This is a genomic window from Komagataeibacter saccharivorans, from assembly GCF_004348195.1.
In the GTDB taxonomy this organism is placed as follows: domain Bacteria; phylum Pseudomonadota; class Alphaproteobacteria; order Acetobacterales; family Acetobacteraceae; genus Komagataeibacter; species Komagataeibacter saccharivorans.
Window position 1 is genome coordinate 1 of the sequence record NZ_CP036408.1, and the last position, 56,312, is coordinate 56,312.

The 56,312-nt window shown below is 60.3% G+C and carries 59 protein-coding genes, 2 pseudogenes and 1 other annotated feature (1 of these 62 running past the window's edge); of the genes and pseudogenes, 45 read left to right on the top strand and 16 right to left on the bottom strand.

The features are described from left to right. The first annotated feature begins 37 nt into the window (after nt 1-37). The 4 genes from KSAC_RS16500 to KSAC_RS17755 all read left to right on the top strand — a co-directional run bounded on the left by KSAC_RS16500 (nt 38) and on the right by KSAC_RS17755 (nt 8,714). On the top strand, nt 38-1,009 hold the full coding sequence (locus tag KSAC_RS16500) for a phosphoadenosine phosphosulfate reductase domain-containing protein (protein WP_132306962.1): 972 nt from the start codon (nt 38-40) through the stop codon (nt 1,007-1,009). Nucleotides 1,010-1,343: 334 nt separating this feature from the next. Then, nucleotides 1,344-6,434, top strand: a complete 5,091-nt coding sequence (locus tag KSAC_RS16505; RefSeq protein ID WP_132306964.1) for a helicase-related protein — start codon at nt 1,344-1,346, stop codon at nt 6,432-6,434. Nucleotides 6,435-6,594: 160 nt separating this feature from the next. Beyond that, nucleotides 6,595-8,403, top strand: a complete 1,809-nt coding sequence (locus KSAC_RS16510; protein ID WP_132306966.1) for a ParB N-terminal domain-containing protein — start codon at nt 6,595-6,597, stop codon at nt 8,401-8,403. Nucleotides 8,404-8,585: 182 nt separating this feature from the next. Next, the gene (locus tag KSAC_RS17755) at nt 8,586-8,714 is read left to right on the top strand and encodes a hypothetical protein (RefSeq protein WP_279433741.1); all 129 of its coding nucleotides are present in this window, start codon (nt 8,586-8,588) and stop codon (nt 8,712-8,714) included. Nucleotides 8,715-9,235: 521 nt separating this feature from the next. On the opposite strand, the gene KSAC_RS16515 is transcribed toward KSAC_RS17755, so the two are convergent. Further along, on the bottom strand, nt 9,236-9,445 hold the full coding sequence (locus KSAC_RS16515; protein ID WP_132306968.1) for a hypothetical protein: 210 nt from the start codon (nt 9,443-9,445) through the stop codon (nt 9,236-9,238). On the opposite strand from KSAC_RS16515, the gene KSAC_RS16520 reads away from it, so the two are divergent. The 11 genes from KSAC_RS16520 to KSAC_RS16570 all read left to right on the top strand — a co-directional run bounded on the left by KSAC_RS16520 (nt 9,444) and on the right by KSAC_RS16570 (nt 14,116). After that, entirely contained in the window at nt 9,444-10,067 is a 624-nt protein-coding gene (locus tag KSAC_RS16520) for a hypothetical protein (RefSeq protein ID WP_132306970.1), read from the top strand. The two genes, KSAC_RS16515 and KSAC_RS16520, sit on opposite strands and share 2 nt — an antisense overlap. Before the next feature lie 84 nt (nt 10,068-10,151). Then, on the top strand, nt 10,152-10,469 hold the full coding sequence (locus KSAC_RS16525; protein ID WP_007396067.1) for a hypothetical protein: 318 nt from the start codon (nt 10,152-10,154) through the stop codon (nt 10,467-10,469). 1 nt (nt 10,470) lies between these two features. Further along, entirely contained in the window at nt 10,471-10,884 is a 414-nt protein-coding gene (locus tag KSAC_RS16530; RefSeq protein WP_132306972.1) for a hypothetical protein, read from the top strand. A 210-nt stretch (nt 10,885-11,094) separates the two neighbouring features. Further along, on the top strand, nt 11,095-11,376 hold the full coding sequence (locus tag KSAC_RS16535) for a hypothetical protein (protein ID WP_132306974.1): 282 nt from the start codon (nt 11,095-11,097) through the stop codon (nt 11,374-11,376). Nucleotide 11,377: 1 nt separating this feature from the next. Then, nucleotides 11,378-11,560, top strand: coding sequence for a hypothetical protein (locus tag KSAC_RS16540; protein WP_132306976.1), 183 nt, complete (start codon nt 11,378-11,380; stop codon nt 11,558-11,560). 18 nt (nt 11,561-11,578) lie between these two features. After that, the gene (locus tag KSAC_RS16545; RefSeq protein WP_132306978.1) at nt 11,579-11,965 is read left to right on the top strand and encodes a hypothetical protein; all 387 of its coding nucleotides are present in this window, start codon (nt 11,579-11,581) and stop codon (nt 11,963-11,965) included. 62 nt (nt 11,966-12,027) lie between these two features. Then, on the top strand, nt 12,028-12,264 hold the full coding sequence (locus KSAC_RS16550) for a hypothetical protein (RefSeq protein WP_132306980.1): 237 nt from the start codon (nt 12,028-12,030) through the stop codon (nt 12,262-12,264). Between the two features lie 122 nt (nt 12,265-12,386). Continuing rightward, on the top strand, nt 12,387-13,211 hold the full coding sequence (locus KSAC_RS16555; protein WP_243705438.1) for a DNA/RNA non-specific endonuclease: 825 nt from the start codon (nt 12,387-12,389) through the stop codon (nt 13,209-13,211). 10 nt (nt 13,212-13,221) lie between these two features. Further along, entirely contained in the window at nt 13,222-13,473 is a 252-nt protein-coding gene (locus tag KSAC_RS16560; protein WP_118963858.1) for a hypothetical protein, read from the top strand. 123 nt (nt 13,474-13,596) lie between these two features. Continuing rightward, a complete protein-coding gene (locus tag KSAC_RS16565) occupies nt 13,597-13,869 on the top strand; it encodes a BrnT family toxin (RefSeq protein WP_132306984.1) in 273 nt (90 codons plus the stop codon). Further along, a complete protein-coding gene (locus KSAC_RS16570) occupies nt 13,838-14,116 on the top strand; it encodes a helix-turn-helix domain-containing protein (RefSeq protein ID WP_003625676.1) in 279 nt (92 codons plus the stop codon). The genes KSAC_RS16565 and KSAC_RS16570 overlap by 32 nt, the downstream gene beginning before the upstream one ends. 201 nt (nt 14,117-14,317) lie before the next feature. Here KSAC_RS16570 and KSAC_RS17395 read toward each other — a convergent pair whose 3' ends face one another. Then, on the bottom strand, nt 14,318-14,494 hold the full coding sequence (locus KSAC_RS17395; protein WP_165927398.1) for a hypothetical protein: 177 nt from the start codon (nt 14,492-14,494) through the stop codon (nt 14,318-14,320). 298 nt (nt 14,495-14,792) lie between these two features. Here KSAC_RS17395 and KSAC_RS16575 point away from each other — a divergent pair, with 298 nt between their 5' ends. The 11 genes from KSAC_RS16575 to KSAC_RS16620 all read left to right on the top strand — a co-directional run bounded on the left by KSAC_RS16575 (nt 14,793) and on the right by KSAC_RS16620 (nt 23,591). Beyond that, nucleotides 14,793-15,749, top strand: coding sequence for a DUF3991 and TOPRIM domain-containing protein (locus KSAC_RS16575; RefSeq protein ID WP_132306986.1), 957 nt, complete (start codon nt 14,793-14,795; stop codon nt 15,747-15,749). Between the two features lie 12 nt (nt 15,750-15,761). Next, a complete protein-coding gene (locus tag KSAC_RS16580) occupies nt 15,762-16,445 on the top strand; it encodes a hypothetical protein (RefSeq protein ID WP_132306988.1) in 684 nt (227 codons plus the stop codon). After that, on the top strand, nt 16,417-18,432 hold the full coding sequence (locus KSAC_RS16585) for an ATP-dependent helicase (protein ID WP_243705439.1): 2,016 nt from the start codon (nt 16,417-16,419) through the stop codon (nt 18,430-18,432). Before KSAC_RS16580 ends, KSAC_RS16585 begins: the two co-directional genes overlap by 29 nt. Before the next feature lie 23 nt (nt 18,433-18,455). Continuing rightward, nucleotides 18,456-18,596: a hypothetical protein gene (locus tag KSAC_RS17400; protein WP_165927399.1), complete on the top strand. Its 141-nt coding sequence runs from the start codon at nt 18,456-18,458 to the stop codon at nt 18,594-18,596. A 178-nt stretch (nt 18,597-18,774) separates the two neighbouring features. Beyond that, nucleotides 18,775-19,368 (top strand): HD-GYP domain-containing protein, encoded by a 594-nt coding sequence (locus KSAC_RS16590; RefSeq protein ID WP_162900562.1) that lies wholly within the window; start codon nt 18,775-18,777, stop codon nt 19,366-19,368. Between the two features lie 58 nt (nt 19,369-19,426). Beyond that, nucleotides 19,427-20,710, top strand: a complete 1,284-nt coding sequence (locus KSAC_RS16595) for a DUF1173 family protein (RefSeq protein ID WP_165927400.1) — start codon at nt 19,427-19,429, stop codon at nt 20,708-20,710. A 165-nt stretch (nt 20,711-20,875) separates the two neighbouring features. Beyond that, complete coding sequence (locus tag KSAC_RS16600; protein WP_225063437.1) at nt 20,876-21,364, top strand: hypothetical protein; 489 nt, start codon at nt 20,876-20,878, stop codon at nt 21,362-21,364. Between the two features lie 10 nt (nt 21,365-21,374). Further along, nucleotides 21,375-21,899, top strand: a complete 525-nt coding sequence (locus tag KSAC_RS16605) for a transcriptional regulator (RefSeq protein WP_132306990.1) — start codon at nt 21,375-21,377, stop codon at nt 21,897-21,899. Continuing rightward, entirely contained in the window at nt 21,892-22,170 is a 279-nt protein-coding gene (locus KSAC_RS16610; protein WP_007396083.1) for a DUF2312 domain-containing protein, read from the top strand. The genes KSAC_RS16605 and KSAC_RS16610 overlap by 8 nt, the downstream gene beginning before the upstream one ends. Nucleotides 22,171-22,245: 75 nt before the next feature. Continuing rightward, nucleotides 22,246-22,641 carry a hypothetical protein gene (locus KSAC_RS16615; protein ID WP_102326206.1) on the top strand — a complete coding sequence of 132 codons (396 nt, stop codon included), beginning with the start codon at nt 22,246-22,248 and terminating at the stop codon, nt 22,639-22,641. A gap of 245 nt (nt 22,642-22,886) precedes the next feature. After that, the gene (locus KSAC_RS16620) at nt 22,887-23,591 is read left to right on the top strand and encodes an SDR family NAD(P)-dependent oxidoreductase (RefSeq protein WP_102326207.1); all 705 of its coding nucleotides are present in this window, start codon (nt 22,887-22,889) and stop codon (nt 23,589-23,591) included. A 460-nt stretch (nt 23,592-24,051) separates the two neighbouring features. Here KSAC_RS16620 and fixJ read toward each other — a convergent pair whose 3' ends face one another. Then, nucleotides 24,052-24,696, bottom strand: a complete 645-nt coding sequence (gene fixJ / locus KSAC_RS16625) for a response regulator FixJ (RefSeq protein WP_102326209.1) — start codon at nt 24,694-24,696, stop codon at nt 24,052-24,054. Then, nucleotides 24,693-26,195 carry a sensor histidine kinase gene (locus KSAC_RS16630; RefSeq protein ID WP_243705440.1) on the bottom strand — a complete coding sequence of 501 codons (1,503 nt, stop codon included), beginning with the start codon at nt 26,193-26,195 and terminating at the stop codon, nt 24,693-24,695. The genes fixJ and KSAC_RS16630 overlap by 4 nt, the downstream gene beginning before the upstream one ends. Nucleotides 26,196-26,621: 426 nt before the next feature. Here KSAC_RS16630 and KSAC_RS16635 point away from each other — a divergent pair, with 426 nt between their 5' ends. The 5 genes from KSAC_RS16635 to KSAC_RS16655 all read left to right on the top strand — a co-directional run bounded on the left by KSAC_RS16635 (nt 26,622) and on the right by KSAC_RS16655 (nt 32,661). After that, on the top strand, nt 26,622-27,158 hold the full coding sequence (locus tag KSAC_RS16635; protein ID WP_102326213.1) for a sorbitol dehydrogenase family protein: 537 nt from the start codon (nt 26,622-26,624) through the stop codon (nt 27,156-27,158). 20 nt (nt 27,159-27,178) lie between these two features. Further along, the gene (locus KSAC_RS16640) at nt 27,179-28,822 is read left to right on the top strand and encodes a GMC family oxidoreductase (RefSeq protein ID WP_102326215.1); all 1,644 of its coding nucleotides are present in this window, start codon (nt 27,179-27,181) and stop codon (nt 28,820-28,822) included. Then, nucleotides 28,815-30,224, top strand: a complete 1,410-nt coding sequence (locus tag KSAC_RS16645; protein ID WP_102326216.1) for a c-type cytochrome — start codon at nt 28,815-28,817, stop codon at nt 30,222-30,224. Before KSAC_RS16640 ends, KSAC_RS16645 begins: the two co-directional genes overlap by 8 nt. Before the next feature lie 24 nt (nt 30,225-30,248). Then, complete coding sequence (locus KSAC_RS16650; protein WP_102326218.1) at nt 30,249-30,806, top strand: lipocalin-like domain-containing protein; 558 nt, start codon at nt 30,249-30,251, stop codon at nt 30,804-30,806. Nucleotides 30,807-30,870: 64 nt separating this feature from the next. Then, nucleotides 30,871-32,661, top strand: a complete 1,791-nt coding sequence (locus KSAC_RS16655; RefSeq protein ID WP_102326220.1) for an NAD-dependent malic enzyme — start codon at nt 30,871-30,873, stop codon at nt 32,659-32,661. Here the strand turns inward: KSAC_RS16655 and KSAC_RS16660 are convergent. Continuing rightward, nucleotides 32,662-33,620 (bottom strand): annotated as a pseudogene (locus KSAC_RS16660) (IS481 family transposase). A gap of 118 nt (nt 33,621-33,738) precedes the next feature. Here KSAC_RS16660 and KSAC_RS16665 point away from each other — a divergent pair. Beyond that, nucleotides 33,739-34,523 (top strand): annotated as a pseudogene (locus tag KSAC_RS16665) (IS5 family transposase). Between the two features lie 101 nt (nt 34,524-34,624). On the opposite strand, the gene KSAC_RS17670 reads toward KSAC_RS16665, so the two are convergent. Next, on the bottom strand, nt 34,625-35,278 hold the full coding sequence (locus tag KSAC_RS17670) for a hypothetical protein (RefSeq protein WP_243705441.1): 654 nt from the start codon (nt 35,276-35,278) through the stop codon (nt 34,625-34,627). 379 nt (nt 35,279-35,657) lie between these two features. Here KSAC_RS17670 and KSAC_RS16675 point away from each other — a divergent pair, with 379 nt between their 5' ends. Next, nucleotides 35,658-36,617, top strand: a complete 960-nt coding sequence (locus tag KSAC_RS16675) for an ArdC family protein (protein WP_102326222.1) — start codon at nt 35,658-35,660, stop codon at nt 36,615-36,617. Here the strand turns inward: KSAC_RS16675 and KSAC_RS16680 are convergent. Then, nucleotides 36,536-36,940 carry a hypothetical protein gene (locus KSAC_RS16680; RefSeq protein WP_132306992.1) on the bottom strand — a complete coding sequence of 135 codons (405 nt, stop codon included), beginning with the start codon at nt 36,938-36,940 and terminating at the stop codon, nt 36,536-36,538. The two genes, KSAC_RS16675 and KSAC_RS16680, sit on opposite strands and share 82 nt — an antisense overlap. Before the next feature lie 939 nt (nt 36,941-37,879). On the opposite strand from KSAC_RS16680, the gene KSAC_RS16685 reads away from it, so the two are divergent. From KSAC_RS16685 to KSAC_RS17765, 3 genes are all read left to right on the top strand, one after another. Further along, nucleotides 37,880-38,536, top strand: coding sequence for a hypothetical protein (locus KSAC_RS16685; protein ID WP_102326225.1), 657 nt, complete (start codon nt 37,880-37,882; stop codon nt 38,534-38,536). A gap of 357 nt (nt 38,537-38,893) precedes the next feature. Next, nucleotides 38,894-39,016 carry a hypothetical protein gene (locus KSAC_RS17760; RefSeq protein ID WP_257997704.1) on the top strand — a complete coding sequence of 41 codons (123 nt, stop codon included), beginning with the start codon at nt 38,894-38,896 and terminating at the stop codon, nt 39,014-39,016. A 48-nt stretch (nt 39,017-39,064) separates the two neighbouring features. Continuing rightward, the gene (locus KSAC_RS17765; protein ID WP_257997705.1) at nt 39,065-39,187 is read left to right on the top strand and encodes a hypothetical protein; all 123 of its coding nucleotides are present in this window, start codon (nt 39,065-39,067) and stop codon (nt 39,185-39,187) included. 279 nt (nt 39,188-39,466) lie between these two features. On the opposite strand, the gene KSAC_RS16690 is transcribed toward KSAC_RS17765, so the two are convergent. After that, nucleotides 39,467-39,805, bottom strand: a complete 339-nt coding sequence (locus KSAC_RS16690) for a hypothetical protein (protein ID WP_102326229.1) — start codon at nt 39,803-39,805, stop codon at nt 39,467-39,469. A 404-nt stretch (nt 39,806-40,209) separates the two neighbouring features. Further along, the gene (locus KSAC_RS17405) at nt 40,210-40,386 is read right to left on the bottom strand and encodes a hypothetical protein (RefSeq protein WP_162900563.1); all 177 of its coding nucleotides are present in this window, start codon (nt 40,384-40,386) and stop codon (nt 40,210-40,212) included. Between the two features lie 438 nt (nt 40,387-40,824). On the opposite strand from KSAC_RS17405, the gene KSAC_RS16695 reads away from it, so the two are divergent. Further along, entirely contained in the window at nt 40,825-41,166 is a 342-nt protein-coding gene (locus KSAC_RS16695; protein ID WP_102325989.1) for a hypothetical protein, read from the top strand. A gap of 57 nt (nt 41,167-41,223) precedes the next feature. Beyond that, entirely contained in the window at nt 41,224-41,718 is a 495-nt protein-coding gene (ssb, locus tag KSAC_RS16700; protein ID WP_102325991.1) for a single-stranded DNA-binding protein, read from the top strand. 112 nt (nt 41,719-41,830) lie between these two features. Here ssb and KSAC_RS16705 read toward each other — a convergent pair whose 3' ends face one another. The 3 genes from KSAC_RS16705 to KSAC_RS16715 form a co-directional block, all read right to left on the bottom strand. Next, complete coding sequence (locus KSAC_RS16705) at nt 41,831-42,475, bottom strand: hypothetical protein (RefSeq protein WP_102325993.1); 645 nt, start codon at nt 42,473-42,475, stop codon at nt 41,831-41,833. Then, complete coding sequence (locus KSAC_RS16710) at nt 42,472-43,251, bottom strand: hypothetical protein (protein ID WP_102325995.1); 780 nt, start codon at nt 43,249-43,251, stop codon at nt 42,472-42,474. Before KSAC_RS16710 ends, KSAC_RS16705 begins: the two co-directional genes overlap by 4 nt. Nucleotides 43,252-43,334: 83 nt before the next feature. After that, nucleotides 43,335-44,198 carry a hypothetical protein gene (locus tag KSAC_RS16715; RefSeq protein ID WP_102325997.1) on the bottom strand — a complete coding sequence of 288 codons (864 nt, stop codon included), beginning with the start codon at nt 44,196-44,198 and terminating at the stop codon, nt 43,335-43,337. A 322-nt stretch (nt 44,199-44,520) separates the two neighbouring features. Here KSAC_RS16715 and KSAC_RS16720 point away from each other — a divergent pair, with 322 nt between their 5' ends. From KSAC_RS16720 to KSAC_RS16750, 7 genes are all read left to right on the top strand, one after another. Beyond that, the gene (locus KSAC_RS16720; protein WP_243705442.1) at nt 44,521-44,763 is read left to right on the top strand and encodes a hypothetical protein; all 243 of its coding nucleotides are present in this window, start codon (nt 44,521-44,523) and stop codon (nt 44,761-44,763) included. Continuing rightward, complete coding sequence (locus KSAC_RS16725; RefSeq protein WP_243705443.1) at nt 44,753-45,100, top strand: type II toxin-antitoxin system PemK/MazF family toxin; 348 nt, start codon at nt 44,753-44,755, stop codon at nt 45,098-45,100. Before KSAC_RS16720 ends, KSAC_RS16725 begins: the two co-directional genes overlap by 11 nt. Nucleotides 45,101-45,170: 70 nt before the next feature. Then, nucleotides 45,171-46,733 (top strand): hypothetical protein, encoded by a 1,563-nt coding sequence (locus tag KSAC_RS16730; RefSeq protein WP_132306994.1) that lies wholly within the window; start codon nt 45,171-45,173, stop codon nt 46,731-46,733. A gap of 77 nt (nt 46,734-46,810) precedes the next feature. Continuing rightward, nucleotides 46,811-47,071: a hypothetical protein gene (locus tag KSAC_RS16735; RefSeq protein ID WP_102326004.1), complete on the top strand. Its 261-nt coding sequence runs from the start codon at nt 46,811-46,813 to the stop codon at nt 47,069-47,071. Next, nucleotides 47,071-50,256, top strand: a complete 3,186-nt coding sequence (gene mobF / locus KSAC_RS16740) for a MobF family relaxase (protein ID WP_102326006.1) — start codon at nt 47,071-47,073, stop codon at nt 50,254-50,256. The genes KSAC_RS16735 and mobF overlap by 1 nt, the downstream gene beginning before the upstream one ends. Before the next feature lie 42 nt (nt 50,257-50,298). Further along, the gene (locus tag KSAC_RS16745; RefSeq protein WP_132306996.1) at nt 50,299-50,619 is read left to right on the top strand and encodes a hypothetical protein; all 321 of its coding nucleotides are present in this window, start codon (nt 50,299-50,301) and stop codon (nt 50,617-50,619) included. 172 nt (nt 50,620-50,791) lie between these two features. Further along, entirely contained in the window at nt 50,792-51,934 is a 1,143-nt protein-coding gene (locus KSAC_RS16750; RefSeq protein WP_132306998.1) for a hypothetical protein, read from the top strand. 176 nt (nt 51,935-52,110) lie between these two features. Here KSAC_RS16750 and KSAC_RS16755 read toward each other — a convergent pair whose 3' ends face one another. From KSAC_RS16755 to KSAC_RS16770, 4 genes are all read right to left on the bottom strand, one after another. Continuing rightward, nucleotides 52,111-53,157, bottom strand: coding sequence for a hypothetical protein (locus KSAC_RS16755; protein ID WP_165927401.1), 1,047 nt, complete (start codon nt 53,155-53,157; stop codon nt 52,111-52,113). 43 nt (nt 53,158-53,200) lie between these two features. Continuing rightward, a protein-coding gene (locus KSAC_RS16760) for an IS3 family transposase (RefSeq protein ID WP_132306660.1) occupies nt 53,201-54,435 on the bottom strand; the annotation gives its coding sequence in 2 pieces (ribosomal slippage) (nt 53,201-54,141 and nt 54,141-54,435; 1,236 coding nt in all). Then, nucleotides 54,032-54,148 (bottom strand) — a sequence feature (AL1L pseudoknot). It overlaps the preceding gene by 117 nt. 21 nt (nt 54,436-54,456) lie before the next feature. Beyond that, complete coding sequence (locus KSAC_RS16765) at nt 54,457-54,909, bottom strand: hypothetical protein (protein WP_132307002.1); 453 nt, start codon at nt 54,907-54,909, stop codon at nt 54,457-54,459. Between the two features lie 5 nt (nt 54,910-54,914). After that, nucleotides 54,915-56,312, bottom strand: the 3' portion of a protein-coding gene (locus KSAC_RS16770) for a type IV secretory system conjugative DNA transfer family protein (protein ID WP_132307004.1). It continues 876 nt past the right edge of the window; the window shows 1,398 of its 2,274 coding nt (coding positions 877-2,274); the start codon falls outside the window, past its right edge; the stop codon is at nt 54,915-54,917.

The following is a 56,312-nucleotide window of genomic DNA, read 5'->3' on the forward strand; positions in this document are numbered from 1 at the left end:
CCATCCGCACCGGAACTCCGGTGGCCCGGTTCGCGGCATGACGCCAGACCTGCGGGGCTACGACCATATCATCGTGGCCCTGAGCGGCGGGAAAGACAGCGTGGCGTCCCTGCTTGCAGCCCTGGAACTGGGAGCCAGACCGGAAAGCATCGAACTCTGGCATCATGACGTGGACGGGGGAGGGGAGGGGTTCATGGACTGGCCCTCCACCCCCGGCTATGTCCGCCAGATCGCCCGCGCCTTTGACCTGCCATGCTACATGTCATGGCGCGACGGGGGCATACAGCGCGAGATGCTGCGCAACGGCACGCCCACCGCTCCGGTCAGCTTCGAGACCCCGAATGGGACCATGCGCAGGGGCGGGGAGGGGAGGCCCGGCCGACGCCTGCGCTTTCCCCAGATCAGCGGCAACCTCGCCGTGCGCTGGTGCAGCAGTGTCGCCAAGATTGACGTCGCAGCCATGGCGCTGCGCGGGCAGGACCGCTTCCTCGGCCGCCGGACCCTGTTCATCACCGGGGAGCGCGCGGAAGAAAGCCCCGGGCGCGCCCGCTACGCGGTATTCGAGCCGCATCGTACCGATACCCGCGCCAGCCTGCGCCGTCCCCGTCTCGTCGATCACTGGCGTCCGGTTCATGGATGGTCGGAAGCAATGGTATGGGACTGCCTCAGGCGGCACCGCATCGTGCCAGCCCTGCCATACCGGATCGGCTTCGGCCGGCTGTCCTGCCTTGGCTGTATTTTCATGTCGGCAGACCAGGCCGCGACCTTCCGCCTCATCGCCCCCGACCGCTTCGCGCGCTTCGCCGCATATGAACGTGCCTTCGGCTGCACGATACGGCGCGACATCGACCAGAATACCCTTGCCGATCGGGGGCGCCCGTTTCCCGCTGCCCTGCAACAGCCCGACCTGGTCCGGCAGGCGCTGTCGCCCGACCGGGCAGGCCCCGTGCTGACAGATCACTGGCGCCTGCCCGCAGGGGCTTTCGGCGAGAGCGCGGGACCGGGTTAGCCCGGGGCGTGGCTGCGGAAAGCAGAAAAAAGCAGAACAGGAATACGAGAAAAAAGGACGCACCAGACCGGCGGGCCAGGCGCAAGGGGCTGGTCGGTTCGTGTCCTCGCCCTGACTGCTGCGCAGCACAGGCCTGCGGGTCGCCCCGATCCCGGCGCGAAGCGCCGCCCTTGCGCCCGTCCCCCCGGCCCGGTCGCGGGGGACGGGTGAAGAAAAGAGAAACCGGCACGCGGCACTGACCCGCCGGACCCTGACCCTTCCACTGACATCAATCCATCGCGGCAACCGTCCTGCACCGGCAGGGGCGGCTGTCCGCGCCTGCCCGGAGTTTGCCATGCGCGACCGATCTCACGCCCAGCTCAGCCTGTTCGACACCTCATCCCTCAGCAGCGGGGGTGCTGCCGACCTCTTCTGGGGTGAACTGGAAGGGGAGGAGGGGAGTGCGCCCCTGTCGGCATCCGTCCCCCTGATCATTCCGCGCACCGATTACCGCCTTGTCGGCCCCCGCCACCTGGGCGCGAACTGGAAGGATCGCGCGCGTGACAACATCGCGGCAATCCGCCTGCTGGGCGAACTGGAACGCGAAGACCGCGCGGCGACGACCGCCGAACAGGACCTGCTGATCCGCTTTACCGGCTTTGGCGCTGGCGACCTTGCCAATTCGCTTTTTCCGCACGGCGAGGATGGGTTCCGGGCCGGATGGGAGGATATCGGCCGCGCGCTGCATGACAGCACGACCGATGCCGAAAGGGCCGGTCTCATGCGGGCCACCCAGTATGCCCATTACACGCCGGAGCTCATGGTGCGGTCGCTGTGGGACATGGTCATGCGGATGGGGTTCTCGGGAGGCCGGGTGCTGGAACCGGGCTGTGGCACCGGCCTGTTCATCGCGACCCGCCCCGAAAAGCTGGAAGGCAGGGTGGCCTTTACCGGCATCGAAAACGATCCCCTGACGGCGCGGATCGCGCGCGCGCTCTATCCGAACCAGTGGATCCGGCAGGAGGATTTCACGAAGACCCTGCCAGGCGAGCGTTACGAACTGGCGATCGGCAATCCGCCCTTCTCCAGCCGCACGGTGCGCGGAGCCGACACGATCGGCCGGCTGCGCCTGTCCCTGCATGACCATTTCATCGCACGCTCCGTCGAGGCCCTGCGTCCCGGGGGCATCGCGGTGTTCGTGACGTCACGGCATACGTTGGACAGGCGTGATGGCACGGCACGCACGCATATCGCCGCAATGGCCGACCTGCTGGGCGCGGTGCGTCTGCCGCAGGGAGCGATGAAGGACGAGGCCGGGACCGAAGTTGTGGTGGATATCGTTGTCCTGCGCCGCCGCATGGTGGGTGACGTGCCGGGGGATGAGGGCTGGCTGGAGACGGGCGAGGTGCCCGACAGCAATCATGGTAATGGGGCGCTGAGCGTAAACCGCTATTTCCTGGACCACGGCGAGCAGGTGCTGGGGGCGCATGAATGGACCACCACCCAGTTCGGCCCGGACTATACCTGCGCACCGGTCGCAGGGATCATGCTGGACTGTGCGTTGCCCGAAGCCCTTGCGCGCATCGCCCCCGACATCCGCTTCCCGAAACCCGAGACCTGTGATCTCACAGCCCCCGCCCGGCGTGCGCGTGTCGGGACGGCTGCCGATGGCGCGGTCCTGAAAGAAGGCAGCTACTACATCGAAAGCCGGGTGCTGCATCAGATCGTCGGCGGCGTCGGGGTCGAGGTGCCGGTCAGGAAGAAAGGCAGCACAGAGGGCATCTTCCACAAACATGCCCGGATCATCGAAGCGCTGGTTCCGGTGCGCGATGCAACGCGGGCGGTGCTGCGCGCGCAGATGGAAAACCGGCCCTACGGGCGGCTGCAGTCCGATCTGCGGCGTGCCTATACCAGTTTTGTCCGTCAGTTCGGCCCGATCAACCTGACGAACACCACGACCCGCATGAACGAGAAGACCGGCGTGGAGACCGAAACCCAGCGCCGTCCCAATCTCCAGCCCTTTCTCGACGATCCCGATGTGTGGCTGGTCGCCTCGATCGAGAATTACGACACCGAGAAACAGGTCGGATCCATGGGGCCGATCTTTTCGGAACGGGTTGTCCACGCCCCGGTGGAGCCGGACGTGCAGACCGCCCTCGATGCGCTTGCCGTCTGCCTGCATGAAACGGGCGGCGTGGAAATCCCCCGCGTGGCGGAACTGCTTGGCCGGTCCGAAGCGCAGGTCATCAATGAACTGGGGGATGCGATCTATCTTGATCCCGCGTGCCGCGCCGCGGGGCGCGATGTCTGGGTGACGGCGGACGAGGCCCTGTCCGGCGCGGTGCGCACGAAACTCCGCAAGGCACGCGAAGCGGCGCAGGACGATGCACGCTACGCACGCAATGTGGTGGCGCTGGAAGCGGTGCAGCCCGAAGACCTGCGGCCCTCGGACATTACGGCCCGGCTGGGTGCGCCGTGGCTGCCCGCATCGGACGTGAGCGCATTCATCGCCGAAGTGATCGGTGTCGAGACGACGGTGCGCCACACGGTCGAAGTGGCCGCATGGAGCCTTGATATCGCGCCGTTCCGGGGCAAGGCCGAGGCCACCTCCCTATGGGGCACCGAGCGGCGGCATGCCGGTGAACTCCTGCTCGATGCGCTCAACCAGTCGAGCCCGAAGATCTGGGACGTATGGCGGGACGCCGATGGCGAACACCGCGTGCTGAACACGAAGGAGACGGAAGCGGCAAAGGAAAAGCTGGCGACGATCCGGCAGGCTTTCCACAACTGGGTCTGGAGCGATCCCGATCGCAGCGAGCGCCTCGTGCGTCTCTATAACGACGTCTACAACAATCTGGTCCCACGCCGGTTTGATGGCACGCACCTGACGCTACCCGGCGCCAGCACGGTCATCTCGCTACGCGCGCACCAGAAGCGTGTCATCTGGCGCATCATAGCCGCGGGCAGCACCTACATGGCGCATGCGGTGGGTTCGGGGAAAACCTTCTCCATGGTTGCCGCTGTCATGGAGCAGCGCAGGCTGGGACTGGTCAGCAAGCCGCTGATTACGGTGCCGGGACATTGCCTCGCCCAGATCGCGCGCGAATTCCTGATGCTCTATCCGACCGCGCGCATCCTGGTCGCCGACGAGACGAATTTCGAGAAGGCGAAACGCCAGCGCTTCCTGGCCCGGGCGGCGACGGGAAACTGGGATGCGATCATCATCACGCATGATGCGTTCCGGTTCATTCCTACGCCCAGCGATTTTGAATCCGCGCTGATCGCCGAACAGGTCGCCTCCTATGAGGAGCTTCTGGAAACGCTGGACAGGGACGACACCCTGTCGCGCAAGCGCGTCGAGCGCATGAAGGAAGGGATGGAAGCCCGTCTGGAAGGACTGGCCGCGCGCAAGGATGACCTGCTGCATATCGGCGAGATCGGGATCGACCAGATACTTGTCGACGAGGCGCAGCTGTTCCGCAAGCTGTCCTTCGCCACCAACCAGTCCGATCTCAAGGGCGTCGATCCGAACGGGTCGCAGCGCGCGTGGGACCTGTTCGTGAAGTCGCGTTTCATCGCGCGGGACAATCCCGACCGCGCGCTTGTGCTGGCGTCGGGTTCCCCGATCACGAACACGCTGGGCGAGATGTATACCGTGCAGCGCTACATGCAGCTTTCCGCCCTGGAGGAACGCGGCCTGCATGAATTCGATGCGTGGGCTGCGAATTTCGGTGAAACCCGCACGGAACTCGAACTGCAGCCCAGCGGCCTTTACAAGCCGGTCACGCGGTTCTCCGAATTCGTCAACGTCGCCGACCTCATGGCGATGTATCGCAGCTTTGCCGACGTGGTGCTGCCCGATGACCTGCGCCAGCATGTGAAACTGCCCAACGTGCGGGGCGGCCGCCGCGAAATCGTGGTCGCGCCCTCCAATGACAGTTTCAGGGCATACCAGCAGACGCTGGCGCAGCGGATCACCGCCATCGAGAACCGGACCGGACGGCCGAAGAAAGGCGATGACATCCTCCTGTCGGTGATTACCGATGCGCGTCATGCCGGGATCGACCTGCGCTTCGTGGTGCCGGGCATGGAGAGCGATCCGACGAGCAAGCTCAACATCATGATCGGCAATGTGTTCAGGATCTGGCGCGAGACATCGGAGAACCGTTACACCGACCCCGAGACCGGCGCACCTTACGACCTTCCCGGTGCGACACAGATGATCTTCTCGGATCTGGGCACCGAAAGCGCTCTCGAGAAACGTGGCTTCTCCGCATATTCATGGATCCGCGACGAACTGATCCGGCTTGGCGTGCCGCGCGAGCAGATCGCGTTCATGCAGCATTACAGGAAATCGGCGGCCAAGCAGCGCCTGTTCGCGGACCTCAATTCAGGACGCAGGCGCATCCTGATCGGCTCTACCGCGACAATGGGAACAGGCGTGAACGTCCAGCAGCGGCTGAAGGCGCTGCACCATCTCGACGTGCCCTGGCTGGTTGCCGACATCATCCAGCGCGAAGGCCGGATCGAGAGGCAGGGCAACCAGAACGACGAGATCGAAATCTACGCCTACGCGCAGAAAGGCTCGGTGGACGCGACCAACTGGCAGATGCTCGAACGCAAGCAGCGTTTCATCTGCCTTGCCATGTCCGGCGACCGCACCATCCGTCGCCTTGAAGATGTGGGGGCCGAAGCCAACCAGTTCGCCATGGCCAAGGCGCTGGCCTCGGGCGATGAGCGCCTGCTGCGCAAGGCGGGGCTGGAAGCGGAACTGGCCCGCCTCGAACGCCTCTATGCCGCCCATTACGACGACCAGTTCAATGTGAAGCGCGCGGTGCGGAACGCGGAAAAGGAAATCGCGGCGATGGAGGGGCTGATCCCGAAGATCGAGGCGGATATCGCGCGCAGGCGTCCGACGCGCGGCGAGGCGTTTGGCCTTGAGACCGCGCGCAGCGTCATCACCGCGCGGGAGAAGGCGGGAGCCTATCTTCTCTCGCAGATCCGCATGGCAGCCCGCAACGGTGACGATGGGGAGTGGCGTCTGGGACGCATCGGTGGCTTTGACATCATGTGCGAAGCCCGCGCGACCTACGCGGTGGATGATCGCAAAAAGGAAGCGGATGTGACGCTGTATCTCGCGCTCGAACAGGGTGGGGCCGCCGTGCATCTTGATGACGAGGTGAAGCCGCTGGGGCTGGTGTCCCGTATCGAACACCTGCCGCTGACATTCGAGGATGCGCTGCGCAATGCGATCAGCCGCCGTGACGGGGCACAGGCCCGCCTGCCCGCCTATCGCGCGCGGATCGGCACGCCGTTTGCGGAACAGGCGCTGCTTGAAGAAAAGCGTGAAGCCCTCGAAGCCCTTGAAGCCGATCTGGCCGCGACCGTCATGGAGACACCCGCCAATGACGACGCGGTGGAGGCGGTGACCGATCTGGCGGCCTGAGAAGGACGGGAAGGAGAACCGGGGAAAAGGAGGGGGCTGCCAGAGGCCGCATCGCCGCGCAAGGCTCAGGCCGGGCGCGCTGCGCGCGGCCTTGCGCGGCGACGCGCCCCCCGACCGCCCTGAAGATGTCGAAAGACGGAATTCAGCAAAGGACAGGACCATGGAACTACGCGAGATCGACCCGAAGACCCTGCGCGCCAACCCGGACAATCCCCGCCGGGCGGCGCCCCCGGTCGAGGAAGACCGCAGGCTGGCACTCAACATCAGGGCGGTGGGCCTGATCCATCCGCCGCTGGTGCGCGAAGGCGGGGATGGTATGCTGACGATCATCGCAGGGCATCGCCGCGCACGGTGTTCCATCATGGCGAAGCTGAAGACCATCCCCGTCTTCGTCACAGGCGCCGATGAAGAGCTGGACGGCCTGGTGGCCGCGTCGGAGAACATGATCCGGCTGGGGATGAGCGAGCCCGACCAGTGGCGGGCGGTCAGCCGCATGCGCAGCGAACAGAAAATGAAGGAAACCGCCATCTGCAAGGCGCTGATGGTGACCCCTGCCTATCTCAGGCGGCTTGACCTGCTGGCACATCTGCACCCGCCGATCCTTGATGCGATTGAACTGGGCATCGGCCCCGATGATGATGCCCGCAAGGCCATCGCAAAGGCGTCTCCCGACGAGCAGGCAAGGGTGTGGGCTGAAATCTGGGCAGAGAGTGCTGAAGAAGGGCAGGACCCTGCCGATTACCGGATGACGGTGGAGGATGGCCAGCACATGGACTGGGATGATCTGGCCCGGGCGTTCTCGATCGCGGAGTTCTATGCCCGCGATGCGCGCTTCGACGACGCCACTGCCAGACGGCACGGCATTGTCTGGGAGGAGGACCTTTTCGGTGAAGGGGGGCAGGACAACCGCTATACCAGCGATGCCCGTGCCTACGCGGCCGCCCAGCGCGAGGCCATGGAGGCGGGCCTGCCTGCCAATGGCCATATCACGCCGACTGATGATTACGGATATCCGATCCTGCCCGAGAACGCCTATCCCGTGCAGGCGTGGCATGAAGCAGGTGAAGATGACCAGATCGCGGTTTTTCTCCATCCCGTGACGCTCAGGGTTGGCGAGAAGGGTTTCCGGATGCGCGTGGATGCGTCCGCTACCAGTCGGGCCAGCGAAAGCCCGGGACCGGTCGTGGAGAAACCGCGTGAGAGGCCCGACATATCAGGAACGGGTCTGAAGATGATCGGGGAGATCCGCACGCTGGCCCTGCACCGGGCGCTGGATGGGGCTGCTGATGCCGTCGACCCATGGGATCTTGTAGGCGCTCTCCTTCTGGCGTTGGGTTGTGGCAACGTGACGGTGAAGAATGACACCAGCCACATCGCCTATCACCAGCCCACCGCCCGCGATAATGCGCTGGCCGCGCTGTTTCCCGAGGGGCATCTGGTGCGCGACCCGGCGCTTATGCGCCATCATGCGATGACGGTGGTGCGGAGCATCGCGAACTGCGATGTCAGCCCGTACGACGGCAGCGGCCCGCAGGCGCTCCTGCTGGGCATCCTGTTCGGCGCGGACAGCCATATGCCCAATATGGCGGTCGAGGACTTCCTGAAAACGTACAGCAAGGCCGGGATCACCCGGGCCGTGCAGGCCGAGGGGCTGCCTGAACAGACCACGGGCAAGCTCATGCGCGCAGCCCTCATTAATCATGTAGGCCCCGGGGGGCATTGGGTTCCTGACGTCGCGGGCTTTGCCGGGGCGCCGGTTGTGTGGAAGGAGAAGCTGGACCGGCAGCGCGGGGCCGCGGCCCGGATGATAGCCCTGGACGCCGAACTGGAGGCGGACGAAACGCATGAGGACGCCGGGGGCGCGGCTGACGCCGTCGCTGGCGCGATGCAGGTGGACGAAGGCGAGGCAGACATGACAGCACTGCCCAATGCAGCGACGCCCGAACCTGAAATGGCGTTGGCTGCATGATGAAGGGGCGGACAAAGCTGTGCGCGTCGGTCCGCAGGGACCGACGCTACAGGGTGGCGACCTGCTTCTGCGGGAGGCCGGAACCATGGGCGCAACTCTCTTTTTGCGGGCAGACACTGGGGCTTCTGCCCGATCATGAAACCGCGTGGCGGTGCGCGGACCTGCATCGGCAATGGATCCGCATGGAGCGGCCCGCCAGTGACTGGCTGGCGCTCGTGTTCGATGCGCAGGTTCTCCTGCGAAGGCGGCTTGAAGGCGAGGGCTGGCTGGGACCGTCCCGCCATTGCCCGCCGCAGGTTCTGGCGGCATAAGAAACCGGGGCCGCCTGACGAGGACGGACGAAACATCCACGCAGGCTACGGCGCGGGATGTCGCGGTCCCCACTCATCGTAGCCGGACATGACATCCCGGGGGCCGTGATGTCATGTCCTGAACTGAGGGGAAACCATGATCGTCCTGATTGTGGTGGACCGGAAGTGGGTTAAGAAGCTGCTTCGCACAGCGAAGAAGGCCCTCCAGGCGGCAGCCACCGTCCTGAAGGGCCTAGCGGATTAATTCACTTCCACCACACGGCCGGGGGGTATTCTTTGACGGGATGCCCCCCGGCCACGGGCTCAGATTAGGACATTCCGGCTACGATTTTCAAGGGGCGCGACACCTTGCGGTGCCGCGCCTCTTCCGTTTTGCGGAGTACGAAACACCAGCATTGCTACAATGGGAAAAGGGTGGGGCGCAGGACCGCCCCGCGCGTTCGTGGCCGCGTGGACGGACAGACAGGAAGCCGGGTTTTCAGAGGGTGACGCATGCCATGCGCCACCCTTTTTTCGTGCCCTCAGGCGAGGGCATGGAAAGAAAACACGAAACGCAGGAAAGGGAAGGCGCTGCCATGGCGTGCCGGTCGGGGCCAGAGGTGGCGCTTCCCCATGCTCGCGATGCTGCGCGTGGGTCCAGTGCCGGCGCAGGGCGCCGCTCTGGCCCCGACCGGCACGCCATGGCCACGCGCGAAACATCCGAAACAGAAATAAAGAGAGAGCACGGTCATGCCCGTACTGATCCTGAACGCCATTCCCGCTACCCGCACCATTGGTCGGTGGGGCGCTACGACAAAGAGCGAAATCACGACCAATCTGGTTCCGCCACGGCGGATTACGGCGGCGACCGTGCCGGATGTCGCAAATCAGGTCATTGCTTTTGGTCGGCATGTTGCGGCGGAATGTCCCCGACAGTCCTTTGTGGTTTTTGCCCGGATGGCACGGGGGCAGCGCAAGCCGCGCGGGTTTGACGCGGCCGCACGGGCGCAGGAACTCAACTGTGAGTCCTGGCTGCATGTGACGCTGGAACATCCCGTACCGCATGCCGATGGCCCGGGCGTGTCTTCATGGGGCAGCAAATTCACGCCGTTCTGTCTGGAAGGGCATGCCCCTGTCTGGCCGGGTGAGGGACCGGCGTATCTGGAAACCATCGCGCAGCGTTCGCTGGGATTATACGGCTGGATGCGCGCGATTGCCTTCCGGCTGGCCCGGCTCACGGGCCGCGAGCAGGATCCCGCGGAGACCTGCACGCAGGACGCGCTGCGCGCCGCCTATGCGCGAAAACTTCATCCCTTCGACATGGCGACCGAAATTGTCGCCATGGACCGGGCGGCCCGAAGCGTTGCCGCCTGAGCCATCGCCCGCGGCCATGTCCGCCATTGCACATCACTGTACCGGCCCCGCCCGGCGGGGCCGTTTCCGTTGAGGGAGAAGTCCATGTCCGCCACCAGCCGCGTTGAAATGATCGCAGGCTACCGCCTTGAGATTGCCACCGTCCGTGACGGCGTCCTGATCCGCACGCCCGGCATCTTTCCCGTCAATGCGCGCGAATGGCATGGCCCGTACGCAGATGAGGCCGCCGCACTGGTCGATTTCCGGACGCGCGTTGCGCGGCCGCGCATTACGCCCGAACGCCTGCGGCAGTACAGGAAGCACGGTTATTACGGGATCGTGCGGGGCGTGGAAGTGATCCAGCGCCGCAGCCCGTGGACCGGTGCGTCCGAACTGACGCCGTTCGAACTCGTGGAGGCGTGACATGCCACAGTACCATGTCACCCTTTGCGAGCGTGAGATCCTGACCGATGAAGTGGATTTCGAGATTGCCGCATCCGCGCCGGAAGCCGCAGCCCGTCTGGCTCTGGGCTACGTCGCAAACGAAGTGCCGTGCAACGGGCGCAGGGCCGTCGCTGTTCCCGGACAGCCGATGCGCTGGCTTGAGCCCGATGCCGTCAGCCATACCGAAGTGACAGCCATTATTCGCGAGAAGGGCGGAACCGGCGGTGTTCTCGGCGAATTCGGGGCTTCCTGTTTCTATCCAGCCATGAGCTCCAACACGGTGGCGCTTCTTCTCGATGTGCTTGGGCGTGCCATTTTGGACACAAATCATCCTGAGTGCCACGAGGCCTGCCGCGTCCTTTCCGTGAGCCTGCGCGAGATGGAAATCTCCTGAAATCCGCGTGATCCCCAGCCCTGCCCGAAGCTGAAAGGCAGGAAAAAGGAAAGGGAAGAGAGGAAAGAAATGAAAAAAGAAAAAGGCGCTCTCATAGGGCGTCGGTCGCGGCAAGGGTTCGTCGCTACCGCTCCCGGCTGACGCCGCCCTTGCCACGCCCGCCCCCCGATGAGGGCGCGATCAGGTCAGAAAAAACCTGAGGAGGCGAAAATGGCAGAGAAAACAGCGAAACTGATGGCCGGAAAGAACCGGGACGCCGAGCCCGTGACGTTCGGGAAGCTGTCCATCCATGACCGGTTCCGGTTTGCGGCCGCTCCGCTCGGGACGGTCTACCGTAAGGAAGCGCGTACCCATTATACCATCGCAGGCCGCCCGCCGCTGTGCCGCATATCCCGTGACGCGCTGGTCATCCCCGTGCCCGATGAGGCGCGGGACGCTACAGGGACAGTCAGGCGGCTCCCGTCGCGCCGTCGCAGCACGGGAGGGCGGTAAGATGAAAGCGTTCCTGAACTCTGCGTTGTTACGCGATGTCATCGATGGGCTGGGGGCGCTGTTCGCGGTCCTGTGCCTGGTCATCGTCATGCTGTTCGTCTGCGTGGGTCCTTCTTTCCTTGCAGGCATCACCGAGGACGGTCCGATCAGGGACACGCACCGTTTCGTCGTCGCCCGACATTGAGCGGACGAAGGAAAACCCATGTTCAGACAGTATCATGCCGGGCGATGGTTCTCGCCCGGCGACAATCCGCTGCGGGTCGGCCCCATTGCGGCAGGGAGCATCTACAGGCTGCCTGCCAGCCTGCGCTGTGGCGCGGTAGAGCGCTGGATCGTCGAAGCCTTCCTTAATGGCGTGCAGACCGCCGCCAGACGCGATCCCGCGACCGGCCGCTGGGAAGACTGCTTCATTTCAGGGCGCTCCGATCGTGCCGTGATCCGGCGTCTCAGTGACGAATACCGGCAGGAAATCCCGGTCCGTGTCCTGCTTGCCTGCGACGCGCGGCAGGGCGTTTCGGCTTATCCGCGCCTTCCCGATGTCCGGCGTTTCCATGCGCACTGGCGCGCAGGTGCGTCGTCCCATCCCTGACCATTGCCCGGCATGGGCGTTCAGGCGCCGCCAGGGGCGGCGCCGCAACAGGAAACAGGAATATGACCCAGACTATACATCATGCCCCGGTTGCCCATCTGTTTGCCGCACCGGTTTTTCACCGCAGTGCGTCGGTGGCGCGCATGGGTGCTGCGCGCGGGCTGCTGCGCGAAAAAGCCGATCTCGAAGTTGGCGCACAGGCGACTTCGATCCCGGCGCCTGTCCGTGCGGCATTCCGCAGGCGCGCCTCTCAGGCCGGTCGCAAGGCGATGACGATGCTGCGCGATGCGTCCTTGTGATACGTGCGCAATCCGGCGCGCAAGACCGCCGCGTCAGCTCACTTGTACGCCCGGCCCCCATGCGGCATGATCGCGGGAAATGCGCCGGGACATCCCTCATCCAGACACGAAGGAAACGCAGCATGTTGCGTGATATCATGCCCGCCAGTGCGCTCGCGCTGAGCCTGCTGGCGCTGCCCGCCTGTCCCGCGCATGCGCAATCCGCGTCATGCCCCGGTTTCGGTGTCGGGGGGCAGCTTCCGGCCCTGACCAATCCGAAGCTCACGCCGCGCACGACCCTGCTGTGTAACGAGGCCTATGCGTCGCTGAACTCCGGTCTGGTGCATGAACCGCTCTGGTCCGCCGAACATCTGACGCGCGACGATATTGCGCGGGCCCGTGAGCTGGGGCGGGTGACCGATCGCTTTCATGCCGATCCCCGCCTGCCGCCCGGCGATGGGGCGACACTCGCGGATTACCGCCGTTCTGGCTATGACCGCGGCCATATGACGCCGTCGGGCGAAGCGCCGGACGTGACAGCCCAGGAAGAAACATTCTCTTTAGCGAATGTCGTGCCCCAGACCCCGGAACTCAATGAAGGGATATGGGCTGGCGTGGAAATGGCGGTGCGGGATCTCGCCTCGCGTGAAGGCGATCTCTACGTGGTGACCGGTCCGGCGTTCCATGGCAGCACGCAGGGGATCGGGCGTGATGTACTGGTTCCGACGTCCACATGGAAAGCGGTCTATGACCCGGTCAGCAAAGGCGCGGGCGTCTATGTCTGCAAGAATAATGAACAGCCCACATGCGCGGCCGTGAGCGTTGCGACGCTGATCCGTGTTGTCGGCGTGGATCCGTTTCCGGCACTGTCCGATGATGTGAAGGCCACCATGATGACCCTTCCCGCACCACAGGCCAGTCCGTACCGGCCCCGTTCACACCAGCCGTTGCACATACAGGAGCCATGAGGAGAGAGACATGCCATTCACACCATTTGACGACCAGGGCGAGAGCAGCACGGTTGGCGGGCTTACCGTGGAAAACGGGAGCGACCGGATAGCGGTTTACGGGCAGATGTCCATTACCCGGGACCGCAGGGGGCTCGATGACGCGCGGGCGCTGAAGGACGTGCTGGACGCCATTGTCGAGGACCTGGAGCGCCAGCCTGATCTTGCGCAGGAAATCGGGACAGGGCTGAATACGCATCCGGTCCGTAATCCATTTGCCTGATACCGATGTTTTTTGGCTATCCGGCATATGAGGTTGATGGCGACCTGTCGAAATGGCCAGAATTTACGGGATTACCGTAGTTTTCGCTTTGCAATAACTACGGTAATCCCGTATTATCGTCTCATGGATAACAGGTTTGACCTCGCAAAAGACCTGGCCAACAAGAAAAAGCACAAGCTGTCTCTGGCCTTTGGCGACCGTATTTTCGAGGACGATAATCACCTGATCTTGCCCACCATCCGCGTTGAGGATGAGGAGGATCGCTACAAAGTGGTTGGCGTCGTGGGCGAGAAGCTGTTCACCGGTGTGTTTGTCTGGCGGGACGATCTGCCCCGCTTCATTTCCGTGAGAAGGAGCAACAAAGGTGAAGAGAGAGCATATCATTCTGCCTGCTGATCCGGCGGATTCCGAAGACCGCGCGGTATCCATCGAAGGCATGGAGCGTGGGCAAAGGGCGCGGTTGATCCGTAAAACCCGTAATGATCTCGGTCTGTCTCAGGTCGAATTTGCCAGCCGTTTCCGCGTTCCTGTCGGCACGTTACGGGACTGGGAGCAGGCACGGGCGATGGCCCCCGACTTCGCTGTAGCCTACGTTCGGGTCATCGGACGGCACCCCGATATGGTCGCTCAGGCGGTGGCCTGAACTGCCTTCCCAACGAGCAGGGGATACGGCCATCAACCCCAAACGCCGGATAACCTGTTTTTCATCCGGATCGTGCCTCGGCGGCTCGTCGTGCGGTCCATCGGAAGCGGGCACGGGGAGCTGACGCTTCCTCAACCACCCTGACACGCCTGCGGCGTATCAGGGTGGCCCGTTGCGGGGATTACGGCCGCGCATCCAGCTTCAGTGTGACAGTGTCCCGGCCAGGGCGCCAAGACGGCCTTCGGCCCCGCTGCGCGGCTTCGCGACCCTCGCGGCACCTTTGCCGTCCCGCGCCTGCCGCAGGGCGTTGCCCCGCGTCAGGCGCAGGCCGACCGGCTTGCTCAGGCCGCTTCGGTCCTGACTCCCTGTCCGTGCCACCGTCTTGCCCGGGGGCAGGATGTGGCTCAGAAAAACGCCTCCATCCCCTCCACTCCCGTCACCGTCACGGGCGCTCGCCGCCCCGCACCCCGGCAGGATATGGTCTAGTAAAACGTCATCATATCGCGCTGTCCGCAAGGTATACGACGCCTTTTTTATTGTATTTAATTGGTGTTTATTGGTTATTCCTGCACGTTTACTGTTGCGCAAGATCCAGTATTGATGTAGTAATATTCATGTAAAGGGGACATCAGTTGTGTCCTGCTCCCGTTGTCTCCGGTAAAAAGGATTGGCTTTCATGAAATACCAGTGTTTCCGGCTTTCCGATCAGGACCGCACCAAGATCGTCTCAGGTGTTTCATGCGCGGCCCTTCTGGAGAAAAACGGCTATCTGCTCGACAAGGCGAAGAGCACGCGCAAGTGCCTCAAATATCGCAACGGAGCGAGCAACGTCATCGTCAATCACGAGGGACGGGGCTGGTGGCATGCAAACGGGGACGAAAAGGGCGATGTGTTTGCGCTCATGCGTCACCTGCACCCGGAAATGGGATGGCGTGATGTCTGTCTCGAACTGGGCCAGCTCATCGGCGTGGAACCGGAAGGGGCCGCCTATGTCCGCTCCCGTCCCGCCACCACCGACACCCGCGCGCCCGCGGAACGCTGGGCACAGAAAAAGAGCCTTCGTCGGGGTGGCAGGGTCTGGGACTACCTGGTCCGCGAGCGTTGCCTGCCTGAAGACGTCGTGCGGCGCGCGGCCATGAAAGGCTGCATCCGCGACGGGTATCACGCCGCCTGGTTCGCCCATACCGATGCGGACGGGAAAGTATGCGGCGCGGAGCTGCGCGGGCCGGAGACGCATATGTGTCTTGGCGGCACGATCAAGAGCCTGTTCCGCTTCCAGCCCGGCAGTGCGGCACAGGTGCGTCGCCTCGTCGTCTGCGAGGCGGCCATCGATGCGCTTTCGTTTGCGGCCCTCGACCGGGTCCGGACCCCGGATACGATGTACTGCTCGACCGGTGGCGCCATGGGGCCGGAGACGAAGGCGGCGATCCGGGCGCATCTGGCCGACATGCGGCAGATTGCCGATGCGGTCCTGATCGTTGCGACCGACGATGATGATGCGGGCGACGGTTTCGCCGACACGCTTTACGGGCTGGCTGAAGAGGCGGGTGTCGAGTTCGCCCGGCGCCTGCCGCCCGACCGTTCCAAGGATTTCAACAGCACACTCAAGAATATGGCTGCTGCGGCGGCCTGAAGGAAACAGATCATGACCGGTTCAGACCAGGCCCGCGTGGCCTACGAACTTTCCCTGCTGACCAGTCTCGGTGAGGCGGTGGATACGCTTCTTGAGGCATTCTTCCGCCATCCGGACCATCTCCGCCATATCGTGGCTACGGTGCGGCTGGGCAAGGACATCCCGTGGGTGCTGGCCGCCTGTGATGGCGGGACGCTGGATGCGACCGGTCTGGTGGTTGGCGGGGCGTGGAACGGAAAGCGCTGGGATTTTGACGCGGGCTTCACGCTGTTCACCTGTGAGCGCATGCCCGCAGGCGAGTTTGTGGAAATGGCGCCCGGGAAAGGTCGGGTCCGCGTTCAGGGGACGCTGCCTGGAACGGGACCGCTCAGGCCCGACATGAAAGCGCTTCAGGCCGAGATCGCGCGTGCGACGGCCATATGGTCACGACGGGCAGATCTCGTGCAGGAATGGCTGCTCGAAACCGGTGCCCGTGAAGACGCGGCCTTCCCCCAGACCTTTGTCGAACTGCGCTTCGCGGCGGACTGTTACCGGGGGCTCGTCATCGGGGGGGAAAAAGACCGCGAGGGCCGCTGGGACTATGGCGGGATCGTAACACTGTTTCTGCCTGACGGCAGGATCGTGGATCTGGATGCGGCACAGGCCGACATGGTGGAGGAACTGGTCTATGGCCGGCATGCAGACCTTTCCCGGTGAGGCCATGCTGGCGGGGCTGACGCCGCCGCAGCGCCAGGCCGCGCGACAGGAAGGTGCGGTTGTCGTGCTGGCCGGGGCGGGAACCGGCAAGACCCGCACGCTGGTGGCCGGCGTGGTCGACCGTATCGGGCGACGGAATATCGCACCTTCGCGCATCCTCGCCGTTACCTTCACCAACCGGGCCGCCGAGGAAATGCGCAGCCGCATTGCAGATGCCGTGGGCGCGGAGCGTGCCCCCGGATGGATCGGCACCTTCCACGCGCATGGCCGTCGCCAGCTGCGCACCGACCCCGACATCGCGCTGCTACGTGACGGCTTCGGTATCGCTGATGCCGAGGACAGCAGGCGTATCGTGCGCAGGTTGCTTCAGGCGGCAACGGCGGACGGGGCGCTGGACGCGCAGGACGGCGATACGTTCCGGCAACGGGTGAAATCCGTCACCACGCGCATTGCGCTGTTCAAGGATGATCTGGTGCTCCCGCAACAGGCGGCCGCTGGCGTCGAGGCCCTGGTGCAGCGCTATCCGGGCCAGACGCCCGAAGATGTCATGGCGTGGCATCTGGCCGCGGCTCTCTACCCGGCCTATCAGGAAGCGCTGCGTGAGGCGAACATGGCCGATTTTGGCGATCTGCTTTTATGGCCCACGGTGACGATGCAGCGCGACGAGGATTACCGGCTTGACTGGGGGCGGCGCTTTGATGCCATCCTCGCCGATGAGTTTCAGGACGTGAACCGCCTCCAGTACCAGTGGCTGCAGCTACTCAGCCGGGACCATGGCGAGATCTTCGCGGTAGGCGATGACGCGCAGTCGATTTACGGCTGGCGTGGGGCCAATGTGGGCTATATCCGCAATTTTATCAATGACTTCCCCGGCGGCACGATGATCGCGCTGGAACAGAACTTCCGGTCCACGGGACATATCCTCTCGGCGGCCAATGCCGTGATCGCCCTTGATTCCGGTCGCCTGGAAAAGACCCTGTTTACCGCAACCGGGGCAGGGGACCCGATCGAGACCATGGAATTCAGTGGCGGTCTCGAGGAGGCGCAGGGCATCGCATTTGAAATCGGGCGCCGCCTGCTCGAAGGCGTGGCGCCCGACGACATCGCGATCCTCTACCGGTTCAATTTCATGTCGCGCCTGCTCGAAGAACAGCTTCTGAAAGCGAAAATTCCCTACGAACTGGTCAATGACACCGCATTCTGGCAGCGCGGGGTCATCCGGGATGCGCTGGCATTGCTCAGGCTGGCCTCATGCCCGGACGACATGCACAGTGATGAGGCGTTCCGGCGCGTGATCAACCAGCCCGCGCGTGGGGTTGGCGCAAAAACGCTGGCGAAGATCGAGGCGGTGGCGGAACAGGACTATGTGTCGCTGTTTCAGGCGGCAGAGCAGCTCTTTGGCAGCGCACGGGGCAGGTCTGCTGACAGGGTGCGGACATTCCTGTCCACCATCCGCGAAATCAGCGCGTCGGGGGATGCCCCGCTGGCAGAGCGTATCCGTGAACTGCTTGACCGGACCGGGTATGCGGACATGTACCGAGCGGCGGGTGAGGACGGGCGCGCCGCGCTGGAAAACCTTGAGGAACTGGTCGGTCTCTGTGTTGAGTTCGCGACCCTTGCGGATCTCTTCGATCATGCGGCACTTGGATCGGTCTCGGGGCAGGCATCCGGAGAAGGTAGGGTCCGCCTGATGACGATCCACGCCGCGAAGGGACTGGAATATGGCCATGTCTTCCTGATGGGCTGGGAAGACCGGCTGTTTCCGTCCGCCACCAACCCGGACGCTGATGAGGAGCGCAGGCTGGCCTACGTCGCCCTGACGCGGGGCCGCCGACGCGTCGCGGTCACCTGGTGTGCATGGCGAGGTGGCAGGTTTGCCGAACCTTCGGTATTCCTGTCGGAAATACCACCCCGGGCCCTATGCCGTGGCTGGCTGAGAAACCGCCTCAGTGGTACGGCCTCGTCCCCGTCGGGGCACAGGGTCTGAATGCGGGAAGGAACGCCGTCAGCATGTCCGTTACAGGAAAGCCCGCGATGCAGACCAAGGCGACGGCGCCCCGTACGCCGGGCCACGCATGGGCCCATCAATGCGAAACCTGTGGCGAAGGCGCAGCGTTCGGGTGCGCCGACCGCCAGGGCGTGACGCACTGATTCTGCGGCGATCATCGCCGGGAGGGCGAAAGACGCACCCGGCGCGTGTGACGCCCTTTTTTCGTGCCCGCCTGCATGGACCCACAACCGGGCGGGAAATACTGCCATCATGAAAAACTCTCTCGATACATGTGTGGCATATGCGGGCGGTTCGCCGGCTTATGCCCATGGAAGGCTCATGCAGCTCGCACAGGTTGCGGGACGGGAACTTGATGGACATGGGAACCGGGTTGCCGCCATCGCGCCGATCGTTTTCGATGCCGCCGGTCTGCCCACGGGACTGCGCCACCTGCTTCTTATTGGCGCCCGGCTGCATGATATCGGCAAACGGTGGGTTCCGCCCGCCATCCTGTATGCGCCGCGTCGGCTGACAGCCCCCGAATGGACGATCATGATGCGCCATCCCGCTTACGGCATGACGATCGTCGGCAGGCATGTCTCGCACATCCCCCGCATCGTCCGGGACTGCGTTCTGCTGCACCACGAACGCTGGGATGGAAGTGGATATCCGCATGGTCTGGCCGGGCCGGATATCCCGGTCATGGCACGTATCGTCGGCATTGCCGATTTCATCGACGCACTGGCCTCCCGGCGCAGCTACAAGCCACCTGTGCCCATGGATGTGGTGCGCTCAATCCTTTTGCGCGAGCGGGGCAGGATGTTCGATCCCTATCTGACCGATCGGGCGGTACGGCATTACGACCGGATCATCGCAGCCCGGCTTGCGCAATCGGGCAATACAGGAACGGAAGGGAATTCTGGCCATGTCTGACTGGATCACGTTCGGTAATGGACGTAGGGGCCGGCGTAGCTGGGACATGGATCCACGCATGGTGGAGAGATGGCAGCGCCTTCTGGCGGCGGCCCACGGTGCGGACAGACGACCCCATTGCGACTGTCTCCATGAGGGCCACCATCTTGAACTGGTCGTCAGGCGGGCAGAGCGGCTGCAGGCCGGAAGGCAGGTGGAGGCCTATCATATCGCGCGTTTCCCAGGGCAGGGGGCACTGCATCACCCTTCCTGTCCGTTCCATGAAACGGATGTCCGCCGGAGCGGGCGGAGCGGGTATGAAGAGGGTGTCGTCCGGGAAATGGCGAATGGCGACCTGCGGGTTGCGTTGCGCCGTGGTCTTCGTATCCGTGACAGGGCGGATGTGCCCCCGGCAGTCGCCCCCACCGCCGGGGCGGCAGCCAATGGCGCAGGGGGCGCGCCGCGACAGGCGCGCATGACCGAGCTTGGTCTGTTGCATCTCCTGTGGGAACAGGCGCGTTTCAACACCTGGAGCCCCGATATCGGTCGGCGGCGCAGGTGGTGGACAGGTGTAAGACAGGCGCTGGTGACGGCAGCTGGCGACATCACCACAGGGCGCAACCAGCATCTTGGGGACCGGCTCGCCATGGTTGGCTATGGCGATAAGGATGGTCCGGCGCTGCTGCGTCGCACGGCGCGCTCCTGTGGCGATACATGGCGTATCCTGCTGCTGGGCGTAGTGGACTCCATAACGTTGCGCAGGGGGCGGCAGGACACTGGCTTCGTTTCGATCTGCTTCGACGGTGCAGCGGGATATGACCTGCGTGTATCGGCACATGCCGACTGGAAGCAGCGCCTTGCCCGGCGTTTCCCCATGGCCATGACAGCGCTGGATCAGCGCCGCGGAACGCGCGCGATCCGGGTGATCGGGCTTGTTACCGCGACGGTAAGGGTCGGTTGTGATGGCGATCGGGTTCGGATCGGGGCATGGGCGGATGATGTGGCGCTTATGGAAGTGGAGCCCGATACGCTGGTCCCGGTTGCGAGCGCTCCGGAACTTGCTGTCGCCAGTGATCTGGTGAAGGCGCGTCGGGCGTTCATCAAGCCCCTGCGCTTTGATGCGCATCGTGATGTCGTACATCCTGACTTCGTGCTGACCGACACGGCTGACCCGCGCGGAACGCCGATGGAGGTCTTCGGGCGTGACGATGAGGCTTACGCCGCCCGGCGCCAGGAGAAGATCCGGTATTACAACGACGTTTATGGGCAGAATGAGTGGTGGTGCTGGAATGCCGCGGCTGCACCGCGGGACATTCCGCCATTTCCGCCTGTTCTGGATCGGGGTGACAGGCCCGGAGCCTGAACCGGTCGGGTTAACGTCACGACGACGGAAAGGGACTGTAAAGACCGATCCTACGGTCCCTGTCCGCACCCACAAACGAGCGATCCATACTTCAGGCATACAACCCTGGAGGAAAAAATGGCGCGACGTTCGGTGCGCCGGCCAGTGCCGGTGCCATATGCACGCATGAACGAGACAGACCGGGAGCGGGCGCGGGGGCTGATACTCGCCCATGTCCGTAACGCGCTCGTGGCAGGTCCCCATGCAGTCCTCGAACTGAGGAAGGGACTGCCAGCCGAGATCCTCGGTGCATTCCCGGTTGTCCTTGGTGAAATGGTGGAGGCGGGGGAGATAGCCTCCATGGGCCACAGCGTCTACGCGCGTGTTCCATGGATGCCAGCGACGCGGAAGGTCGTGGCATCGCCGGTCAAGGACATGGTGTTTGCGGCCCTCTCGGAACTTGCGAGGGAAGGCAGTCTGCCTTCCGAACTGGCAGAGAAGCTGGTGTTGCCCGTCAGGGAGGTGGAGCGCGCGCTCGAATCTCTTGAAGGTGAAGGGGTGGTTCATGAAAGCCGCATACCGGGCCGCTACCGTCCGGTGAGCCGCCGGATGGCATCCCATGTGCGTCGTGGCGCGGCGGGTCGTGTGTTTGCTGATGTGCTGTCCCATGCCTGAGGGGGGGACGGTGACACTCCCGCTCCCGTTGCGGCATGTGCCTGCGGCGAATGGGCGTTACGACAGTGGTCGGCGGATCAGGGCGGGCACCCTCATCCGTGCCTGTCTGTTCGATATCGGCTGGCCGCTTCGTCAGGCGGCCCGGCGGTCAGGATATAGCCGCAACCGCGTCGGGGAGTTTGCGGCGGGGGAGCCCGCCGATCCTGAATTCGTCGCGTGGCTGTGCGCGTTGCGTGCCATCCATAAGCGGTTTTCGTCGCCATTCGCCCGGTCGATCAATGTCACGGGCAACCGGCCGCCTTACCGGGGACGAGAGGTGTACCGGGCGATTACGGTTATCGGCTGGTCGACCCGGCTGCTGGCTGCACGGATGGGCGAGCACCGCACGGCCCTGTCGCGCCACCTTGACCGGGGAGGCGCGCTGGAGCCGCGGTCGTCGCGCTGGCTGGAGCTGCTTGAAACGGGGCATGAGACCTATCCCCGTCCAGAATATCGGGTTTTCACAACAGATACGGAAGGATTCTCCCATGTTTGATGAGGGTGAAGCGGATGGCGGCGCGGGTGCCGCTGCCGTTGGTGGGATCGCGGCCGACCGGCTGCGTAGCATAATTGAACGCGTGGAGCGCCTTGAGGAAGAGCGCAAGGCGTTGGCTGGCGACATCAAGGACATCTACACCGAAGCAAAATCGGCAGGTTTTGATGTGAAGACCATACGCCAGATCATCCGGATCCGCAGGCTGGAGCCTGCGGCTGTGGAAGAGCACGAGATGCTTCTGGATCTCTATCGCCGTGCGCTGGGAATGTGAGGGAGCCTGTCGATGCAAACATTGCCCCGCGGCGCCGCGGGTCTCGGTTTTCCAATGGCAGGCGGCAGCTCGCCAGTGGCGAGATGTGATGCGCACCTGCAGATATCCATCAGGCTTCACGGCTTCGAGGATAATGTCCTTCCCGGGGCTACCGCCGGTGTGGACCGGCGCGGCACACAGGTTGCTGCGCTATCTCTCCTGCTGGCGAGTGATGCATTCGATGGCTTCTCGGTCATCGATCAGCTGGGCCCGACTGTCGTTCCCTTCGTCCATGCGCCCTTCCTGCCCATGACGTGGCCACTACTGGTGGTGGTCGTTCTGATTTCCCTTGTGGCAGGACTATGGGCCGGGCGGGAATTGCGCGACATCCGTGCATCCATGCCGATCATGGGCCGGTTGCGGCATTTTCTACGCTTTGGGATGTTCGGTGGCGCGGCGCTCGGGTGTCTTATGGCGCATTTTCTGTGCTGAATCTGATGTCAGATCATAATCTACCGGCCAGACGCGTGAGAAAATCCCTTCCGCAGGATACATACCCACATGAGCACATACGTGGGTATGACACGAGGAAAAGGCTGCAGTCGCCCTCATGTCGAACATATGGGATCTGCGCTCTCTGTCCGCATAGCGGACACTTTAGGTGATCTTGCCCGAAGGGCTCTCCGGCACCATCTTCCAAACCATCAGGAATCATCCTCTTTTTGCGGAATATTGCCATGCATGTCTCTTCGGAAACGCATCCTTTGGTCGTCATCTGCGGTTATGGACCGGGCGTTTCCCATGCCGTAGCCCAGCAATGGGCACGGTCAGGTTATCGCCTCGCTCTCGTCGCGCGTAATCGCGAAAAGCTGGACAAGGCGGCCGCGCAGTTCAAGGTCGAGGGTATTGAGGCCCATGCCTACAGCGCAAATCTGGCCGACCCGGAGGCCGTGACTAGAACCATCGCCCAGATCGAGGCCGATCTGGGTGCGATCTCGACGCTGCATTGGAACGCCTTCACTTATGCCGCCGGCAATCTGCTTGAAGCGACCACCGTCGAACTGCAATCCTTGCTGGATATAACGCTTCATGGCTTCTTTGCTGCTGTGCGAGCCGCCCTTTCTGGTCTGCGCGCCCAAAAGGGCGAGGTTCTGGTGACAGGTGGCGGCTTCGGTTTCTTCGATGACGAGGTCGATGCCTTCGTCGCCCGGATCGGAGCGATGGGCGGTGCCGTCGCCAAGGCAGCCCTACACAAGGCCGTGGGCGTTCTGCACCAGAAACTGGCGGCGGATGATGTCTATGTAGGCGAGGTGGTCATCAACTCCATGGTGAAGAACACCTCTTTCGAGGATAGCACCTCTACCTTGCTGCCGGAAACTGTCGCAGCCATGTTCTGGGATCTGCACATGAGCCGTAAGGCGGTGTCAATCACCACGATCTGATCACGAAATTTCCGTGTCGGAGAGGCACCGGCGTCTGCACCGGCACTGTCATGACTGTGGGGAGCGTCTCGCGATCAACCTTGGCATGATCATCGTCGCCGGAGTGAGCGCATTCGCAAGAGTCGTCCATTTGAATGACCGGTTTTACCCAACGCCCCGCGCAAAGCAGACCGACCGCAATCCCCCCCCTAAACTGCCTGTCCGCTCAAGGAACATGAAGCGGACAGGCGGCAGACGCCCTCATGTCGGACATACGCGCCTGTGAACAGCTTTCCGCACAGCGGACATAAGCAGCACGGTGCTTCGTGGCCAAATTGGGTCGGTGCCAGACCGTTCGCTATTGGGCTGATCTAGCCATAAGCGGACGTATCACTTATTAAACGTAAGATCGGAAGAGGCACCTTTGCGACCCTCAGGGCCGCCCAATTGAGGACGATGTCTGGCAGAGTCAACTGGCATATTAGGTCAGTGAAGGAGGCGTTGACGGATACGCTAGCTGCTCTCCCGCCACGAGCGCCATCCGCACCAATTCGGATAGAGTACGAGCGTCCATTTTCGTCATGAGATTGGCTCGATAAATCTCTATGGTTCGCGGGCTTATTTCAAGCTCGCGCGCAATAGCTTTGTTCGATTGGCCATCAACAAGACCGCGGAGAACCTGTCGTTCCCTATTCGTCAGAACGGCGATCCGCTGACGAACGACATGCGCCGGCGTCCGGCCGGCACTGATCTCGTCGCCACTTTGCAGAGCAGAAGCCACCGCCTCGAGGATGGAATGATCGTCGAACGGTTTTTCGATGAAGTCACGAGCGCCAGCCTTCATCGCCTGCACAGCCAGAGGGACATCGGCATGTCCCGTGATCACGATGACCGGCAAGACTGGCCTGATGTCCTGAAGATGGCTGACGAGATCAAGGCCGTCCATACCGGGCATCCGGATATCGGTGACGACGCAACCATGCGCGATCTGATCGAGAATACTGAGGAATTCATCCGCCGATGAATAGGTCCGTGCGGTATACCCCGATGCAAGCAGCAGAAAGGCAAGGGACTCACGCACGGCCTCGTCATCGTCGATCACATGAACGATACAATCAGGTTTCATTCGCCAAACCCCTCTATCCGGGCGCAGGGGAGCGTAAAAAGAAAACACGTCCCACCTTCGGGTTCAGGCTGCGCCCAGATGCGCCCTCCATGAGCCTCGACGATGGTGCGGCAAATCGACAGGCCTACCCCCATGCCATGATCCTTCGTTGTCGAGAAAGGCTCGAACAGCTTACCTGCGATCTCCGGACTTACTCCAGCCCCGGAATCCGTCACGCTAATTCGCGCCATGCCCTCGAAGGCGTCAATTGCGACGACAAGGCGTCGCTCGTCGCAATCCTCCATAGCTTCCACGGCATTACGGATTAAGTTGAGCAGCACCTGCTGAATCTGGATCTTGTCCGCGATGACCTGATCGACATTGGAATCCAGCCGAAAGGACACATTGATCCCGCGCTCCGCAATGCCGACCAGCGCCAGCACCGCCATCTCCTCTACAAGCGCTGTCAGGCTCTGCAGCCCCAGATCCCCTTCTCCTCGCGAGACGAACTCCCGCAAGGATCGTATGATCTGGCCTGCCCTCAGAGCTTGTGCCACCGCTTTGTCCATGGCCTCCTGCACGCGCTCGTTCTGCCCGCTTCCCGTTTGCAGAAGACGACGGCTGCCATTGAGAAAATTTGTAATTGCCGTCAGTGGCTGGTTGAGTTCATGCGCCAGTGTGGCCGCCATCTCACCCATTGCCGACAGGCGGGAGATATGCGTGACTTCGGCCTGCAACTGTCGCATGCGGCGATCCGCCTCCTCACGCTCCGTAAGGTCACGAAGGAAAACAATCACAAATGGCCGCCCTCCCGAACTCAGGCGACCTATGGACAGATCGACGGGGATCGTCGTCTCGTCCCCCCGACGGGCAGTTGACGCAAACCCCTGTCTGTCGAGAACCGGAGGCGCACCAAGCTCCGGGACGATGGCCGCGATATTCACTCCAATCGCCTCCATCGCATTCCATCTCAGAAGAGTCTCGGCCGCATGACTGAATGACCGCACAATGCCCTGCTCATCCAGAATGATTATGGCATCGGGAACTGCATCGAGGATGGAACGTAGATGGGTTTCGCGTTCGAGGATGCGTTGCGCCATCGCAGCCGTCCGCCTGCGAGCGCGCAGCAGCCATTCGCCCCCACAGGTGATCAGAACGCAGAGTGTCGCAAACAGAAGCGTTTCAACCCAGTTTTCGATTGACGGGGCGCCATCATACGCCAAAAGCAGGGAACCCAGCGCCGAGGCAAGGATCGCCGCAACGAGACCGGGCAAGAGGCCGCCAGTCACAGCGCCAACAAGCACCCCGGGAAGAAGAAGGAGAAACAATGTTCTGGTGCTGCCAAGAAGCGGGGAGATCAGACAGCGTGAAAGCGCCCCCAGTATCACGAGCCCCAACGCAGCCAGAGAAGCGGTTACGAGGTGCCTGTGGCGTGCCCGCACCATGATCTCTTGATTTGACAGATCCCAGAAGTCCCTCAATGACGCTCTCACTTTGGCGGTGAACGATCGACCAGACAAAAGCAACTCCGTAATTGTACGTAGTATCCTTGATTCAGAAAAAGCTGCAACTTTAAGCTCTCAACAGCTTCACTCATTGTGGTGGTTGCAAAAGATGGAGGGCTTCGATCTTGATCTAAACAATTTATGGTTTTCCATAGAATAGTATAGAGGTCACCATAATATCATATTTAATTTAATATCTATCATGCGGCAGCGTTATTTTTAATTTCCTGCAATAATATTCAATTATATTAATACTATAGTTGTAATTTATAATTTCATTAATGCAATTATAGCACACATGTCACCCACAACATTCCAACAAACCCTCTCCACTCTTGAATATATAAATAAATATTTCCAAAAATATTTATTTATATATTCAAGTCCACTCAGCTATCGGGACAACCACATAATAAAACTTATGCGTGCAGGAGCAAGCAGATGACACCCTTTCATACGGAATTCACAATAAACCGACGAGGCCTGCTGCTTGGCATGAGTGCGCTTGCCACCGCCGCCAGCGTTGTACAATCTCGGACCCTTGCTGCAGCAACCGGGCAAATGCATGAGCCTGACAGCGTATTACAGTTCATGCTTCTCTCGAAACTTCTTGTTCCACACGAACTCGACCCCTTTGTCGGTCACAAAATCTACAACGCGCTCAGCGAGACCGAAGAGGGTTTTGACAATACAGTCACTGCACTTCAGGGTTTCATTAAGAAAAATGCTGTTGTCGATGTTGAACATCTCATGCCGGCACTGACTGATGTGGCACTGAAAAACTCAGCCTTGAAAATAATATCAGCCTGGTATTCAGGCGTAGTGCACGGCAAATCGGGCGATCGCGTTGTCGCCTTTGAAGAGGCGCTCATGTTCAAAGTCACCAACGATGTCATGACGATCCCCTCCTACGCGAAGTCAGCACCCAATGCATGGAATGCAACTGCCGTTTCCCTCCTGAACATGCCTGCGTTCTGAACTTCTCTGGAGAATTGTTCATGCCCTCCACTCTCAACAGCGATGTCGTCATCGTCGGTACTGGCGTCGTCGGCTGCCTGATCGCAGAACAGGCCCTTGATGCCGGGCTCTCCGTGCTCATGCTCGAGGCAGGCCCCCGTGTCGGTCGCGATACAATCGTTGAAAATTACCGTAACCTACCCCCCACACTGCGCAACCACTGGAATGCCCCGTATCCCCCCAAGCCATGGGCTCCGCACCTTGAAACACGCACCCCGACTGAGGCCGCATCGTATCTTGACCTGACAGGGCCGAATGCCAAAGCATACGAGCAGGGTTACGTGCGTTACGCCGGCGGCGCCACCTGGCACTGGGCCGGTATCTGCTGGCGCATGACGCCCGATGACCTGCGGCTTAAAAGCCTCTATGGCGTAGGGCGTGACTGGGCCTTTAGCTATGATGTGCTCGAACCCTACTATGCGCGGGCAGAGTATGCGATGGGTGTCTGCGGCCCCGGTGACCCAGCACTGCAATGGCCGCCGCGTACTGCGCGCTCTCGCCCCTACCCGATGGGACCCATTCCCTTTGGTCCGGGCGAGCAGCGGTTGACCGATGTTGCAGCAACCATTGGCATGCAGAACCTCCCCGCCCCGCAAGCGCGCAACAGCGGCGTTTCGTTTGATGGCCGCCCCCCGTGCTGCGGAAACAATAACTGCTTTCCAGTCTGCCCGATCGCCGCAAAATACGATGCGGCAACTGCCTTGCCCCGCATCGAGGCAAAAGGAGGCAGGATCATCACGAATGCTGTCGCCTATCGCATTGAAACAAATGCCCAGAAGAAGGTCGAGGCCGTTCACTACTACGACCCGAACAGAACCTCACATTCCGTTTCAGGCAAGATCTTTGTGCTGGCATGCAATGGCATAGAAACGCCCAAGCTCCTTCTTTTATCCGCTGATGACAAAAACCCCCGTGGTGTCGCCAATAGTTCAGATCAGGTCGGCCGCAACATGATGGATCAGCCAAAGTTGATTGCGGACATTGAAATGTCGGAACCGCTCTGGACCGGCGTAGGCCCCGTTCAGAGCAGCAGTATCATGAACACAAGCCAGGGTGATTTCCGGCGTGAGTATGCCGGTGCCATGTTCCGAATGGAAAACATGGCGCGAAGCACACTCGGGGGCTTGGCCGCTCTTGAAAAAGGTCTTTACGGAAAAGCCCTTGATCAGGAAATTCGTCGCCTTTCAGCCTGCACAGCCCGCCTGACCGTTGAGCACGAACCGCTTCCGCTCCCCTTCAACCGCCTGACCCTATCAGACAAAAAGGATTGGCTCGGCCTCAACCGCCCTAGCATCTATTACGATGTAGGCGACTATGTACGGAGAAGTGCTGAAAACTATACCGTTCCCCTTCTTAAAAAACTGGCCACTGCACTCGGCGCGACAAATATCAATATTTCACCTGAATTCTTGCACAGCGATCATATCATGGGAGGCACGATCATGGGCAACGATCCAAGCGATTCAGTTGTGGATGCAGATTGCCGGGCCCATGACCATGACAATCTTTTCCTGCCTGGTGGTGGCGCAATGACGACCGGTGGCAGCGGGAACAGCACAATCACTATGGCCGCATTGGCGCTTAAAGCTGCGGATGCAATCGTCGGGCAACTGAACCATGCTTAGAACCATACAGGCCTTCAGGCTCTCATTCCTTGCTGCTTTGGCGGGGCCGATACTCCTGTGCAGCGCCGCGTCAGCCGAAGATGGCAGTAATACAGATCCGGGTGCCTACATAGCGGTCACATCAGACTGCGTCGCCTGCCATACCGCGCCGGGCGGCAAGCCGTTTGCCGGTGGTCTGGCCATGAAAACGCCGCTGGGCACGATGTACTCAACCAACATCACGCCATCCAAAACATATGGTATCGGCGAGTATAGCGAAGCGGATTTCTCTCGTGCTGTCCGCAAAGGTATCCGCAAGGATGGGAGCAATCTCTACCCTGCAATGCCTTATACAGCATATTCTTATATGACAGATCAGGACATACACGACCTGTACCTGTATTTCATGAAATCCATTCAGCCGGTCGAAAACGCTCCGCCAAAAACGGCCCTGCCTTTTCCAATGAACATCCGCAGCTCAATGATGTTCTGGAATATCCTATTTCGTAACAACACGGTTTTCCATCCTGACCCGCAACACTCGGCAGAATGGAACAGAGGGGCTTATCTCGCACTGGGGCCAGCGCATTGCGGAACCTGCCACACGCCTCGTGGCTTTCTTATGCAGGAAGAGACCTCCAAAGCCCTTGGGGGCGCGAGCCTTGGTTCGTGGTATGCTCCCAATATCACCTCGGACAAAATCAGTGGCATAGGAAACTGGTCGCAGGATGAAATCAAGACCTACCTGAAATCAGGCCATATAGACGGTCTGGCACAGGCCGCAGGTGGTATGGGAGAAGCCGTCGAACACAGTTTCCAGCACCTGACAGAGGCAGACCTGAACGCCCTGGCGGCATACCTTGTATCAACACAGCCAGTGCGTGACCCTGCTGATGGAAATCTTTCGCGCTTTGCTCTTGGAAAGCTGGTTTCCAGTGCAGACCGTGTCAGAGGCGATCAACCCATCCGGTCGGAAGACAATCCCGATATTTCTGGTGCTGAACTGTTCATGGGAAATTGTGCATCCTGCCATAACTACAAGGCACAGGGCAGTCGCGACGGATATTATCCGTTTTTATGGCACAACTCCGTTACAGGCGCCTCCAACCCGGACAATCTGATTGCGACCATTCTTTTTGGTGTTGACCGTCATGTTGCAGGCACCCAAGCATTCATGCCCGGCTTTGGCGGAAAGAAAACAGATGCTGTACAGCTCGATGATGAGAAAATAGCCAAACTTACAAAATATGTTTTTGATACATATGGCAGGCCTCAGGTTTCTGTATCACCAGCACAAGTCGCCACGATCCGTCAGGGTGGCCCAAAATCGCCACTACTCGTTTTAAGCCGTATCGGCATGGCCGGGGGAGCCATTCTCATCGCACTTGGGTGTTTCTGGCTTTTGCGGACATTCCGTAAATAAAAGACGAAAAGGGGAGTAACTTTCATGGCCTTAGAAAAACATATTTCCTTGTATGTAAAATCAGTGATTGCTGTATGTGCAGTCAGTGTATTAACCGCCGCAGTGCCCGCATGTGCACAGGATACAAAAGAAACCACGTCAATATCCGCAGAAACAGCCAATCTGAAAAAAAATATCGTTGGCGTGTGGGGGCTTGTTTCTTACAAAGTGGAAGACAAAGAAACAGGTAAAATGATTGATGCCATGGGATCATCGCCCCGTGGGCGTGTCATTTTCACGCCTGATGGGTGGGTTGCCTTCAATCTTGAAGGCAGTGATCGACAGCCTGCAAAAACAGATGCAGACCGCGCTCATTTGATGAAAACACTCGTTGCATATATCGGTCGTTACAGAGTTGAAGGCAACCAATGGGTGACCAATGTGCAGACAGCGTGGGCGCCGGAGTGGGTTGGAACAGAGCAAAGACGCACCATAGAAATTAATGACGATTACGCCAATGTCATTACACCATGGCGTAAAATGCCTAACTGGGACTCTGGCAAGCTGTCACGCAGCATCATTCGATTTAAACGGATTGAATGATCTGTATCATTCCTGATCTCTAAATTTCAGAATTATGAAAATAAAACCACTCTAGGAGAGATAGATGTTTAGCAGACAGGCAAAGATTACTGGCACAGGAAAATCGAGAAAAATCGAGACGACAGCCAGAGGCTATAATGTTTTGCGTGACCCCGCGCTCAATAAAGGCACAGCCTTTACCCACGAGGAGCGGGATTCTCTCGAACTGAACGGGCTGCTACCACCGGTCATAACAACTGAGCTGGAACCCCAGTTAATCCGTGCTCTTTCTGCTTATCGCAAAGCACCAAGCGATCTCGATAAGCACATTTACATGTGGAGGCTTCATGATAACAACGTGACGCTGTTTTACGCCTTGCTCCAGCGTCATCTCATGGAAATGCTGCCCGTTGTGTACGATCCTGTCGTTGGGCAGGCCATAGAGCAGTATAGTGAAGTCATAACCCGCCCGCGCGGTGTTTTTCTCAGCATTAACGAGCCTGAGAAAATTGAGGAAAAACTCGCGGCGTTTGGCGCCAGCGCCGACGACATTGACCTTCTAGTTGCCAGTGATGCGGAAGAAATTCTTGGCATTGGTGACTGGGGGGCCAACGGAATTGATATCTCCATCGGTAAACTGGCCGTCTATACAGCCGCAGCAGGCGTTGACCCGCACCGCGTGATTCCGGTTGTTCTGGATGTTGGAACAAATAATGAAAAACTTCTCAACGATCCACTCTATATCGGATATCGGCATAGCCGCGTTGTCGGCAAGGTTTATGACGATTTTATCGATGCCTATGTAACAGCCGCCAAAAAACTCTTCCCCAAAGCCATGCTGCACTGGGAAGACTTCGGCTCAACAAATGCCCGCCGTATTTTAAGCCGTTTCCGTGACAAGGTTCCCACCTTTAACGACGATATGCAGGGAACCGGCGCCATTGTGCTGGCGGCATTGCTCAATGCAGTCCAGCGCAGCAATACCCTCTGGTCCGATCAGCGTGTGGTCATTCTGGGCGCCGGGACGGCCGGCGTGGGCATTGCCGATCAAATTCGTCACCAGATGGTACGGCATGGCCTGTCACAGGACGAAGCAACCCGTCGCATCTGGTTGGTGGATCTGCCCGGCCTGCTGACCGATGACATGACGCATGGACTTCTTGATTTTCAAGTAAGCTATGCCAGACCCGCTTCTGAAGTTGAGTCATGGGCTCTTACCTCAGCCGATACTCTGGCCGCCACCGAAACCAGATGGCCAGCAATGGCTACCCTCCGGCGTGAAAAAGCACAGAATGGCGGCATTATCGAACTGGCTGAAGTCGTCAAAAATGTGCATCCGACCATTCTGATCGGCACCTCAACGACCCCCCACCTCTTTACCGAAGAACTGGTGAAGGATATGGCCGCGCATGCCGAGCGACCGATTATTCTTCCGCTATCCAACCCGACCAACCTTCACGAAGCTACACCCACCCAGCTTATTGAATGGACGGAAGGGCGAGTGCTCGTCGCAACGGGTGCCCCGTTTGATAACGTTGTCTATCAGGGCGTTTCCTACACAATAGGGCAGGCGAACAATGCCGCCTTGTATCCGGGCCTTGGCTTTGGGACAATCGTATCGCGCGCACGTCAGGTTTCTGACGAAATGATCTTTTCTGCAGCACAAGCAGTCGCCAGCCAAGCAACAGATACCGCTCCCGGTTCGGCCCTTCTACCGTCCAACGCAGACCTTCGTGCAACATCAAGCGTTGTCGCCATCGAGGTTGCCCGCAAGGCGCAGGAGCAGGGTCTGGCGCAGTCTGAAATCACGGATATAGTTGAAGCCGTGAATGTACATCAGTGGTGGCCTGTTTATGGAATTGTGACCGCGGTTTAGTTAGGTGTTTAGTCCCGGGATTTGATGGGTTGGGTTGATGATGAATCGATCTGATTCTGAAGTCCATATTTTGCAGATGTATTCATAGAGCGTGAGACCGTTGAGGGTTTTGAGCCGTCGATCGAAATGATAGGCTGCCATGAAGTCATTGAGGCGCGTCTTCAACTGCTCATGGCTGTCGTAATGAAAGCGTTTGACAGTTGCTTCCTTGATCGTCCGGTTCATTCGCTCTACCTGACCATTGGTCTAGGGGTGATTGGGTTTTGTCAGGCGATGCCCGACACGTTGGCCTTGCAGATCATGCTTGAGCGCATAGAACGTGACCATGCCGAGCCCCGGTTACGGGGCTGTTCGGCGAACTGGATGCCGTTGTCCGTCAGGATAGTATGAACCTGATAAGGGACGATGCGCAGAAGATATTCGAGAAATTCCTAGGCCGTTCGTCTGTTGGCTTTGCCCACAAGCTGCGTTACCGCAAACTTTCTGGTACGGTCTATGCCCATGAAAAGGTAAAGCTTGCCTTCGGCAATCTGGACTTCGGCAATATCGAGGTGAAAGAACCCGATCGGATAGCGCTTGAAGTGCTGCCGTTTTGGCTTGTCTCCTTCGACATCAGGCAGGCGTGAAATCCCGTGACGCTGAAGACAGCGATGCAGCGCTGAGCGTGCCAGATGCGGAATGGTGGCCTGCAATGCGTAAAGGCAATCATCCAGCGGCAGTAAGGTGTGCCGACGAAAGGCCACGATCATCGCTTCGTCCGTCTCGGATAGAACCGTTGAGCGCGGCTCTTTAGGATTTGTTTTCTGATCCTCAACCGTTTGACGCTTACGCCACTTTGCAACTGTTTTCGGGTTGATCTCGAACTCCTCGCTCAGCGACGCGAGCGAAGCCTGCGATCGCTGTATTGCTGCTCGCACGGCGTGCGTGGTCGTGGCGCTCCCATGACGTATCTGTCCCATAAGGCTTCCTTCCACTCTCGTGAAAAAACCACAGCATCAAATCCCGGGACTAGGTTTCGTGGACAAAGGTTGACAGTGGACCCATGCCTTGATTCAAGGCTGTCTTTTGGAGGCCGCGTTGGGCGAGCGGATTGGACTGGCGGACGACGAGTGGGCAATCATCGGTGCACTTCTGCCGTCTGAACATGGTCGATGTTGCCGACCGGCGCAGGATAACCGCCTCTATTTCGAAGGCATGATGTGGATTGCGCGGACAGGCTCGCAGTGGCGACATCTGCCAGACGAATACGGCAAGTGGAACAGCGTGTTCCGCCGCTATCGGCGCTGGGTTACAACTGGCGTGTTCGACGCGATGCTGGAAACGCGGGCTGAAATGGTGGAGCGCGACGCCACCGCCGACATGATCGACAGCACCGTGGTCCGGGCACATCATTGTGCCGTCGGCATAAAAAAGGGGATCAGGAGACCGAGGCGCTTGGCCGATCGCGCGGTGGCTTCAGCACCAAACTCCACGCCCGATGCGATGCCAAAGGCCGCCCGCTCGGATTTGTCCTGACACCAGGGCAGACCCACGACATCCAGGGCTTCGGTCCGCTGTTCCGCATGATCGCAGACAAGATTGAGGCGCTGCTGGCCGACAAGGGCTATGACGCCGACGCCATCCGTGAGGAACTGACGAAAGCCGACGTCGAAGCGGTCATCCCCGCCAAGAGCAACCGGCGCGATCCTATCGCGCACGACCGCGAAAAATACCGCTGGCGCAACCTCGTCGAGCGTCTGTTCAACAAGCTCAAGAACTGGCGGCGCATCGCAACCCGATACGACAAAACCAAGGAATCTTACCTCGGCTTTGTCAATCTCGTGTCAGTCCTCCAGTGGATACCCTTTGTCCACGAAACCTAGCCCGATATCAGCGCTAGCCAGACCTTCTACTCCCACCTGCATAGCGGTCTTTCGGCGGCGCTCTCTTAAACCTTAAGGCTGCCCGTTTGGCGCAATGGTTCTTATGAAGTTAGTGGCTTTTGCGGACCAGAATTAGATAAAATTTCAAAAGCCTCCTCAATGTCTGCTCGCTTAATGGATATTGCATCCGCTCCAAAGCAAGATATGAAAAAGTCATCTTTTCTTTCAAATAGATCTGGGTAAGCTTTTAGCAAAGCTCTTATATTGCGTCTGTTTCCATGTTTGAGCGAGTTTGCGATGTTCTTTATTTTTTCAATCTTCTCGTCGATTTCATAATGTTTGGATATTATTTTTTTAAGTGAATTATAATTCTGAAAGTCACTGTACTTAATTTTTCTCTCTTTGTCTCCTGAAAGTTCCTTTCCTATTATTATATCGAACCAATACCTCTCCCAAAAGTGATATATGTTTACAATAGTATTTTTATTTATATTCTCTATAACGTCAATGCACGCACCTTTATGATGATGTAGTTTTTCTTCTTCGGGAAACAGAATTATACTTGATGCTTCGCCTGAAGTTAAAGGCGTTTCTCTATGTCCACATTTTACCCTTAAATTATACGCATCTATTTCTCGTTCAACTTCAGTAAGCTGAGCTTCCACAGGTTTAACGGATCTTTCATATATTTCTCTGTATCGAGATATTTTCGATAGATACATGTAATTAGATAAATTAAATTCATCAGAAATCATCTTGTGCTCCTTTTGAGATAACTTTTTATATTTTAATCACTCCAATGCCTCAGCGTAAATGGCAAACTCTACATCGTTTCATCCCGTAGCCGACCTTCCGTATCCCCCCAAGAAGACGTAAAAATGCAACTACTGCAGCGCCTGACCTGCCAGTTACGATAACCGTCAACGGGAACAAAAAGGCGAAAGGCACGGCTGAATACGCCGCCACGGGGCGACCGACGCGCCTGTCTGGAGGCGTCGTCGATCCTCGCAACCCGGCGGTGCCGGGTCCTTCGCTTTGCTGCGGTGCTGCGCATGCCATGATCGCCTGTGACGCCTCCTTCCATCTACGCATCGGTCGCCCCGTGGCGGCAGCGCATCAGAAGGAAGACGGAAAATGGTGCAGACATCCCGAAAAACTGCTGGAAACAGGCAGACTATCTACACCGAAGTGACGGAACGGATCATTCGGGAGGTTGAAGGTGGCGTGATCCCGTGGGTGTGCCCATGGAAAGCGGGTGTCGGACAGGATGGTCTGCCCGTCAACGCCACGTCCGGCCGACGGTATTCGGGCATCAACCTGCTGCTGCTCTGGATGTCCGCCGCAGGGCACGGATACGCCACATCCCGGTGGCTGACATACCGGCAGGCATCCGAAGCCGGTGGACAGGTCCGTCGCGGAGAGCGGGGTACCATGGTCGTCTATGCAGCCACTTACACACCGCGTGATGAAATCGCAAAAAGCGTCGAGACCGGGGAAGACCCGCGTCGGGTGCCGTTCCTCAAGCGCTTTGTGGTGTTTAACGTAGACCAGATTGACGGGCTACCCGATCAGATACGGCAGGGGGAACAGATCCCTGACGTGTCCGGGATCGCAAGGATCGGTGATCTGGACCGGTTCGTCGCGGCGACCGGTGCCGATGTGCGCTACGGCGGCAGTGAGACATATTATTCGCGGTCTGGCGATTACATCCAGCTCCCGCCACCAGAGGCGTTTGCCTCTGCGCATGACATGTTCACCGTGCAGGCGCACGAACTGACACACTGGGCCGGAGCCAGCCATCGGCTGGACCGCGAGTTCGGGAGCCGGTTCGGAGATACAGCCTATATGCGTGAGGAACTGGTGGCCGAGATCGCCGCGGCCCAGCTTTCTGCCGTGATGGGCGTGCCTCCTGTCCTGCGCCATGCTGCTTATGTGCAGCACTGGCTGTCCGTGCTGCGGGAAGACCACCACGCGATATTCAACGCGGCGCGCCATGCCTGCGCAGCCGTTGATTACCTGCTCGGACTTGCAGGCGTGGGCGAAGATGTCGGATCAGAGCCACGCGTGCCACCGCAAAGGTTGCTGGCGGCCTGATCGTGCCGCAGGAACTGGTGGGTGGTCACCGCAAAAGCCGTGCCCAACGCCAGCGCGTGTACGGTCGTGTCGAGGCTGATGAGACGGCTTTCAGCCGCCTCGAACAGGGCCGCGCCAGAGTGTCCCTGAAGCCAGTACATAAGGGGTAGCAACGCGTCCGCCCGCATGGCCATGCCCCTTATCATGAAATCCGCCACGACCCCACAGATCCCGAACAGTACAACAAGGCATGCAAAATACGCCGCCACGCCGCGCCACAGCGCCCCAAGAACTCGGTAGAGCGCACAGAAAATGGGGCGACGGTTGGGGGAAGGGGCCGACATTGCGCGCTCCGGAAAACAGGGGGGAAGTTGCCTCATACTAAGCCCCATTTTCTCAAAAGTACATGGCGCCGTCTGTCGAGACACGCGGCCGCATCGTCAGCGTATCGCTCGGCATATGGACTGCGTGGGCGATGATCCGTTCCTGACTGGCTATGCGTCACAAGGGCAGCCTCTCGTCCGATCGGAAAAGCAGTAAATTACGGGTGGCCCTTCGGGTTCGGTCGCCAAGCTTCTCCAGACGGCTGCGCCGCCAGGAGAAGTCCAGCCCCCTGCGGGGTCTGTCCGCGTTCGCGCTAATGCTCCCCCACATCCTTGTCCACGATTGGCATGATGTCGAAAAACGGCACGGGGAGCGGGACGCCTCCTCAACCACCCTGACACGCCTGCGGCGTGTCAGGGTGGCCCGTTGCGGGGATTACGGCCGCGCATCCAGCTTCAGTGTGACAGTGTCCCGGCCAGGGCGCCAAGACGGCCTTCGGCCCCGCTTCGCGGCTTCGCGACCCTCGCGGCGCCTTTGCCGTCCCGCGCCTGACGCGGGGCAACGCCCTGCGGCAGGCGCGGGACGACCGGCTTGCTCAGGCCGCTTCGGTCCTGACTCCCTGTCCGTGCCACCGTCTTGCCCGGGGGCAGGATGTGGCTCACAAAAACGCCTCCATCCCCTCCACTACCGTCACCGTCACGGGCGCTCGCCGCCCCGCACCCCGGCAGGATATGGTCTAGTAAAACGACATTTATTTATTTGTTTTCAAGTAAAAAATATCCGAAAATAACAAATAAAAATGACCGTTATTAGCCGTTTTCTGCGGTTTTTCTATTGCTATGCTTGGGCATTCGTACTAAGTTTTTCTTGTCGGGAGGGATTGGCCCTTCCGGCTCAAGCGCCCCGGCAGGTGCTACGAACACCACGCCGGGACTGCGCCAGAAATGAAGAGTAATTTCATGTCCGACGTTGCAACCACCATCGCCCACAACGCCACCGCTGGCAAGGCTTCTCCCGCCGAGGCCCGCCGTGCGAACGAAACCCGCGCCCGTGCAAAGGGTTATGCGGCCCCTTCACTGGCAGCCATTCTGGACCTCGCGCCCAATGACGACCAGATGGCGAAGATCGTCACCTCCTTTGGCATCGAGGCGGGGGATGCCGACGAGCTGACCGGGCTGGGAAGCACCATGATCCGCGACCAGTACGCCGCGCTGGAACCGATCCTTGTCACCATGTATCGCGGGGAGCCGAATTATCAGGGCCTCAAAATCCACCTTGACCGCGTGGTTGATGGCGTCGTCCGGTCCGCCTATGGCGCGGCCGAGTTCTACGAAAAGCGTCGCCAGATCGCGCGGGATGCCGTCAACGCCTTTACCAACGAACACCGCGACGAAGATCGCATGGGCATTGATGGCGGCGCAAACCGGGTGGATGACCTGCGTGAAATCGCAGCGCAGCATGCCGGAAAATCCTACGCCCTTGCCTGCATCGCCGCCGGGGCATGCGCCGCATATGAAGAACTGATGGGGCAGGCGTGGCAGCCCTACGTGGCCAGCAACGCCCGCAGCGTCTCGGAACAGGCGGCAGCGCTCAGGAATGACGCGCTGGGCTTCTGATCCAGTCAGCCGGGCCAGACGGCCTGGCACCCCTTCCGTGCCAAAATGGACACAAAATGCCAGATACCCACCCCACCGCCCGCCGTATCCTGCGGGCAATCCTTCCCCCGCCCCAGACGCCAAAGCACAGGGAAGACAGGCTAAAGGCTCTTGCGGGGGCTTTCCAGACGCTGGCCCTTGGGGCGGTGGGCGTGGGGTTCCTTACCCCCATGATTACGGATTACACCGCGTTAAACCCGACCCATGTGCTGCTGTCCTGCCTCCTTTCCCTCATTTTTGAGGGCATTTCTTTGACTCTTCTGGCCTATATCCCATATGATTCCGGGGATGATGCTGTCTCACCGAAAGGGGACAACAATGGATAGTTTTACGCTCAATACGTTCGGCATCGTGGTGCCTTTCGCCATCTTTACGCTGGTTTTCGGGCTGGCACTGGGGCCGATTGCAAACAGGCTTGCCAAATGGCGGCAGTCGCTCTGACTTCTCCGGTTTAAGTTTCATCTTCCGATGGGGCTGAGGACGGCAACCATGGATAATTTTACCATTAACATGATTGGCATTGTAGTGCCGTTTCTGGCGCTGACCTGCCTGTTTGCCGCCGTAATTGGTCCCATTGCGAACCGGCTGGCCCGACTACGCAAATCCCTTTAAACGATATACCATGCAGAGGCGGCCCCACGGGTCGCCTTTCTTATTTGTGCAGCGCGTACGCCATGGTCCAGCGTGGGTAGCGCCGTTCGCGCCGTCAAGTCGGCCTTCGGCCCCGCTGGCGCGGCTGCGCAACCCTCTCCGCGCTCCGACGGTCATGCGTATGGCGCAAGGCGCGGCCTCGCCCCATACGCATGACCGTCGGGCTTGTTCAGGATGCTTCGGACCTGACCGCGCGGACGACACCGGGCAGGCAACAGGGGAATAAAAATACGTCGCCATTCACTCACAGGGGCAGGCCGGTGGGGCGGGCGGTTCCGGTGCCCGACCATTCCATGCTGCCTTGAACCGCGCCCACTCCGCATGGCGTAGGTCATCGGTCCCCGCTGTCACAACCACGCTCCATTCCTCGCGTGCCGCGCTGTAACGCCAACCCGCCCATGTCATTTCAATCCGTCCCGCAACAGGAACGTCCTCCCGGAAACGCAGCACAAGACGCCGCGCCGTGCGCGGCGCTGGCTTCGGCCAGTCCGGAAGGCTGCCCGTCGCCGCCTCCGTGGGGTGCCCCTGATGCGTGTCCTCAATCTGGTCCGCCTGTCCCCGTATCTGCTCTACCCGCATCCGTCGCTGGCTCCTCTGCTCTTTGTCTGATCGGTCCGCCGGGGACCGCGTCGTTCATCGGTGGGAAGGGGTTCCCTTACAGGATTGTTTTTTAGACAGACCCATTGTGGGTCCGGTGTGGTGCGCCATGGGCATCGCGCGTTGAAAATGACGGACAGGAAAAAAGCCATGGGTGGCCCTTCGGGTTCGGTCGCCAAGCTTCTCCAGACGGCTGCGCCGCCAGGAGAAGTCCAGCCCCCTGCGGGGTCTGTCCGCGTTCGCGCTAATGCTCCCCCACATCCTTGTCCACGATTGGCATGAAGTCGAAAAACGGCACGGGGAGCGGGACGCCTCCTCAACCACCCTGACACGCCTGCGGCATATCAGGGTGGCCCGTTGCGGGGATTACGGCCGCGCATCCAGCTTCAGTGTGACAGTGTCCCGGCCAGGGCGCCAAGACGGCCTTCGGCCCCGCTGCGCGGCTTCGCGACCCTCGCGGCACCTTTGCCGCCCCGCGCCTGCCGCAGGGCGTTGCCCCGCGTCAGGCGCAGGCCGACCGGCTTGCTCAGGCCGCTTCGGTCCTGACTCCCTGTCCGTGCCACCGTCTTGCCCAGGGGCAGGATGTGGCTCAGAAAAACGCCTCCATCCCCTCCACTCCCGTCACCGTCACGGGCGCTCGCCGCCCCGCACCCCGGCAGGATATGATCTAGTAAAACGACTGGTATTTATTTGATTTCAAGTAATAAATACACGGATATAACAAATAAAAATGGACGTTATTGGCGGTTTTCTACGGCTTCTGTCTTGTTATACTTTGGTATTCGTACTAAGTTTTTCTTGTCGGGAGGGATTGGCCCTTCCGGCTCAAGCGCCCCGGCAGGTGCTACCCACACCACGCCGGGACTGCGCCAGAAATGAAGAGTAATTTCATGTCCGACGTAAACGAAATTATAGGCCATGGTCCTCACAACGCGCAAGGCAGAGCCAGGAAACACAATCGGCAGTGTGGTGAAGGTGGTTTAGCTACAGTCGAGTGTGCCGTGGAACTTCAGGACGCGCATTATTCGGATCAGACGCTTGCCGCCCTGGTCGAGCGCCATGGGTGGCGTTATCAGGATGCAACACAGCCGCAAAACGGGGTTGAGCGTCTGTTCGACGGTCTTGCCTGCGATGGGATGGTGGTGCCCGACGGCACGCGGTATCTGCTGGCCAATTATGCCGCCGACCCGGAAAGATGCCGGTATATCGCCCTGTATGCCGGGTGGGAACTGCTCGGGGACTGGGACGGCCGGAATGGATCGCCAGAGGAGATCGCATCCCGGCTCAATGAGCGGGCAGAGCATTACGCCCGGTCGGAACGGATCGCGTTGGAAGCCGCCTGAAACGGTTCCACGGGCCGGAACCGCCTTTTCTCTCAAAATTGGTAATGGAGCAGACACATGGCTGGCAGCGTCAACAAGGTCATTCTCGTGGGCAATCTGGGCAAGGACCCGGAAATACGGAACAGCCAGAGCGGAGCGAAGATCGTCTCGCTGACACTGGCGACCAGCGATACATGGAATGACCGCGCATCGGGCGAGCGCCGCGAGCGGACGGAATGGCACCGGGTTGTCATTTTCAACGATCGCATCGCCGACGTAGCCGAGCGTTTCCTGCGCAAGGGCCGCAAGATCTATCTGGAAGGCTCGCTCCAGACACGTAAATGGACCGACCAGAGCGGACAGGACCGCTACACGACCGAAGTGGTGGTCGATCGCTTCCGGGGCGAACTGGTGCTGCTCGACAGCAACCGGGGCGGCGAGGATGTGGGCAGAGGGTACGACGCGCCCGCCCCCCAGCTACCGCAGGGTGGCGCGCGCACCGCTGGAGCAGCCGCTGGCGGATGGGATGCGCCCATGGATGGCAATAACCCTGGCAACGAAGTACCCTTCTGACGCCGCCCGGCATGGACCGGTGCCAGAATGGACACAAAAAGCCGGGTGTCTACTCCGCCATTTGCGCCCGAAGCTGGCAGGACGGCGCTCCCGCCTGACGCGGGAGCGCCAATCAGGAGTGGGGCGTGTCGTCATCCAGATCGCACCAGGCCCGGCTGGTGTTCGGGTTGATGTACGTGTGGCTGGTGCAGTATCCGCCCCGCCTGAACTGTGGCCATGTTGCAGCCATCGTCAGGGCCGAGCCGAGAACAACCAGAATGACCCCGCCCATGACAAGCCGCGTATAGGCGTGCCATCGCGCTTCCCGGTAAAATTTTACCTCCTGCGTTGGTAGCTGCTCGCGTATCCTGTGGAATACCTGTGTCCGCAGGTCTTTGACGATGGCGTCAACCATCCGACTGATCGTTATCGTCTGCTGCTTTTCGGCTATCGCCTCATATTGCGCGATGCGCGCATGCGCCGCTTCGGTCGTGGCGTTGAGTTTCGTGATTTCGCTCCCGACCTGTTTCTGCACATGTGCGAACGTTTCGGCACTGGTCGTCTGGATCTCGTGCAGCTGTTCGCGCGCACTTTGCAGTGCGCGCTCCATGGAGGCCGAGGCATGGACATTCCCGGCCCATTGCAGTTCCGCAAGGCGACGCAGGAGACCAAACCATTCCCACAACGCCGATCCCGGCTCTATGCCTTCCCGGCGCGCCGCGACTTCCATCCGTTCAAGGGTTTGATGGAGGGCGTCTGCGTTCGCATCATTGGTCATGGCAACATTTCCTGCAGGCCCGCCACTTCAATATTCTGCCGGATGGTGCTGAGCCAGCGTGTCACCATGAACCGTTTGACGGGGTCTATCGGCTTACCGCCACTGCCGATCTTACCGGCTGCCGCGTCGTGATAGCTCAGTCCGGTTTCCTTGACCGCGGCCATGCAGCCAAGTTTCGGAAATTTCAGCGTTTCAATGCCCGCCGTGAACAAGGGCTTCAATGACGGGTCTGCGGCGCGACTTTGTAGAATGTCGCTACCAGCCTGTCCCGAGGGAACGGTCATTGCATTAAAAACCACTGCACCTTTCGTCGGGCGGAACTTTCCTGTCTCCCACAGCCGTGTGATGTAGGCGAGATCGTCTGCGTCTCCACCGCAAAAGAACAGGCCACAGACTTCGAGACCGGCGCTCTCCGCAAAAGCGACCAGATCAACTTCGGCGGCCCATTGTTCCATCGTCCTGTCCCCGCCGCCGATGTCGAGTACCAGAGGAAGCCGTTTCTCCGTGGCTGCACTGAAGACCATCGAAAACCATTCTGAAATGTCGTGTTCATCTTCAGAGACGGGGCGGGGAAGCCCGTAACGGGCATACAGCGGTGAGGCCGAGATGCCGGGATTGCGCATGTCGCCGTCTGCCATAAGAAAATTACGCGATGCGCTGGCAGCGATTTCGCAGATGGCTGTAAGGAATGTCGAGCCGCCGAGATTCCCTCTTCCTGCTTTCACGATGAGGGGAACCGATGCTTTTTTTGTAACTTGTGTCGTCTCTTTGCTCATGACCTATCCGGGTACACTTGAGGGAGGCGGTAGCGCCGATCCCCAATGTGCCCCGGACGTTTGTGGGTGCGAGCAGTTGCCGTCTATTGGGCGCGTCTGCCGACACTGGCACAGAAGGTATAAAGCAGTTTTTCCGGAACCGATCTGCTCTGGCGAGGGATGGCGTCCAGCATTGGATAGACACTGCGGTACCACGCTTCGTTGGTCTCAAAAAATGAGCGGCGTGGCAGGCCCGGAAGCTGTTCCAGATCGAAGCCGCCATTAGGCAGCAACCCCGACGCATCAAGGGGCATTAGTGCCTCAAGCGGCAGATTGTCGGGCATGCCGGGAGGGCGTGGTCCAACGTAAGGGGGAGGTAGCGGGATTTCCTTATCCTTGCCGTATCGGGGAGCCTGCCGGAGCATCATCACTGTCGGCTTTACCTGCCCGAGCCGCGACTGGGGTGCCGCACCCTGATCGGTTGCAGCGTCGGGCCGGGAGGCCGTTGCAGGCGCGTGTGGTGCAGTGGGCTGGGGCGGCAACGGATCGTCGGGGAATAATACCGATGCGGCACGGGCGCGACGGGCTTCAAGCTGGCGTTCCGCCGCCCCCTTGTCGGCTTCGGCCATCTTTTCCCGAAGTGCCTGCAATTCGGCCTCTTTCCTGATGGCATCCCGCGCCTTTTCTTCGGCACGGATACTGGCCCGCTCCTTACGGGCCGCCATCCATTTGCCCACGCGGTACCACATCATCTTGGCGCATTTTACGGTCGGAGCCAGCCCCCGCGCATTCACCAGCCCGACCTCGGTGAACCATCGACACAGGGCCACCCAGTCAATGCGGCGACCATCGCAATGACGCAGGATTTCCGCGCGATGCCGTTCCATCCATGCCCGCAACGACAGCGTTCCGCGCGCTTCATCAAGCGCCGTCAGTGCTCCTTCAATGCCGATGGTTCCCGCAGACATCTCACTCTCCTGATCCCACTGGAGCGCGCCCTGTGGCGCTGCCAGAAGCATATCACGACCACGATACAATTACAATGAGACCACGTTTCGGCTACGCCACGACCATAGAAAGACTACAGAAGGACTACAAAGATTTCTTTAGTCCATATACAAATGCAAACCTTTCGGTTTGCGCTTCGCGCGGATTACATCCGCCTACAGGCCGATGGCCTGTAGTCATCAGGGGATCTGGGTCATGTTCTCATGCGGCACCGGGTCACGGCTTGAGTGTATTACATTAACGTACTACACAATGCGGACTGTTTCTGTGTGGAGAAGAAGCATGACGAGCCCTCTGTCGATCCGTCTTGACGATCGCCTGCGTGATGACCTGGAGCGGGAAGCGTATGCGCGCGGGGTCCCATTGAGCCGCCTGGTCCGCGAACTTCTGGAAGAAGGTGTCAGCCTCGCCCGGCGGGAGCGTATCCGTGCGGACGGCGCCCGTGTCGCCGCCTATGCCGCCGGGGCTCGCGAGGCACGCGCCCTGTTCGATGGGGCCGGTGGCGGACAGGGCCATGGGGAGTAAGGGATCGGCCTCCGCGCCCTATCGGGCCGGGGAAATCGTGCTGGCGGGGCGAGGCAGGGATAAACCGGCCGTCGTGGTGGAGGATGACCTGTTCCCGCCCGAATGGCCCAACGTGATCCTGGTGCCGCTGACCGATAACGAAAATCTGGTTGTGCCGGACCTCTCGGTCCGTATCGAACCGACCGCCATGAACGGTCTTGCGTCGGTCTGCTGGGCAGCCAGCGCGATGGTGGCCACGACGTCGAAGCGGCACCTGACGCGCACCGATCACAGCATATGCCCTGAACAGCTTGCCCTGGTCCGCCGCCAGATCGCGCTGGTGGTGGGGGCGGGTTGATTTCCGGATGGGATTCCGTGCCCACAACAGGTGCGCGGAGGCTCAGCTCCGTGATGGGAGATTTTAATCCATGAGGGTCATGTTCTGGCGGTGGCGCGGCGCCCTGAAACAGCTCTGGTTCAGTGATTCCGACGAGGCAAACCGGCGGAAATACGAGTGCGGAAGCTGGCGTGTCATATACGCGCCTGCCATGCTGGCCATGACGGTCATCTATCTGGCTGCGGAAATCGCGTTCAATGCTCGGTTGCTTGACTTCGCGCTGGGCTCGCCTTCTCCTGACGAGGTTCACTCCGTAGAACGAATGGGACGCTATCTCTCGGGAGTGGCGGCAGCATTGTGGCTGTGGGGCAGCGTGCTTTTGCCACGGCTCTATATTTGCGGACGGTATCTGAGGGTTTCTATCGGGGAAGCCGTCATCATCCTGACCATGAGCGGTGTATTGACGGTGGCGAACGTGTATATGGGTGAGGCGTTCCTGTTCCGGAAATGTGTGGATGCGACAGCCCCTGCGCAACGCATCTCCGCCCTTGCATACGAGACGCTGTCACATGGTCTGTCTGCCAATGCGCCGCTGCCTGATGACATGGCCCGTTTCGGCGCTGGGCGGAGTCAGGACGCTGAACGCGGACTGCTTGCCGGGTACCCGGTTGTGGCATGGATGGGTGGGTTTCCCCACGTCAGACCGGACGTGCCCGATCGGGGCGTCATTCGGAATGCGCTTGCGCGTGGGATGGGCTCGCCGGAGCAGTTCTATCATGGGGGTTACTGGCAAAGCCGGGAGCGGGTCATGTCCGTTTATGACCGCTACCGGCAGATGGTGGCACATTATCAGGAGGGATTACGCACAATCCCTGCGCAGCAGGAACAGGCGTGGTCCGAGTATATCACCGAGTTGCAGGTCAGGAATTATACGCCCGGATCTGTTCCACGGTTTTTCTGGCCAGTCGTCGCAGGGCGTGTGCGGAAGCACGATATTCCGGTTGCCCCAAACTGGCATCCGGATGACCGGCAGGCATTTGCCGCGGCGGTGGCGACGCATGTGCGTGACCTGGCGCTGACGAACTTCCGGACGGCGACGCGAGACGGTTTTGGCGAAGCTCTCTCTCCCGACCTGGATGAAGCGGCCTTTGTCGCAACGGATATGGTGCAGGAACTCTGGCGCCAGTCCCTTGAAGCTCCACCCCATCTGGTGCTTTCCGCTGACATGCCGCCGAACCGGTTCGAGGATCGGGTCTGGCGTCCGCTGCTGGACGCCCGGGTAGAGGAATATTCCAGTCTGTTTGATGAACCGGCCGTGCGGAGTGGCAACACGGCGTTCCAGCATGATGCCCGGCCCGCGACGGAACTGCTGATCGCCGTCGCCTTTGCGCTGGCGTTTTCAACCCTCGGCATGATCGTCCACTCATGGAAGGTCCTGTACTATGGGTCATTGTGCTGCATGCGCGCGGTTCCATTCCGGCGGAGCCTGATCGGGATCATGGTCTTTGCAGGGCTGGCTGCGGTCTATGTTCACGAAGCGCCGAAGGTGGACGGGTCGGAAGGCATTCTGGCATCGATCAGTCGCCCCGTCTGGGTGATGAATGGCGTTCTCTATCCGTTGGGTAATAGCATGCGCCAGATTCTGCCGGGCTGACGATCCGGCCATGCATGCGGCGGCACCCACAAAAGGCCGACATATCCTGTTCTCCTGACAGTTCAGGAGAACAGGATATGTCCCACAGCACAAACAGCGATGGAGCCGGTGTCGCGGCGTCCCTGCTGCAGTTGACCACGCAGATGGGCCTGGCCCTTCAGGGGATTGACGACATCCTGCGGTGTGTCAGCCCCAGCGAAGATGAAGATGGCAATCGTGTCGCGGACGCATTGGACCGACTGTCCGCGGCCGTTAGCGAACAGACCGATACGCTGAACCAGCTTACCGAGAGCGTGCGGCTTCTGGCCCCGGTCGGGGCCGAGCGGGCGGCCGGGTGATGATCACCTATCGGAAGGTGAGTGCGAACGGGGCGGGCAAGCTTATTGTCGCCTATCTCCGGGAGCATAAGCTCGATCCGGAGACGGATGTCCGCTCGGATCGCGACCGGTCCCGTGATGTAGAGAGCGGGGCGCGCCTGAACAGCTATTACATCGGTCGCGACGGTCAAGGGGAATGGGCGACTGATATGGGCGGAAGGATTGCCGACGCCCTGGGAATTGACCTGTCCCGGCCACCGGAAAACAAGGGTCTCGAACGCCTGTTCGAGGCAAAACGCGCGGACACCGGTGAGGAATGGGCCAATACCGGCCGCAAGCGTGAAATCTCGAGTTTCGATTTTACCGCTTCGCCCGACAAATCCGTGACGCTTGCGGCCGAATTCGCCGCCACGCAGGCCGAGCAGGCCCTGATATGGCAGGCGATCCATATCGCCAATGACCGGGCCATGGCACTGATTGCCGAGGAAGTTGGTGTCGCGCGGCGTGGCTCTGGCGACGAGGCATACATGGAGCCGGGAGAAGTGGCACGGGTTTCGATCCGGCATTACACCGCGCGCCCGGCCATGGTCATCCAGGATGGACCGGATGGCCCGACGGGATCGGTTGAACTCCCGGTGCCCGGCGATCCGCAGGCGCATATCCATAACATGATGTTCAATGCTGTGGCGACGGAAAGCGGGCATCTCGGCTCCCTCGACAGCGCCCGGATTACAAAGACGACTTCTCACCTGTTCGGCGCCTATTTCCAGGCCGAGCTGGCGCAGCAGCTCCGCGGGCTCGGCGTCAGGGTCCGCCCTGACGAACGGGGTAGGGCCATCATCATTGAGAACATCCCCAGATCCGTGTGTGATGCGTTCTCAAAGCGCAGCCGTCAGGCCGAAACACAGGCCAAGGCGTTTGTGAAGCGACAGGGTGGCGACTGGAACACCATGTCAGCCGAACAGAAGTTCAAGGTGCTGCACCAGGCGAATCTGGCGTATCGGTCGAAGAAATATACCGGCACCAACGACCGGGAAATCTGGCGTGAAGAGGCGGCTGAACTCGGATGGAAGCACAGCACCGTCCTCACTGACGACGTCAGTCAGGAACTGCCTGATCCCGAGCGGTACGAGAAGGCTTACGAGATCGCTGCCCGCCTGATCGCAGATGAGTTCAGGACAGCGGCCGTGCTGGACCGGGATGTCTTTCGCATGCATGCGGCGCACGCGCTGATTGCGACTGGTATCAACGGCCGTCAGGATATCGACCATGTGGCCGATATGGTCGAGACACGGGGTATCGACATTGATGGCGAACGGGTCGGGTTTGTGGTTCGTGAGCAGGACCGCAAGGTGCGGATCACGACCACCAGACAGATAGCGATCGAGACGGAAATGGGCGATCTGGCAGGGCTTGCCGCCCGCACACGCGAGGGCGCGCTGTCTGACGACGCCATTTCTCGCGCCATTGCCAGTTCGGGACTGGATTTTGAACGTGATCCCGTTCATGGCCGTGCCCAGCTCGCCGCCATTTATGCATTGGGGCAGGCTGGCGGCCTCGGGTTTCTGACGGGTGTTGCGGGGTCTGGAAAGACCACGCTGCTCAGGCCGCTGGTTTCCGCATGGAAGGAGGACGGTCGTAACCTGATCGGGGCCGCTATCGCATGGCGGCAGGCCGACGCACTCAAGGACGCGGGTATCACCCGTACACGGGCGTTGACACCGTTGCTCGACGGGATTGCCAAAGGGACGCTGGAGATCGACCGCAACACGGTTCTGGTGATCGACGAGGTCAGCCAGATTGCGCCCCGGCAGTTGCTCGAAATCCTGCGCCTGCAGAAGAAAGTCGGCTTTTCGATCCGTCTTCTGGGGGATCGGCAGCAGGCGCAGGCGATCGAGGCGGGCGACAGTGTGGAGATCCTCGAACGTGTGTTGCCGGCCGAGGCGCGGCCCGAACTTCTCAGCACCATACGCCAGAAATCGGCCCGTGCCCGGGAAATCGCAGGGCTGTTCCGCAGTCCCGGCCGGACCCTTGACCTGAGCGAGGCGGAGCAGAAGGAGAAGGACGCGGCACGTGCGCGTCAGGCGATCGACATGAAACGTTCAGACGGGACATTCAGTCTGGTTGGGGGTGACCATGCCCAGGTCGTGTCCGAACTGGCTGATTTCTATCTCAGGCGGCGTGACAGGCTGCGCGCCAGCGGTTCGAAGCGTGGCATAACCATGTCCGCCCCGACCAATGAGGATGTCATGGCGTTAAGCCTGGCCGTTCGTGAGAGGCTGCGTGCCCGCAACGAAATCGGGATGGAAGAGATCATACGTGCGGCTGTCGACCAGCGCGGGGAGACCTATGACCTTCCGATCTCGAAGGGTGACCGCCTGCGGCTCTTCTCCCGGGTGCAGTGCCAGGCGACACGGGCGGACGGCAGGGGATGGCGCTGGCGTGAACTCGGGTCGAATGGTGATTTCGTGGATGTGCAGGGGTGGGATGAAAAGGGTCTTGTTCTCAGGAACAGCCGGGGCGTGACGGGAAAGGTGCCTTGGGAACGTCTGGCTGACCCCTCCACCGGCCGGACCAGGTTGGGTCCTGGCCACGCGATGACGATTGATTCCGCGCAGGGCATCACGTCTGATGAGCATATCAACGCCATGCCGCGTGGCAGTTCATCTGTCACCGGATTTACCGCCTACGTGGCGGAGAGCCGCCATGTCCATACCTGCTGGACACGGGTAGCCGAAGCGCCGGTAAGGGAAGCGGAAGCGTTTTCCCGGCCGCTGGGGGATACGGCACCGGTAACGCGGGAGGATCTGCTCAACCGGATTGCCAGTGATATGGGGCGACATGATTACAAGGCCCTTGGCATCGACCTCGAGCAGGTACGTCTTCGCTACGAGAAGAACACAACACGGTGGGTACGCCAGAACCATGAGAACGAGGTGGCCAGGCAGCGGGGGAAGACGCCGGGAGCCGGGTTCAGAAACCGTATGGCGGCGAAGGAAGTCGCAGCGGTGCCGCAGCAGAAATGGGATGATATCGACCGCCGGCTGAGGCGTATGGCCTACCAGACGCAGGACATGGCCGAGAAGCTGGAGCGCGTGGTCCAGGAAAGGCGCCGCCAGCAGGAGCAGGCTGAGAAACGGCGTAGGGAAGAACAGGTGCGAGAGCGCGATCGGCGTCCCACGCGGACGGCAGGGCGTGACATGTAGCCACTGGTATCCGTTGAGTTCATCGCACGAAAAGGAAAAGATATGATTTTTGGACCCGAAGCCGTAACCGCGTTTGTCGATGTGTTAAAGCCGCTGGTGCTGGCCGAGCGTCAGGCAGAGACTATCGAGACCCATGAGGCCTATCTGCGCTTTAGAGAGGGGCAGAAGCCCCTGAACGACGGTGTTTTGGGGACCGTCCGGGCGATGGTCGCGCAAATCCCGGATGTCGATCTGGATGATATGCAGGCACTTTATGGCGCCCTGCTGGATCATTCAGATCTGGTTGCCACGGTTTCGGATCGCGCGGTTACCGGCGCGATCCTGAATGAAGCGTGGCGCGGGCTGAATGGTTGGACAAAATAACCGATATACCGGGTGCGTGGAAAGTCGGTTTTGGTTGTAGTGTCGGTTGCGATGCCGGATTTACCGCAATTAGGTATTGGGGGAGAGGACGGATTTTGAGATGCCAACTGAAATTTGTGTAAGTGAGCACTCAGTGTAATCTCGGCGCGTAATTACAGTTGGGCCCTCATTCATGGAACATCCCTTATTAGCCCTTGCCCGCGCGTATGATCGTGCTGTTCCGTCAGAAGGCCATACGCTACGGGACGAAGTGGAATCGTGGTTGGAAACCGAACCAGCCGAAGCTGTGGTGGCCTATGCCGCGCATTTTTCTGTGCTAACCCAGACCTGTCAGTTGGGACGGCACGGCATATGGGAAGAGCCGCAGACTGATGCCCTCTACGGCTTGCTCGCCAGCAGCCTCTGGCATGCCCAGTTCCTTGAGGATTCCTATCCGGTTTCTCCGGAAGAAGATGGCGAGCGGCCACGCACGCGCTACTGGGTTCATCAGAACAAGAATCAGGAAGCTCAGTCCGGCTACGACTTCGGGATAGTGACCCCTTTCGGCGAAAATAACGTCAAGATTACACTGTTTCAGGCCAAACGTCCGAAGGATGAGGCTGCGTGGAAAAAAATTTCTCTCGGTCACGTGATCAGAAAAAATACCGGACAGACACCGCCAGACGATACACTGGCCAAGAAGCAACAGGAAGCTATCGCGGACATCAAGCAATGGATTGAGGATGGCGCGAAGGGTGACGAAATCCCCTCTTTTTTGGACGATTGTGGCGACGGTCCGGAACTGCGCAAGAATGCGCTCCGACACGGCCCGGGTTCTCTGTTCTATTCCCCCTATTCGAACCTTCAGAGTGACGTTTTCCTGGCGACCGCGCTGCGCGGATGGCTCGATCCTAACGCGCAGACGCTGTCTGGTGGCTGGTGCCATTATGTCCAATGGGTGAACCGGAATGCTGGCGCGCCGTGGTCGGTGACGTTGGAGGACGCGCTTGCAACAGGGGGGAGCGCTTATAAGTGCAGAAAGCCCTTTGCCCAAGTTCTTACAGCTGCTCTTTCCAGCTTCGATGGCACGATTGGTCTGCGGCAGGAACGCACGGCCCTCAACGCGTTCACCGGAATCATCAATGGCTTGTTGCCGGGCCTCGCGTGGGGCTCCGTCGCTGACCAACCTGAGATCGCCAACGCATTGCTTTATGATTGCGGCGTTGCCCCTGAAGATATCTCTCCGTCGATTGGGGAGGCGGTAGCGCCCGCTGCGGATGACGTCGATCTTCACGATGGTCCTTCACGGCCCCGCCCAGGCCCAGGCCTGGGCTGACCATATTCTATCGCTTATTGCCCCTATCGTTGATGCGGTGTTTACCCTTGAGCCCGATAACCGTCGAGGCGGTTGCTGGCCGACACGTGGCATAAACTCGGTGACTGCCGAAGGGGCTTTAGCTACTCTCCTGCGTGGTCAGTGCAGGTTACGACATGCACGCAGGTCGATGGGCATCAGTCCACTCTTTTGTAGACCGTGACACGATCATTCGAACTCGCGTGCTTCGGCGTCCAGCCATATATCATCGTGTATTGTCGTGTCAGGGCGTCATAGAGGGTAGCCCGGACCGCATGATTTTCCCCGGGGACTTCCTCTCCGCCGGTTATGATATATGCCGGTTTCCGGGACAGGACTGCGCCCATTTCCTTTACCGGATCCATACCTGTGGACTGTGATTCCTTCTCAAGGGAAAAATGGGATGGGAAGGGATGATCCGTCAGATGGCAGTAGGGCAGGTCATCGTAGAGCGACACCGGCCCCTTGTAGATGAAGAAGCATCCGTCCCTGCCATAGGCGACCTGCTTTTCCAGTGTGTGGAACAGGGCGCTGTTGCCCTCGCTTCCGAGGTGCCTGGCTATCATGAACTGCCCCCAGATGATGCCCGTGCCACACATCAGGTACAGCATGACCTTGCCGGTGCCCTTGCAGAATAGCGGCGCAGTCTCGATCGACAGCGGTACGAAAACCGGCAGGACATAATGAATATACCAGGTGCCGAAGACCGCGACGGCGGCAATGGAGACCACGGTCCACATGTTCAGGAAACCGATTTCTGACGCCTTGCCGCGCGTACGAGGGATTCCAGGCGCGCGCGCCCGCAGGAGCGCTGCGGCAAACGGGGCTGTCACCAGCAGGATCCTGGAGACCCTGTGAAGCAGAACATGCGTATCTTCCGGGGCACGGCCGAATACCGACAGGATATTCGCGTAGATCCATTCATGCCCGTGGCCGATCACGGCATAGAACAGGTAGACCGCAACGGTTGGGGCAAGGGCCACACTGATCCACACCAGAGCATTCAGCATTGTGCGGTACAAACCATCCCTTGATGTGATGGAGAGATACAACAGATAGACCCCGGCAAATATACCTTCGAAGATGACGGTGTATTTTATCTGTATTGCCAGCCCGAAGAGGAGCATGGCCAGTGTGCCGATCTTCCTGCGATACGCAGTATCGGTGGTCCGCAGATCGGCTATATGCGTCACGATGAGCGCCATAGTGAACTGCCCCGGGTTTACCGGAGAGCGATTTGTTCAGTAATCAGGCAGCGATATCAAGCCTGTTCTGATCTGCATAGAAGGCCTGTTCGGCTTCGGCGGGAGGCCTGTAGCCGATTGGTGCCAGCAGGCGTCGGTTATTGTACCAGTCCACCCACTTGAGGGTTTCCCATTCGACCTGCGCCATGGATTTCCATGGCCCCAGATGATGGATGACCTCGGCCTTGTATAAACCGTTGATGGTTTCCGCCAGTGCATTGTCGTAGCTGTCACCAACCGTGCCGACCGAGGCGTCGATGTCAGCCAGCGCCAGGCGTTCGGTATACCGGATCGACAGGTATTGTGATCCACGATCCGAATGATGGATCAGCGCCTTGTTTCCCGCGGGCTTTCGTTGCCAGATGGCCTGTTCAAGGGCATCGAGCACAAACTGGGTGGTCATGGAAGTCGAGACTTTCCAGCCCACGATCCTGCGGGCGAACACATCAATGACGAACGCCACATAGACCATGCCATTCCAGGTCTGGACATAGGTAAAGTCCGACACCCAGAGCTGGTTGGGGGCCTCGGCCCGGAACTGCCGGTTGACCCTGTCATCGGGACAGGGGCGCGCCGTATCCGGACGGGTCGTGATGACCTTCCGGCCCCGGATTACACCCTTCAGACCCATCTTGCGCATCAGGCGCTCAACAGTGCAACGCGCCACCTGTCGCCCTTCACGCTGCAGGCTGTGCCAGACCTTGCGCGCACCATAAACAGCACGGTTGTCCTGCCAGATCCGGCGGATATGTTCCATCAACTCCCTATCACGCCGGGCACGCGGGCTGGCCCTGGCCGGATCTCTTGCTATGACCGCCTGCTGGTAAAACGTGGACGGGGCAATCGGCAGAACGCGACAGATTGGCTCGACCCCGTAATCGGCACGGTAGGCTTCAATAAACGCGATCATTTGCGAAACGGGCGGTCGAGCTCCGCCTGAGCAAAATAAGCCGAGGCCTTCTTGAGGATCTCATTGGCCTGACGCAGTTCACGGACCTCACGCTCCAACGCCTTGATCCGTGCCGTCTCGGCCGAGGTCGGCCCCGGTTGCGCCCCAGCGTCCCGTCGGGCCTGCTTCCACCAGTCGTGCAGGCTGTCGCCCGAGCAGCCCAGCTTGCCACCAATCTCGCGACAGGCCGCCGACAGGCTCGGGTAATCCGAGCGATGCTCGTCCAGAAGGCGCACGGCGCGCTCACGGAACTCAGGCGAATAACGCGATGTCTTCTTCTTCTCTACCATAGGGATCATCCTCCGAGAGTTTTACTCTCCGGTAAACCCGGGGCAGTTCATAGCGCATGCGACAGGAAGGTTATAGAAGATCGGCGACTGTCCGCTTTCGCCTCGCGCAAGTATGGGCCAGATTTCATAAATGACGGCGGCCATGAATGCCCCGCCGGGAGGCGCGATGATCCGGGCCATACGGCGGATCAGCAGCGCGGTAGCCCATAGAGCCAGCAGCGCACCTGTCTGATAGGCCACGATCCGGTAAGGGCCGAACAGATGGAAAAACCCATAGATCAGGAACAGCCCGACCGGCTTCCTGTCCCAGAAGTCCACATAGGGAATGTCTCCATGCAGGAGCCGTCCCCCGCCGAACAGATAATATTGCTCGTCCCAGTCGAGCATCGGATTTCCGAAGGTATTGATCCTCAGGGCGGCGGCAAACCCGAGCAGGAAAAGGGGCGGCAGGAAAAACTGGAAGAGCGATTTCATCTTTGTCATTTCTGGGCCGGGCTACCTGCGGCCGCATTCAGTGCGGTGGCTACGGCGTTACGGGCCTGCGCCTCGGGGGCACCCATGCGGATCTCGAAAGCAACCATCGTCTCGAACAGTGCGCGGTTGATTTCCGGGTCGATCAGGTTGACGGCGGCATCATGGCGTCGCGGATAGGGCGTTGGCAGGTTCTGGAACAGGCAGGCATAGGGTGCTGCCGGGACAGATGGCATTCCCGAGCCGAACAGTTCCTGCACGTCTTCGGAAGGTGTCGCCTGAACCTCTATGATTGTCGCCAGCCGGTCGAAAACCGCGCCGAGTGATCCAGGCAACGCGGGCAGGCGCGATGCCGTGACAATGTCATCACCTGCCACGAGATGCTGCCGGATGGCGGCGTCCGGGTCCGGGGCGTTGCCGGATGTGATGGCGGATGCGGTCTGCGAGGGGCGCGCAAGGGACAGCATCGGGAAGACCCGGTTGACGCCGGACGGTTTTACGCCTGCATAGAACAGGCGGGTATAAATACGCTTGCCCCGGAACAGGACTATCGCCTGCCCCTGCTGCAGGGACTGGACGTCACTCCATGATACCCGTTTGACTTCCCGGATATCCGCGCGTGTCTGGTCAGTATAGACGCCGAGCGCTGTCGACGTGTCATAGCCGGGCAGAACACTGACCTGCATCGTGCCGGCCGTCTGCTCGATCCATTCGCGCGTGGGGCCGGAATCCTCAAGATTTTCGATGATCTTGAGCTTCGGGTTGCCCAGGAGCGGCACGCTCCGGTCACGCCCCAGCGTTGCGTAGAACGATCCCACTTCCTGAAATGACAGGAGCAGGCTGATATTGAGTTCACGGCCCTGCGCCATCATGACGTCGAGGCCACGGGTGGCGATATATCCGCCTTCGTCGATGATGATCGGATAGGGTGTGGCGGATGCGGACGGGCGGTTGGTGACCAGATCCTCGTAACTGCCCTCCAGCGATGTGCCGAGTGCGCCGGCGAGAGCGTAGCGCAGGGCGGTAATGATGGTCTTGCCCAGCGCTGCATTGGTCGAGGTCGAATTTTCGAGCGAAGGGATCAGGACGACAAGGACACGTCGGTTGAAGATGATGTCGCGAAAGTCGATATCGGGCACCGCGCACTGGAAGATGTGGCGCAGGGTCGTGGTCATCTGGGTGAATGTGCGCGCAAAGCCGCCCACGACATAGGAATGCTGTTCGCGCACCTTGTCCTGACCGGATGCGTCGCCCTTTTCCGATGAATACCCGCCCGTTTCCGCAACATAGGCACGAACGGGGTTGAGGAGCTGGGCGGGAAACTCCGGGGGCAGGGGGATCGTCTCGATCTTCCCCGCGGTATCATTGTAAAAGTGGAACCGGCGTTGTGCGTTTGAATGGTCGGG

Coding starts and splice junctions, on each gene's coding strand:
- KSAC_RS16500 (WP_132306962.1), top strand. CDS start 38: ATGACGCCAGACCTGCGGGGCTACGACCATATCATCGTGGCCCTGAGC.
- KSAC_RS16505 (WP_132306964.1), top strand. CDS start 1,344: ATGCGCGACCGATCTCACGCCCAGCTCAGCCTGTTCGACACCTCATCC.
- KSAC_RS16510 (WP_132306966.1), top strand. CDS start 6,595: ATGGAACTACGCGAGATCGACCCGAAGACCCTGCGCGCCAACCCGGAC.
- KSAC_RS17755 (WP_279433741.1), top strand. CDS start 8,586: ATGGAGCGGCCCGCCAGTGACTGGCTGGCGCTCGTGTTCGATGCGCAG.
- KSAC_RS16520 (WP_132306970.1), top strand. CDS start 9,444: ATGCCCGTACTGATCCTGAACGCCATTCCCGCTACCCGCACCATTGGT.
- KSAC_RS16515 (WP_132306968.1), bottom strand. CDS start 9,445: ATGACCGTGCTCTCTCTTTATTTCTGTTTCGGATGTTTCGCGCGTGGC.
- KSAC_RS16525 (WP_007396067.1), top strand. CDS start 10,152: ATGTCCGCCACCAGCCGCGTTGAAATGATCGCAGGCTACCGCCTTGAG.
- KSAC_RS16530 (WP_132306972.1), top strand. CDS start 10,471: ATGCCACAGTACCATGTCACCCTTTGCGAGCGTGAGATCCTGACCGAT.
- KSAC_RS16535 (WP_132306974.1), top strand. CDS start 11,095: ATGGCAGAGAAAACAGCGAAACTGATGGCCGGAAAGAACCGGGACGCC.
- KSAC_RS16540 (WP_132306976.1), top strand. CDS start 11,378: ATGAAAGCGTTCCTGAACTCTGCGTTGTTACGCGATGTCATCGATGGG.
- KSAC_RS16545 (WP_132306978.1), top strand. CDS start 11,579: ATGTTCAGACAGTATCATGCCGGGCGATGGTTCTCGCCCGGCGACAAT.
- KSAC_RS16550 (WP_132306980.1), top strand. CDS start 12,028: ATGACCCAGACTATACATCATGCCCCGGTTGCCCATCTGTTTGCCGCA.
- KSAC_RS16555 (WP_243705438.1), top strand. CDS start 12,387: ATGTTGCGTGATATCATGCCCGCCAGTGCGCTCGCGCTGAGCCTGCTG.
- KSAC_RS16560 (WP_118963858.1), top strand. CDS start 13,222: ATGCCATTCACACCATTTGACGACCAGGGCGAGAGCAGCACGGTTGGC.
- KSAC_RS16565 (WP_132306984.1), top strand. CDS start 13,597: ATGGATAACAGGTTTGACCTCGCAAAAGACCTGGCCAACAAGAAAAAG.
- KSAC_RS16575 (WP_132306986.1), top strand. CDS start 14,793: ATGAAATACCAGTGTTTCCGGCTTTCCGATCAGGACCGCACCAAGATC.
- KSAC_RS16580 (WP_132306988.1), top strand. CDS start 15,762: ATGACCGGTTCAGACCAGGCCCGCGTGGCCTACGAACTTTCCCTGCTG.
- KSAC_RS16585 (WP_243705439.1), top strand. CDS start 16,417: ATGGCCGGCATGCAGACCTTTCCCGGTGAGGCCATGCTGGCGGGGCTG.
- KSAC_RS17400 (WP_165927399.1), top strand. CDS start 18,456: ATGTCCGTTACAGGAAAGCCCGCGATGCAGACCAAGGCGACGGCGCCC.
- KSAC_RS16590 (WP_162900562.1), top strand. CDS start 18,775: ATGCAGCTCGCACAGGTTGCGGGACGGGAACTTGATGGACATGGGAAC.
- KSAC_RS16595 (WP_165927400.1), top strand. CDS start 19,427: ATGGTGGAGAGATGGCAGCGCCTTCTGGCGGCGGCCCACGGTGCGGAC.
- KSAC_RS16600 (WP_225063437.1), top strand. CDS start 20,876: ATGAACGAGACAGACCGGGAGCGGGCGCGGGGGCTGATACTCGCCCAT.
- KSAC_RS16610 (WP_007396083.1), top strand. CDS start 21,892: ATGTTTGATGAGGGTGAAGCGGATGGCGGCGCGGGTGCCGCTGCCGTT.
- KSAC_RS16620 (WP_102326207.1), top strand. CDS start 22,887: ATGCATGTCTCTTCGGAAACGCATCCTTTGGTCGTCATCTGCGGTTAT.
- fixJ (WP_102326209.1), bottom strand. CDS start 24,696: ATGAAACCTGATTGTATCGTTCATGTGATCGACGATGACGAGGCCGTG.
- KSAC_RS16635 (WP_102326213.1), top strand. CDS start 26,622: ATGACACCCTTTCATACGGAATTCACAATAAACCGACGAGGCCTGCTG.
- KSAC_RS16640 (WP_102326215.1), top strand. CDS start 27,179: ATGCCCTCCACTCTCAACAGCGATGTCGTCATCGTCGGTACTGGCGTC.
- KSAC_RS16645 (WP_102326216.1), top strand. CDS start 28,815: ATGCTTAGAACCATACAGGCCTTCAGGCTCTCATTCCTTGCTGCTTTG.
- KSAC_RS16650 (WP_102326218.1), top strand. CDS start 30,249: ATGGCCTTAGAAAAACATATTTCCTTGTATGTAAAATCAGTGATTGCT.
- KSAC_RS16655 (WP_102326220.1), top strand. CDS start 30,871: ATGTTTAGCAGACAGGCAAAGATTACTGGCACAGGAAAATCGAGAAAA.
- KSAC_RS17670 (WP_243705441.1), bottom strand. CDS start 35,278: ATGATTTCTGATGAATTTAATTTATCTAATTACATGTATCTATCGAAA.
- KSAC_RS16675 (WP_102326222.1), top strand. CDS start 35,658: ATGGTGCAGACATCCCGAAAAACTGCTGGAAACAGGCAGACTATCTAC.
- KSAC_RS16680 (WP_132306992.1), bottom strand. CDS start 36,940: ATGTCGGCCCCTTCCCCCAACCGTCGCCCCATTTTCTGTGCGCTCTAC.
- KSAC_RS16685 (WP_102326225.1), top strand. CDS start 37,880: ATGTCCGACGTTGCAACCACCATCGCCCACAACGCCACCGCTGGCAAG.
- KSAC_RS17760 (WP_257997704.1), top strand. CDS start 38,894: ATGGATAGTTTTACGCTCAATACGTTCGGCATCGTGGTGCCTTTCGCC.
- KSAC_RS17765 (WP_257997705.1), top strand. CDS start 39,065: ATGGATAATTTTACCATTAACATGATTGGCATTGTAGTGCCGTTTCTG.
- KSAC_RS16690 (WP_102326229.1), bottom strand. CDS start 39,805: ATGCGGGTAGAGCAGATACGGGGACAGGCGGACCAGATTGAGGACACG.
- ssb (WP_102325991.1), top strand. CDS start 41,224: ATGGCTGGCAGCGTCAACAAGGTCATTCTCGTGGGCAATCTGGGCAAG.
- KSAC_RS16705 (WP_102325993.1), bottom strand. CDS start 42,475: ATGACCAATGATGCGAACGCAGACGCCCTCCATCAAACCCTTGAACGG.
- KSAC_RS16710 (WP_102325995.1), bottom strand. CDS start 43,251: ATGAGCAAAGAGACGACACAAGTTACAAAAAAAGCATCGGTTCCCCTC.
- KSAC_RS16715 (WP_102325997.1), bottom strand. CDS start 44,198: ATGTCTGCGGGAACCATCGGCATTGAAGGAGCACTGACGGCGCTTGAT.
- KSAC_RS16720 (WP_243705442.1), top strand. CDS start 44,521: ATGACGAGCCCTCTGTCGATCCGTCTTGACGATCGCCTGCGTGATGAC.
- KSAC_RS16725 (WP_243705443.1), top strand. CDS start 44,753: ATGGGGAGTAAGGGATCGGCCTCCGCGCCCTATCGGGCCGGGGAAATC.
- KSAC_RS16730 (WP_132306994.1), top strand. CDS start 45,171: ATGAGGGTCATGTTCTGGCGGTGGCGCGGCGCCCTGAAACAGCTCTGG.
- KSAC_RS16735 (WP_102326004.1), top strand. CDS start 46,811: ATGTCCCACAGCACAAACAGCGATGGAGCCGGTGTCGCGGCGTCCCTG.
- mobF (WP_102326006.1), top strand. CDS start 47,071: ATGATCACCTATCGGAAGGTGAGTGCGAACGGGGCGGGCAAGCTTATT.
- KSAC_RS16745 (WP_132306996.1), top strand. CDS start 50,299: ATGATTTTTGGACCCGAAGCCGTAACCGCGTTTGTCGATGTGTTAAAG.
- KSAC_RS16750 (WP_132306998.1), top strand. CDS start 50,792: ATGGAACATCCCTTATTAGCCCTTGCCCGCGCGTATGATCGTGCTGTT.
- KSAC_RS16755 (WP_165927401.1), bottom strand. CDS start 53,157: ATGGCGCTCATCGTGACGCATATAGCCGATCTGCGGACCACCGATACT.
- KSAC_RS16765 (WP_132307002.1), bottom strand. CDS start 54,909: ATGAAATCGCTCTTCCAGTTTTTCCTGCCGCCCCTTTTCCTGCTCGGG.